The organism is Polynucleobacter sp. MWH-Braz-FAM2G (genome assembly GCF_018687635.1).
In the GTDB taxonomy this organism is placed as follows: Bacteria; Pseudomonadota; Gammaproteobacteria; order Burkholderiales; family Burkholderiaceae; genus Polynucleobacter.
The window spans coordinates 1,138,731-1,196,401 of record NZ_CP061300.1; the positions used below are offsets into that span (position 1 = coordinate 1,138,731).

The following is a 57,671-nucleotide window of genomic DNA, read 5'->3' on the forward strand; positions in this document are numbered from 1 at the left end:
GCGTGTCATTAGTGGCGAATACCCTGAAGGACGCCTTGGCAGTCCCCTCTCAAGCTGTCATCATCAACGCACGTGGCAAGATGGTGTACGTAATTGATAAAGACGGGAAAGCCGTTTCCAAGCCAATCAAGGTTGTCTACGAATACCAAGGATTAACAGTAATTACAGGTATTGAACCTGGCGATAGAGTTGTAGTTGAAGGCAAACAAAATCTTCGCCCTGGAAGCAAGGTGCGTGAAGCTAAATCGCCAACTCCTGCAAATACATCCGGTGCGCCTGCCCCAGCATCCTCAACGGCTACCGAGAAAAAATGACGCTTTCCGAGTTATGTATTCGACGCCCTGTAATGACGGTGTTGCTATCTATAGCTACCGTCATAGCAGGTACCGTTGCATATCTAAAGATTCCTGTAGCCGCTCTCCCAAGCTTTAATTCACCCGTTATTTCTGTAAGCGCTTCTTTGCCAGGCGCTTCACCAGAGAATATGGCCTCAGCAGTTGCGTTGCCACTTGAAAAAGAATTTTCTACTATCGACGGCATTAATGTTATTAGCTCAACTAATTCGCTTGGAAGCACGAGCATTACTCTAGAATTTAATAACGACAGAGATATCGATAAGGCGGCGGTAGATGTGCAGGCTGCCCTCTTGCGAGCACAAAAACGTCTTCCTATAGAGATGACTGTTCCACCGTCTTATCGCAAAATTAATCCATCCGATACACCGGTCTTAGTGGTGCGCATGAGCTCACCATCCATCAGCCTTTCAGATATTAACCAGTACGCAGAAAACCTTGTCTCTCCAAATCTCTCGACTATTAGTGGTGTTGCTCAGGTATTGGTATATGGCGCCAAACGATATGCCGTTCGTGTTCGCGTCCATCCAGACGCATTAGCAAATCGCAACCTGACTATCGATGATGTTGCCATTGCAGTGAATAAAGCAAACTCCAATAGTCCTGTTGGTGTTTTGGATGGGCCCCGGCAAGCTATCACTATTTATGCCAACCCTCAATTAGTAAGGCCTGAGGAATTTGCAAATTTAATTGTGAGCCAAAAAAATGGCTTGCCAATTTATTTAAAAGATGTGGCTGATGTTATAGAGAGCTATGAGGATGTCAAAACTCTGGCCAGCTCAAATGGAGAGCGTTCAATCGCAGTTGCTGTTTTAAGGCAACCTGGTGCTAATACTGTTGAGGTAGTGAATGCTGTTAAACAGCTACTTCCACAGCTACAAAAACAAATGCCTGAGTCGATTAGGCTGCAACTTTTAAACGATCGCTCTCTTTCTATTATTGAAGCAATACATGATGTCAATATCACTTTGGCTTTAACGGTGTTGCTGGTGATATTGGTTATCTTTTTATTCTTAAAGCATATTTCTGCGACTGTTATTCCATCAATAAGCCTGCCAATTTCTCTCATTGGCGCCTTTTTCTTGCTTTACTTTATGGGCTACAGTCTCGACAACATCTCTCTATTGGGTATTACGCTCGCTGTTGGCTTGGTTGTTGATGACGCTATTGTTGTACTCGAAAACATCATGCGTTATGTTGAGCAAGGAATGGATCCTCTAAAAGCCTCGCTTAAAGGAAGTAAGGAGGTCGGATTCACCATTATTTCAATCTCCATCTCTTTGGTGGCGGTTTTTATCCCACTCTTTTTTATGGCTGGCCCAATAGGCTTGCTCTTTAGAGAATTTGCAGTAGTGGTATCCCTATCTATCTTGGTTTCTGCTGTAGTTTCCTTAACGGTAGTGCCAATGCTCTGCAGCCGCTTTCTGCCAAAACCAGGTCAACACGCCAAAGAGTACGCAATCAATAAAAAATTCGATCGCATATTCGATTGGATGCTCAAGACATATGTTCATTATTTGGATCTTGCTCTAAAAAATCGCAGAATTGTTTTATGGGGTGCTTTATCGACCTTTGCCCTCACAGTAATACTATTTATCAATAGTCCAAAAGGTTTTTTTCCAGAGGAAGATATTGGCCAAATTCTTGCTACGACAGAAGCTTCGGAAGATATTTCTTTTAGAGCAATGTTGGCATTACAAGATCAAGCGGCTGAATTGGTAAATACCGACCCTAATGTAGCAAGTTCAATTTCAGTCATTGGCGGCGGCGCTAGCTCAGGTTACAACACAGGTCGAATATTTATTATTCTCAAACCAAAAAGCGATCGCGCCAAAATGGCTAAGATCATGGAAGGTTTACGCACCAAGTTCAAAGAGATACCTGGCTTACAAGTCTATATGCGCCCGGTGCAAAACTTACAACTTGGAGGCAAGAGTAGTAAGAGTCGCTATCAATTTACGCTCCAAAGTGTTGGCTTTGATGGCGTCAATGAATGGGCTGACAAGCTTATGCAAAAAATGCGGGCTGATCCTATGTTTAGAGACGTAACTAGCGACTCCCAAATGAAAGGTTTGAACGTCAAGATCAATATTGACCGTGAAAAAGCCGCAAGTGCGGGAGTAAGTATTGCTGACATTCGCACTGCACTCTATTCTGCCTATGGGGAGAAACAAGTCTCCACAATCTACACGCCTGTAAATACCTACTATGTAATCTTGGAGGCGGCTGTTGAAGATCGTCAGTACGAAACCGATCTCAATAAGATATTTGTTCGTGGTCGAGCAACTGATAAGCTAATTCCACTATCTAGCCTCGCTACGTTTACTCGTACGGTGGGCCCTACCGCCGTCAATCATCAAGGTCAAATCCCTGCGGTAACTCTGTCTTTTAATTTGGCGCCAGACGTTTTCTTGGGTGATGCCACAAAACAGATCGAGGCATTTACAAAGGCAATTGACCTACCCCCATCCATTATTACCAGTTATGGTGGTGATGCTGCGGTCTTTAAGAGCAATCAATCTGGTCAGCTGATATTGATCTTCTCTGCTTTGGGCGTGATCTACATATTGCTTGGGGTTTTATATGAGAGCTATATTCACCCATTAACTATTTTGGCGGGCTTACCCTCTGCGGCAATAGGTGCAATCTTGGCTTTACGTATATTTGGTTTTGAATTAACGATCATTGCTTCTATTGGCATCTTATTGCTAATTGGTATTGTGAAGAAGAATGCGATTCTGATGATTGACTTCGCATTAGAGGCTCAGCGCAACCAAGGAATGACTCCAGAAAAAGCTATTCGGGAGGCCTGCATCTTGCGCTTCCGCCCGATTATGATGACCACTTTTGCTGCATTAATGGGTGCACTTCCAATTGCATTTGGTTTGGGTGCTGGCGCAGAACTGCGCCAACCATTAGGTATTAGTGTTGCTGGTGGCCTTATCTTCTCCCAATTTGTTACGCTAATCATCACACCGGTGATTTATCTTTATCTTGATAAATTTGCTGGCAATGGACCGATGGATATTCCAGCCTCTGTGCTTGAGGGAACTTAATGCGTCAAGTTATTCTCGATACTGAAACAACAGGGCTAAACCCCGCAACTGGAGATCGAATTATTGAGATTGGTTGCGTGGAAATGGTGGGTCGTCGCTTAACCGATAGAACCTTTCATTACTACATCAATCCAGAACGCGATATTGATGCAGGCGCTTTTGCAGTTCATGGTCTTTCACGAGAATTTCTATCCGATAAACCCATTTTTGCGAATATTGTTGATCAATTAATAGAATTCGTGGATGGCGCTGAAGTCGTGATTCATAACGCAGCTTTCGACTTAGGCTTTTTGGATAATGAATTTGCTCTATTAAAACGCCCACCCTTCCGCAATCTCGCATCTAAGATAACCGATACGCTTTTAGATGCGCGTCAAATGTTTCCAGGAAAACGTAATTCCTTGGATGCTTTGTGTGAACGCTTTTCAATTAGCAATAAACACCGAACTTTGCACGGTGCATTATTAGATGCCCAGCTACTGGCTGAAGTCTATGTAGCAATGACAAGAGGTCAAGAGGACCTCTCAATTGATTTAATTGACTACACAGTAGGCACTGACTCAACTGGTCATAACAAGACTTTACCGAGCAACTTAAAAGTTCTAGCAGCTAGCGATACTGAAGTACAAAGTCATGAAAAAATTCTTGCTGAAATTGCAAAAGCAAGTAAAAAGGACCCCGTTTGGAGTCCTTCAAATACAGTGATCCAAAGTTAATTAAACTGCTGCCGCAATCGCTTTACCCAAATCATCTGTTTTTGCAGAGCCGCCCAAATCTGGTGTCAACGGTGCATTACCTGGTCCAGAAGCCAAAACACTCTCAATTGCATTAAATATGGCTTTTCCTGCCTCGGGGTAGCCAAGATGATCCAACATCATCGCCCCGCTCCAAATCTGACCAATCGGATTTGCGATCATCTTGCCAAAAATATCTGGCGCAGAACCATGGACTGGCTCAAATAAAGATGGGAATTTTCCTTCTGGATTAATGCTGCCAGATGGCGCAACCGCAATTGTGCCCGTGCAAGCGGGACCTAAATCCGATAGAATATCTCCAAACAAATTACTTGCAACCACTACATCGAAACGATCGGGATTCATTACAAAGTGGGCAGCCAATATATCAATGTGGTATTTGTCAGTCCTAACGTCACCGAATTTCTTTGACATGGCCTCAACACGTTCATCCCAATATGGCATGGTTATGGCGATACCGTTAGACTTTGTGGCTGAAGTGAGATGCTTTTTTGGACGGCTTTGAGCCAAATCAAAAGCGTATTGCAAAATTCGATCTACGCCCTGTCTGGTGAAAATAGATTCTTGAATAACAAATTCACGGTCAGTATCGGGGAACATTTTTCCGCCAACGCTGGAATACTCGCCTTCAGTATTTTCACGAACCACAAAGAAATCAATATCACCCGGTTTACGATTAGCCAATGGACATGGGACACCTGGTAGCAAGCGTACAGGTCGTAAATTTACGTACTGGTCAAACCCTCTACGAAATTGAATCAGGCTACCCCACAAAGAAACATGGTCTGGAAGAATGTCTGGCATGCCAACAGCACCAAAGAAAATTGCGTCGTACTTCATGAGCGTGTCAAACCAATCGTCTGGCATCATTTTGCCGTGCTTAAGGTAGTAGTCACAGCTTGCGAAATCAAAATGGTCGAACTGCATACCAATATTAAATTTTCGGTTAGCGGCTTCTAGTGCGCGCACGCCTTCTGGCATTACCTCTTTACCAATTCCATCACCAGGAATAACGGCAATTTTGGGATTCTTAAAAATCTTTTTGGAGTTCATGAATAACCTGTCTCGTTTTATTTTGAAATATTTAGAATTTTACAAATGTCTAGCTTATGGCGCGTCGAATGTCATCAGGAACTTTTTTGCCGCCCTTTTCCACTGATTCGCTATCGTAGTCAGATGTGGTTTCAATTGTCTCTGGCATAGCCTCAATCATGCGCACATTATCCTTGGGGCATATTGGAGCACCATAGCTAGCCCATTTTTTGAGGAGCGTGACCTCGTAGCCACATTGTCCACACTTTGCCTTGCTGCGACTTGCATTGCTGGGTCGTGGTGGCGGGAAAACAATCGCTTGATGCGGGTATGGGCCTAATTCTTGGCTAATCATCATTAGCTTTACAGTGAGCTCCTCGGTAGCATGTGCCATTCTGGCTGGACCCTCTAATCCAACCGTTTGAGCAATGCCTTTGAAATCCTCGCCATGACCGCTAAAACAATCATCTACCGCATGACAAAGCTCATGAACCAAGGTGTCTAAAAGCTGCACAGGCTCATCCAATTTTGGAGAGATAAAAATCTCATTGACACCCCCTCCCGAACGTTCACGTGGCCAGCATTGACCGAGCGTTGTTCTCGGGCTACTAGAGGCTGGAAATCCGCAAGAAACTCTAACTGGGGGTATCGCATATCCAGCCTTTGAAAATACTGGCTCTAAGTGCCGAACTGCGTCTTCTAGCCATGCTTCACGAACAGTATGTTGCTTCATCTTTTTACTTATCTTCAAACAAATTTCAAGAACATTAATCTTAAATTGCGATCATACGCCACCATAAGTAGAATAATGTAATGAAAGATCTCGAAAGCCTCAGCGCCACCCAAGCCATTAAAGCACTCGCCAAAAGAGAAATTAAGGCGACAAATCTATTGCTCTCCTGTTTAGACCGTATAGGTCAAAAAGAAAGCATTGTGAAAGCATGGGCTAGCCTAGGCAAAGAAAACGCCCTCTCAAGAGCTAGAGCGCTTGATAAGGGTGCTTTTCAGGGTTTATTGCATGGGCTTCCAATTGGAGTAAAGGATCTATATGACACCTACGATCTACCGACATCCTATGGATCCCCCATTTATGCAAACAATTACCCTAGCGCTGATGCCGTATCTGTAGCGCTGATGCGCCAAGCCGGTGGCATTATTCTTGGCAAAACCGTTACTACAGAGTTTGCTACTTTTAAGAGTGGCGTTACCACTAATCCGCATCATTCCAAGCACACACCAGGCGGATCCTCCAGCGGCTCTGCAGCCGCGGTTGCTGATTTTATGGTGCCACTTGCCACGGGCAGCCAAACGGCAGGCTCTATTATTCGTCCAGCATCCTTTTGCGGCATTGTTGGCTTTAAGCCAAGCTTTGGCAAAGTGAGTATTGCCGGCATCAAAAGTCTTTCCATTACGCTAGACACAATGGGATGCTTCGGAAGAACTATTGAAGATGTTGGTTTAGGCGTTGCCGCAATGAGCGGCGATCATCGCCTTGCAAAAATTGAAGCTTTGCACAATAAGCCACGTATTGCTATTTGCAAAACATCAAATTGGTCACTTGCAAATAAAGAGACAGCTACAGCGCTTGCTGTTGCTCGTCATGCGGCTGAAATTATCTCTAAAGGAGCTGTTGCAGATCAGAAATTACCGAAGACTTGTGACGGACTTGCCCAAGCTCAATCTCGAATCATGCTCTCTGAGATGTCTCGTAGCCTAGCGTTCGAGCATTTTCACTATCCCAAAAAATTAAGCGCGCAACTCAGCAAGCAATTAATTGAAGGTGCGCAAATTAGCTATGAGCAATACGCTAAAGATTTGCAGTTTGCCAATAGAGCCAGAGCATCAATGGCTGAGTTATTCAGCAATGAGATTGATATTTTGATTGCCCCAAGCGCCACCGGTGAGGCACCAAATATTAAGGATGGCACGGGAGATCCAATTTTTTGCAGAGGATGGACCCTACTGGGTTTACCATGCATCAACATTAATATGGGCAATGGTCCTAATGGTCTACCCGTTGGCATTCAGCTCATAGCAGGCCTAGGCAAAGACCATTTTTTACTCAGTGCCGCTAGGGCGTTTGCGCTAGCATTACCTGACCCCGTTTTGCGGGATCAGGCTTAAAACCTATTTAATCAAGCGTAATATTTGCAGCCTTAATAGCTTTACCCCAATAGGGAATTTCTTTCTTCAATAAAGCGTCAGTTTGCGCTGGATTAAGATAACGCAGTTCTACACCCGCAGCATCTGAACGCTCTTTAATTTCAGGCAACGCCAAACTTTGCTTCACTGAGTTAGTTAGTTTTGAAATAACTGGTGCAGGTGTGCCAGCAGGCGCATATAAAGCAACCCAGGATTCCAACTGAAATGACGGTAACCCCGCTTCAGCGGTAGTAGGCACGTTTGGCATTCCAGGGTGACGATTCTTACCTGTAACCGCTAGCCCCTTGAGTTTGCCACTTTGAACATGCTGCATTACGGATGGTGGCGTGCTAATGAATACTTGCACTTGACCAGCCAAAACATCCTGAATAGCAGGACCAGAGCCCTTATAGGGCACATGAACCATATCTACACCAGTAGTCTGCTTAAAAATCTCCGTGCCAATATGCGATACCGATCCATTACCTTGAGACGCGTAATTTAACTTACCGGGGTTAGCCTTTGCGTATGCAATGAACTCCTTGAGATTATTTACAGGGACCGAAGGATGAACCGCGATAACGTTTGTTGAAACTGTTAGCAAAGCTACAGGAGAAAAATCTTTAATGGGATCCCAGGGTAGTTTTTCAAACAAAGCAGGATTGCCAACGTGATAACCAGAATATGAAATCAGCAAGGTGTAGCCATCTGGTTTAGCTTTAGCAACATATTGATACGCAGTATTGCCGCTCGCACCGGGCTTGTTATCCACAATAACGGGCTGACCAATTACACGGGTTAAAGGCTCGCTCAATAAACGCGCTGAAGTATCCACAAGACCACCTGGAGGATTTGGCACAACCAATGTAATCGGGCGATCAGGGAAAGGTTGCGCTACAGCAAGACCTACAACAAAAAGCGTGGCAAAAAAAGTAAACCTACGAAAAATTGAAGGAAGATTCATTCGTTATCCAATCTCGATTTTCTAAATAATTAGCGTTGACCAATTTTTACATTACCAAACACTGACTGTGCATCACGTGGCAAGCAACGCCAATAACGCTCGTTAGCACTAACAATGCCATTTAATTCTGCAGCAGCCTCCCAGGCCCAGCGTGGCTTATACAAAAATGCTCTAGCTAGAGCAATCAGATCTGCATCACCCGCTTGCAAAATATCTTCAGCTTGTTGTGGCTCAGTAATGAGACCTACTGTCATGGTTGGTAGACCAGACTCATCCTTAACAATTCTTGCAAAAGGCACTTGATAATTTGGACCAATAGCAATCTTTTGCTTGGGAGAGATGCCTCCAGATGAAATATGGACAAAATTACAACCCAAGGGCTTGAGTCGCTTTGCAAAATCAGCAGTCTCTTGAGGTGTCCAGCCACCCTCAATCCAATCACTAGCAGAAATTCGAATGCCTAATACGCCCTGATAAGCCGCTCTTACTGCTGCAAACAACTCCAAAGGAAAGCGGATTCTATTTTCAAATGAGCCGCCGTATTCATCAGTGCGTTGATTAGCGATTGGAGATAAAAACTGATGCAATAGATAGCCATGAGCTCCATGCAGTTCAATACCGTCTATACCAATTCTTTCCGCACGTTGAGCAGAGCTAACAAAATCTTGGATCAGTTGCTTTAATTCATCCTTGCTTAATTCATGGGGCAAACGCTCACCTTCCAACTGAGGTATTGCCGATGGAGCAAGAGTTTCCCAACCACCATGATCTTTGTCTAGCAATTGACCGCCATCCCAGGGTGTTGCGCTAGATGCCTTGCGTCCAGCGTGCGCTAATTGGATGAAAACAGGGATAGATGGTGCTAAGGCTCGCGCACGACTCAACTTATCCTTAAGCGCCGCCTCCGTCCGGTCATCCCACAAACCAAGACAGGCGGGCGTAATTCTGGCCTCTGGATTAACCCCAGTAGCTTCAATAATGAAAAGAGCAGCCCCGCTGTTGAGTAAATTTCCCCAATGCATTAAGTGCCAGTCCGTGGCTTCGCCATTCTTTGCGGAGTATTGGCACATTGGAGCCACCACAATGCGATTCGCCAACTCTAACGGGCCGCGCGGAGAATTGAGGGTGTAATTTGAAAATAAAAGACTCATGGAATGCCTTAAAAAGCCGAAAAATAGGTCAAAAATACGAAAAAAGTCATAAAGCGATAGAATACTTAAAAAAGCAGAATAAACGAGACAGCGAAGTTATGCAGGCCATCAGGCCAAGTGACTTTTTTTACCAAAAACCTTAAATTACTCAATACAAGAGACTATGAACGCACCTCAAGCCTTTGAATCAAAAGAAGATATTGGCCATTATGTTGGCGGCAATGTGGTTAATCCAAAAGATGGTCGCTTTGCCGACGTTTTCAACCCTACTAAAGGCACTGTAGCTCGCCGCGTCGCGCTCGCAAGCCGCAAGGAAGTTGATAATGCAGTGGCAGTAGCCCAAAAAGCATTTGAATCTTGGAGCCAAACAAGCCCATTACGTCGTGCTCGTATTCTGTTTAAGTATCTTGAGTTGTTAAATGCCAACCGCGATGAGTTGGCTGCCATTATTACCGCTGAGCACGGCAAAGTATTTACCGATGCCCAAGGTGAAGTAACCCGCGGAATTGAGATTGTTGAATTTGCCACAGGCATACCTGAGCTCCTCAAGGGCGACTACACAGAGCAAGTTTCAACCGATATCGATAACTGGGTAATGCGCCAGCCTTTAGGGGTTGTCGCTGGTATTACCCCCTTTAACTTTCCAGTCATGGTGCCAATGTGGATGTTCCCAATGGCCATTGCTTGTGGTAACACCTTTGTATTAAAGCCAAGTCCAACTGATCCTTCAGCATCCTTGTATATGGCCAAACTCCTCAAGGAAGCCGGATTGCCTGATGGAGTATTCAACGTTGTTCAAGGTGACAAAGAAGCGGTTGATGCATTAATTGAGAACCCGGATGTTAAAGCGGTGAGCTTTGTTGGTTCTACACCTATCGCTAACTATATTTACGAACGTTGTGCACATTTTGGCAAACGCTCCCAAGCATTGGGTGGCGCAAAGAATCACATGGTCATCATGCCAGATGCTGATATTGATAAGGCAATTGATGCATTGGTTGGCGCGGCATATGGTTCTGCTGGTGAACGTTGTATGGCGATTTCTGTAGCAGTATTAGTGGGCGATGTAGCGGATAAGATCATTCCAAAATTAATTGAGCGGACCAAAACACTCAAAGTAAAAAATGGCATGGAACTGGATGCCGAAATGGGCCCTATCGTTACTAAAGCAGCTCTTGAGCGTATCACTAGTTATATTGATAGCGGCGTAGCATCTGGCGCAAAGTTACTGGTTGATGGTCGCGGCCTAAAAGTTCCTGGTTGTGAAAATGGCTTCTTTATTGGGGGCACCCTCTTTGATAATGTCACACCAGACATGAAGATTTATTTAGAAGAAATCTTTGGACCCGTTTTGTCTTGCTTACGTGTTGCAAACTTTACAGAGGCTTTAAACCTTGTAAATTCTTGCGAGTTTGGCAATGGTGTTGCATGCTTTACTAGCGATGGCAATATAGCCCGTGAATTTGCCCGTCGCGTACAAGTCGGCATGGTTGGTATCAATGTGCCTATTCCAGTACCAATGGCATGGCATGGCTTTGGCGGTTGGAAAAAATCCATCTTTGGCGATATGCACGCATACGGTAAGGAAGGTGTGCGTTTCTATACTAAACAAAAGAGTGTCATGCAACGTTGGCCTGAAAGCATTGCTAAGGGCGCAGAGTTTGTCATGCCTACCTCTAAGTAAGCCTTTCGATCATCTGCAATTGAATATAAAAAAAGCGATCTTCGGATCGCTTTTTTATTTGTTTAAATTGAAGCAACTGTTATTGCAAAGTATTTTTTAGAGCGGGAATCATTGGCATCGACAACACATCGATACCCTCTTCTCTTAGAGCCTCAGCTTCATCCAAGGTTGTCTGTCCTCGAATACTTCTTTCTGGAGATTCTTTGTAGTGGATTTTTCTGGCCTCATCAGCAAATGCATCTCCAACATCCTCTGATCGACCCATCAGTTCGCGCATTCCCTTTAAGAATGCTGCCTGAACTTGAGCCTCTAACTGAGAATGATCACTACCGGTAAGCGCAACAACACCTCCAGATAGGTTGTCAGATTCCGACTTTGGGGCAGTCAATTCAGTTGAGCCAGACTTAGCAATATGCGGTGCTGATGGCATACGAGTGATATCCGTACTGTCACAAACTGGACACGCAAGAATGCCCTTATCTTGCTGAGCAAGACAATCTTCCTCCGAGGCAAACCAACCTTCAAAGCGATGATCTAATGGGCAGGCTAAGTTATAAACTTTCATGAAAGGTATATAGGGGCAAAAATGATAAATTCAATACCATCATTTTAAACGGGTTTACATACACCCTATTCTATTGGGGTGGCTTTCACTAGCCCCCGACGATATCGATCAAGCCAATAGGCTGAAATTGTTGTCTTGACATCAGTAATCACGCCTTCTTCAACCCATGCAATTAACTGCTCTAAGGGTGCGGCGAACACATCTAAAAACTCTTCTTCATCAAGATGACTATTGCCTGGAACTAGATCTTCTGCCAAATAGATATCAATAAACTCTGTTGAGTACGAGATTACTGGATGAATGCGTCGAATAAAGCCCCATTTTTTTGCCGTATATCCCGTTTCTTCTTCCAACTCTCGTTTAGCGCAAATCAAATGCTCTTCATTGGGATCTAATTTTCCAGCCGGAATTTCTATACAAGTTTTAGCGATTGGATAACGATATTGGCGCTCTAAAATTACCCTGCCATCATTCAAGATGGCAAGGATAGCAACCGCGCCAGGATGCGTAAGATATTCACGTATCGCCTCTTGACCATCAGGCATAGCGACTTTATCTCGCTTCATGTTTAGAAAGATGCCGCCATAAATGTCTTCGCCTGAAACACGCCTCTCACGCAGATGATCATCACCGCTTGGTAAATCGTCAAATGATTTTTCAGTCATTAATCACGCTCAATAGTTTGGTAATTTTGAATAAATTAATCTTACAAAAAGAAGATGTCAGATTGGTTGCTTCTTAAACAATAAAGGCTCCTTTCGGAGCCTTTATAGCGGTATTTGGTATTTGTTATGAACCAAGCAAAGTACGACGCATTGCATCCAAACAAAGACTCATTAAACCTGCAGGAACAATGCCTATGGCTAGTACCAAAATGCTATTTAGACTAAGGATTCCCTTAGCAAAACCAGAGCCCGATACGGTTATCTCGTGTTCTGGCTCATCAAAATACATAACCTTAACAACTCTGAGATAGTAAAAAGCGCCGACCAATGAAGCCATTACAGCGATTACGGCAAGGAAAGTATGCTCAGAATCAACTAAGGCTTCTAAAACACCTAACTTAGCAGCAAATCCAACCGTTGGCGGGATACCAGCCAGTGAGAACATCATCACCAAACCAATAAATGCAAACCAAGGATGTTTCTTATTAAGTCCTTTAAGACCGTTTAAGGTCTCGCAGTCGTAACCTTTGCGCGATAAAACCATTAGCAATCCGAAAGTGCCTAATGTAGTCAGCACATAGGTAATTGCATAGAACATGGCAGCACTAAATGCATGATCGTCAAACACGGACAACATGCCCAAAAGCACAAAGCCCATTTGCGCAATCGCAGAATATGCAAGCATCCGCTTAACGTTAGTTTGGGCAATTGCCGTAACGTTTCCAACCACTAGCGATAACACCGCCAGCAAAACCAGCATGGGTTGCCAATCACCCAACAATGGCAATAAGGTGTTCACTAGTAAGCGGAACAATAAGGCAAAGGCAGCCAATTTAGGTGCTGCAGCAATCATCAAAGTAACCGCCGTTGGCGCACCCTGATACACATCTGGCACCCACATATGGAATGGCACCACCCCTAATTTAAATGCCAATCCAGCAACAATGAATACTAAACCAAAAGCCATTACCAAATGATTAATACGAGGATCGGCTACGGTTTTAAAGATCTCAATGAGGTCTAATGAACCAGTTACTCCATACAACATAGACATACCGTAGAGCAAAAAGCCAGAAGCCAAAGCACCTAAGATAAAGTATTTGATACCAGCCTCTACACTCTCTTCCCTATTGTGACGCATTGCAACCAAGGCATAGGTAGGCAAGGCCATTAATTCAAGGCCAAGGTATAGAGTTAAGAGATTAGCACCCGAAATCAAAACAAACTGACCCAGCAGGGCTAACAACGCCAAAACAATGAAATCCGGACGGAACAAAGCTCGATCCATCAAATATTGTTTGGAATAAATCAGGCTAATCAACACGGCTATGCATGAGCATGTTTTCAGCAGGTTTGAGAAAGGATCTGATTGGAATAATCCATTCATAGCCACTAAGGCAGGATCTCCCATGCGACCAACAAATGCAAAAATTAGATATACCAATAGAATGATCGAGAAGAAATAAACGAAACCAACTCCACGTGGAGTATGGAAAATATCTTGTTCCACACCTGGAGTTGATACAACTCTCTCACGAACATAAACACTTGCAACTAACAACAAGCAGGTTGCAATGAGTAAAACAAGTTCCGGCAGGATGGCGTATAGGTCGAATGCTTGCATTTGCGCTTACTCAGAGTTTGCTAACAGCAACATGCTGTAGTAGGTTAATCACAGCTGGATGAATGATGTCAGTGAACGGCTTTGGATAAACGCCCATGCCAATCACACAGATACTTAACACCACCATCATGAAATATTCACGTCCGTTGAGATCTTTTAGCTCCTCAACGTGTGCATTGTTGACTGCACCAAAAAATACTCGCTTTACCATCCATAAGGAATATGCCGCACCCAAGATTAGAGCAGTCGCGGCTAGGATGCCAATAACAAAGTCATAATCTACCGCCGCCAAAATCACCATAAACTCACCAACGAATCCTGATGTAGCAGGTAATCCACAGTTAGCCATTGCCATCAAGACTGCAAAGGCAGTAAACGCAGGCATACGATGCACTACACCACCGTAATCTGCGATTTGACGGGTATGCATACGGTCATAAAGCACCCCAATAGAGAGGAACATCGCGCCAGCAACAAAGCCATGCGAGATCATCTGCACAATGCCGCCTTCAATACCTAATGGACTAAAGAGGAAGAAGCCTAGAGTCACAAAACCCATGTGAGCCACAGATGAATAGGCGACCAGTTTTTTCATGTCCTTCTGGACCAAAGCAACAGCCCCGACATAAATCACTGCAACCAATGAGAGGAAGATAACAAATGGGCCTAAATATTGACTTGCATCAGGCGCAATTGGGAGCGAGAAACGCAAGAAACCATAAGCGCCTAGCTTCAACATAATGGCAGCCAACACCACAGAACCACCCGTTGGCGCTTCAACGTGAACATCTGGCAACCAAGTATGCAAAGGCCACATTGGCACTTTGACCGCAAATGCCATAAAGAATGCTGCAAACAATAAAATTTGTTCAACGATATCTAAGCGCGCATTTTGCCAGGCCAAGATATCAAAGGTATTAGTAACGTTGTATAGATACAGCATGGCTACCAAAGTTAACAAGGAGCCAAGCAAGGTATACAAGAAGAACTTGAATGCCGCATAAATTCGGTTGTGACCACCCCATACACCAATAATGATGTACATCGGAATAAGCGTTGCTTCGAAGAAAACGTAAAACAACAAAGCATCCAGAGCACTAAATACACCAATCATTAATCCAGAAAGGATCATGAATGAGGCCATGTATTGAGAGACTTTGGTATCAATCACTTCCCATGCAGCAATCACCACAATAATATTGATAAATGCCGTCAGTACGATGAACCATACAGAGATGCCATCAATCCCCAAATAATAGTTAATGTCATAACGCGGAATCCAGCTTAGTTTTTCTACAAATTGCATGCCTGGATTGGCAATATCAAATTGCAGAACCAAAGGTAGAGTGGCAATGAAGCCGAGGACAGCACCAAAAAGGGCTAACCAGCGAACTCCAGCAGTTGGCTTTTCAGACCCATAAAACAAAATGATGAGTCCAAAGACAATTGGGATCCAGATGGCGTAAGAAAGAATCATAGTGGCTACTTAAGTTACAAAGGCCTAACGAACAAAAGGCAGGTAAGCGTACAAAACCCAAGCTAATAACACCGCTAAGCCCGCAATCATTGCGAAGGCGTAGTGATACAGATAACCGGATTGCAAATGACGAATTACTCCGGCAAAGCGTCCAACTGTATAAGCGCTGCCGTTAACAAAGAAGCCATCGATAACCTTTTGGTCACCGCGATGCCATAAGATGCTGCCAATCCAGATAAGTCCTTTTGCAAAGACTGCTTGATTGATTTCATCGAGGTAGTATTTATTATCAAAGAGCTTTTTAATAGGAGCAAAGGTCTGCGCAACTTTTTCTGGCAACTTGGGTGCCCATAGATAACCGATCGCTGCAGTAAGTACCCCAAGGACCACTAAAAGCAATACAGGTGATGTGAATGCATGTATTGCCATGGCAACTGGTCCGTGGAACTCTTCAGCCAATTCCTTCATTACTGGATGACGCGCTAAATCAATAAATATTGAGTCGCCAAAGTAGGTGCCAAATAATAGCGGAGTGATTGTATAGAAGCCAATAATTACCGATGGAATCGCCAAGAGGATTAGTGGCAATGTCACCACCAAAGGAGACTCATGTGGCTTCTCACCGGGAGCTAATCCATGGTGCGCATGATCATCGCCCTGCTCGGCATGCTCGTGATGATCATGAGCATGTGCGTCAGCATGACCCCAGCGTGCTTTACCGTGGAATACATAGAAATACAAACGGAATGAATATAAGGCTGTCACAAATACGCTGGCCATTACAGCAAAGTAGGCAAAGCCAGAACCTGGAATATGACTAGCAGCAACCGCTTCAATAATGGAATCTTTTGAATAGAAACCAGAGAAGAACGGTGTTCCAATCAGCGCCAAGTTACCAAGCAACATCATTAAGCATGTAATTGGCATATATTTCCATAAGCCACCCATCTTGCGCATGTCCTGCTCATGATGCATCCCGAGGATGACGCTACCAGCAGCGAGGAACAACAAAGCTTTAAAGAATGCATGGGTCATTAGATGGAAGATCGCTACTGGGTATGCGGACACACCCAAAGCAACTGTCATATAACCAAGCTGGGATAAGGTGGAATAGGCAACAACGCGCTTGATATCGTTTTGCACAATACCAAGAAAGCCCATGAAAAGCGCTGTAATAGAACCAATGACCAAAATAAAGCTTAATGCAGTATCGGAAAGCTCAAACAGTGGTGACATGCGGGTCACCATGAAGATGCCAGCGGTAACCATCGTTGCCGCATGGATCAACGCAGAAATTGGCGTAGGTCCTTCCATGGAATCTGGCAACCATACATGCAATGGGAACTGAGCAGACTTACCCATGGCGCCAATAAATAGGCAAATGCAGGCAACAGTCATCAAATTCCAGTTTGTACCTGGAAGCATTTGAGCCGCTAAGGCAGAATTCTGAGAAAAAATGACGTCATATTGCATTGAGCCTGTACTAGCCAGCAAAATGCCGATACCAAGAATGAAGCCAAAGTCGCCAACACGATTGACCAAGAAAGCCTTCATATTTGCGAATACTGCAGATTGACGCTCAAAGTAAAAACCAATCAATAGGTATGAAACCACACCCACTGCTTCCCAACCAAAGAAGAGTTGCAACAAATTATTGCTCATGACCAACATCAGCATGGCAAAGGTAAACAAGGAAATATAGGAGAAGAAGCGGTTGTAACCTTCTTCACCTTGCATATAGCCGATTGTATAAATATGCACCATCAGCGACACAAAAGTCACTACGCACATCATCGTTGCCGTGAGTGGATCAATCAAGAAGCCAATATCTAAATTAAGCTCGCCTAACTGCATCCAACGATAAACGGTTCCGTTGAAATAGAAGCCATCCATGACCTGAGCCAATACATTGCATGACAACACAAATGCAATGGTTACACCCAATATGGTGACAAACTGACTTGCGCCATGACCAATACGATTTCCACCCAATTTGGTGCCAAAGAAACCAGCAATGATGGAGCCAACGAGTGGCGCCAAAGGTATTGCGCAGAGAACAGGAATGTTTAATGTCAATTGCATGACTAGCCCTTTAGGTGGTCAAGGTCTTCGGAATTAATGGTGTCTACCTTACGGAAGAGAACAACCAAAATTGCCAAACCAATGGCCGCTTCTGCGGCCGCCACAGTCAAAATAAAGAATACAAATACCTGACCCGCCATATCTCCCAAGTAGTGTGAGAAGGCTACAAAGTTCATGTTTACCGCAAGCAGCATTAATTCAATCGCCATCAGCAATACGATGACATTCTTACGATTTAGGAAAATGCCAACCACGCTGGTAGCAAACAAAATTGCTCCAAGCACTAAGTAATGAGCAAGAGTGATATTCATTTCTTTTCTCCCCTTGCATCTTGTTTTGCCGCCATATCTGCATCCATCTTCACAACACGCATACGATCTGAGGCAAGTACGTTAACCTGCTCGTGAATATTTTGTGATTTAGAGTCTTTACGATTACGTAATGTCAACGCAACTGCGGCAATGATGGCTACCAAGAGAATCACACCAGCAACTTCAAATGCGTAAACATAATCTACAAATATCAACATACCCAAAGCTTGAGTATTGTTTGCCATCATCTCTTCTGGCATAGGCTGCACAGGTGCATTTGTACCAATAAAGCTACGAATAATGACAATTGATAACTCTAGAACGACTACCGCACCCATCAAAAAGGCAACAGGCAGATACTTTTTAAAATCGCGACGTAAATGCTCTAAATCCAGATCTAGCATCATCACCACGAAAAGGAACAAGACCATCACCGCGCCAACATAAACCAGAATTAAAGCCAAGCTTAAGAATTCGGCCTTAAGTAACATCCAAAGTCCGGACGCACAGAAGAAAGACAACACCAAAAATAGTGCGGCATGAACGGGATTGCGAGCTGTAATCACACGCAATGCAGAAATGACAAGCAAGCCTGCAAAACCGTAAAAGAAGACGGCGAATAATGTAGATGGATCGAATGTCATATTAGTTAAGCTCGATTCGATTAACGGTAAGGTGCATCGATTGCACGACTAGCGGCAATATCTTTTTCATACTTATCACCAACAGCTAAAAGCATTTCCTTGGTGAAATACAAATCTCCACGCTTGTCGCCAAAGTATTCAAAAATATTGGTTTCAACAATGGCATCTACTGGACATGCTTCTTCGCAAAATCCACAGAAAATACACTTAGTTAAATCAATGTCGTAGCGGGTTGTGCGGCGAGTGCCATCATCACGCTCGGCAGTCTCAATGGTGATTGCATAAGCTGGGCACACTGCTTCACATAGCTTGCAACCAATGCAACGCTCTTCACCGCTTTCATAGCGACGTAATGCATGCAGACCGCGGAAACGATTCGACAATGGTGTCTTTTCGTCAGGGTATTGAACTGTGATTTTTGGTTTAAAGAGATAACGGCCGGTAATAGACATACCAGTTAGGATGTCTTTCAACATCAAGCTATCGAGGAATTGGGAAATTTTCTTAAACATGATTGATCAACTTATTTCCAAATATTCCATGGGGATACTACCCATGCGCCGATAACAACCACCCAGAACACCGAGATGGGAATAAAAATTTTCCAGCCTAGACGCATGATTTGGTCATAGCGATAACGCGGCAATGTTGCACGCAACCAAATTACACAAGATAGCAAGAAGAAAGTTTTACCAAATAGCCAGAAGAAACCTGGAATATCGCGCAAGATTGGCAAATCAACAATTGGCAGCCATCCGCCCAAGAACATAATTGAAGCTACTGCTGCGATCAAAATCATATTGGCATATTCAGCCAAGAAGAACATCGCGAATGACATACCTGAATACTCAACCATATGCCCCGCAACAATCTCAGACTCTCCTTCTACCACGTCAAATGGATGGCGATTGGTTTCAGCTACACCAGAAATGAAGTAGATCAAGAACATTGGCAACAATGGCAACCAATTCCAAGAAAGGAAATTTAAGCCCATGCTAGCAAAATAGCCCTGCTCTTGAGAGGCAACGATCGAGCTCAGATTCAAAGAACCAGAAGTCAGCAAAACAGTCACCAACGCAAAGCCCATGGCGATTTCATAAGAAATCATTTGAGCTGATGCGCGCATTGCGCCCAAGAACGGATATTTAGAGTTAGATGACCAACCAGCCAAAATCACACCGTATACACCAATCGATGAAATCGCCATGATGTAAAGAAGACCGGCATTGACGTCAGCAAGCACCATCTTTGCTTGAAAAGGAATAACAGCCCATGCTGCAAATGCAGGCATGATGACCATAATTGGCGCAATAAAGTAAAGCACCTTGCTTGCTTGCGCTGGAGAAATAATCTCCTTCATTAAGAGCTTTAAGGCGTCAGCTATAGGCTGCAGCAAACCAAGAGGGCCTACCCGATTTGGTCCAAGACGGATATGCATCCAGCCAATCAGCTTTCTTTCCCAAAGGGTTAAATAGGCTACGCAACCAAACATTGGCAATACGATAATTACTATGCGTACCAATGCCCAAACCAATGGCCACAAGGAGCCAAAAATGGCTTCGCCTTGAGTAGTAATGAGGTTCAAGAAATTATCCATCTCTTACCTTAAGCCTTGCTAACAGTTACTGGACCAAACATGGATCCTAATTTCGCACTAGCCATAGTGCCAGCAGAAATTCTGACGGCGCCTGGCGCTAAGTTCACTTCTAATGTTGCTGGCATTTCTACGGATTGAGATCCTTGAGTAACACGCACAGAATCACCCTCGCTTAAGCCCAACTCAGTAAACGTTTTTTGACTCAAGCCAACTTGATTGCCACGTTTTGCATCACGTGTAAGCTGAAGCGCCGAAGAACGACGAACAATCTGATCGCCAGCATAGATATTGACATCGGCCAAACGCTCGAGACCATCAAAGGGAGCCAAATTACCATTGGAGATGGTTGCGCTTGAAGCCTTGTTGTCTAAACGAGTGCAATAACCTTCATCCAAGGCCTCGTCCAATACTTCTTCAGGCATATTAAATAAGAAACCATCTATTCCTAAAAGACCGCCGAGTACGCGCAACACTTTCCATCCAGGGCGCGAATCTCCAAGAGGCTTAACTGCTGGTTGGACAGTTTGAACTCTACCCTCCAAGTTCACAAATGTTGATACTGTTTCTGTGAAAGGTGTGATTGGCAAAATAACATCTGCTACTTCCAATATGTCCGCAGACTTATAGGCGCTTAATGCAATAACAGTATTGGCATTAGCCAAGGCTGCCCTTGCTTGTTGTGGATTAGGTAAGTCAGAATCCGGCTCAATGTTCATCAAGATAACTGCGCGACGATCACCAGAGAGCACTGAATCAACACCAACACCGTTCGCTTTAACCAAAGAGGCGCCTACCGCATTACCACCAACGGGCAAAAAGCCTAAAGTAGCACCAGTTTGCTCCGCAATAAATTGAGCCATGATGTGCAAATCAGACGCATGATGATGTGCAATTGCAGCGGATCCAAGTAAAACAGCTGTAGTCTCACCAGAAAGCAAGCTATCTGCAATTTGTTGTGCTGCGGAAGTTACTGGTAAGTTAAAAGTTCCAACTGGAGCATTAACTGATTTTGCTTTGGCAATAGCAATCGCAACTTCACTTAATGCATTAAGCCATGCACTTGGTGCAGCAGAAATGCCCTTGCTAGGAATTAACCAATCGTCACCACCTGCATCAATTCGTAATACCTGCAAGCCACGTTTGCTAGCTGTACGGACACGAGCTGCTAAAACTGGCTGATCTTTACGCAAGAAGCTACCAATAAATAAAACACGATCTAACTCGCCTACTCTAGCAATTGGCATACCCAACCATGGAGCGCTAGCAGCAGCATTTACATCAGTTTGGCGCAAGCGAGTTTCTACTTGCTTGGAACCCAAACCGCGAATCATCTTTTGTAAGAGGTGCAATTCTTCTATGCTAGAAATTGGATGCGCTAGAGCGCCAATAGATTCTGATCCACTTTCTTGTGAAATTGTTTTTAATGAGTGAGCAACATAATCTAGTGCAGACTGCCAGTCAGTTTCCAACCATTGGCCGCCTTGCTTCACCATTGGTGTAGTTACGCGATCAGTACTATTTAAACCTTCATAGGAAAAGCGATCGCGATCACTAATCCAGCATTCGTTAATAGCTTCATTTTCAAGAGCAACCACGCGCATGACTTTGTTGGATTTAGTCTGAACGGTGGTATTTGAACCCAAACTATCATGTGGACTTACGGAACGCTTGCGACCCAATTCCCATGTTCGCGCTGCGTAGCGGAAAGGCTTGCTGGTCAATGCGCCAACTGGGCACAAGTCAATCATATTTCCAGATAACTCTGAATCTACAGTTTGACCAACAAAGGTAGTGATCTCTGAGTGCTCGCCACGATTGATCATGCCCAATTCCATGACACCAGCAACTTCTTGACCAAAACGGACGCAACGTGTGCAATGAATGCATCGCGTCATCTCCTGCATAGAGATCAACGGACCTACATTCTTATGAAATACAACACGTTTCTCTTCGTCGTAGCGTGAATTCGACTTACCGTAACCAACTGCTAAGTCTTGTAATTGGCACTCACCACCTTGATCGCAGATTGGGCAATCCAATGGATGGTTAATTAAGAGAAACTCCATTACGGAACGTTGCGCTTCTACTGCTTTAGCAGAATGTGTAAACACTTTCATGCCTTGAGTAACTGGTGTAGCGCAAGCAGGCAAAGGCTTTGGAGCCTTTTCAACCTCTACCAGACACATCCGGCAGTTGGCAGCGATAGATAGTTTCTTGTGATAGCAGAAGTGAGGAACATAGGTGCCGAGCTTATTCGCGGCATGCATCACCATCGAACCTTGCGGAACCTCTACTGCCTTACCATCTAATTCGATTTCTACCATGCTCACTTTTAGATATCCCGTGCTCTAAATCTTTATAAAGGTTTTGCAGAATCTAAGCAGCGCTTATGTTCTACGTGATACGCAAATTCATCCATGTAATGCTTCAACATACCGCGTACTGGCATTGCTGCTGCATCACCTAAGGCGCAAATCGTACGACCTTGAATATTGGCGGCTACATCATTTAGCAAATCCAAATCCTCCGGACGCCCTTCTCCATGCTCAATACGATGAACGATGCGCCACAACCAACCAGTACCTTCACGACATGGAGTGCATTGTCCGCATGACTCTTCGTGATAGAAGTAAGACAAACGCTCTAGCGCACGAACCATGCAGCGAGTTTCATTCATCACGATCACCGCGCCTGAGCCCAACATCGAGCCAGCTTTGGCGATGCTGTCGTAATCCATCGTAAGTTCCATCATTTGCGCACCAGGCACAACAGGGGAAGAAGATCCGCCTGGAATAACTGCTTTCAAGGCCTTGCCATCGCGCATACCGCCAGCAAGCTTTAGTAACTCAGCAAATGGGGTACCTAATGGAATCTCATAATTTCCTGGGTGAACTACGTCACCAGAAATGGAGAAAATCTTTGTACCGCCGTTATTAGGCTTACCAAGCTCTAAATAAGCCTGACCGCCAATAGCCAAAATAAATGGGACGGCTGCAAATGTTTCAGTGTTATTAATTGTTGTTGGCTTGCCATACAAACCAAAACTTGCAGGGAATGGAGGTTTAAAGCGAGGTTGACCCTTCTTTCCTTCTAAGGACTCAAGCAACGCAGTTTCTTCACCGCAAATATATGCACCCCAACCTGGAGCAGCATGCAACTGAAATGAGAAATCACTTCCCAAAATCTTGTCGCCCAAATAGCCAGCTGCGCGAGCTTCTTCTAAAGCTTCTTCAAAGCGTGAATACACTTCCCAGATTTCGCCATGAATATAGTTATATCCAGCGGAAATTCCCATGGTGTATGCACCAATGATCATCCCCTCAATTAGGGCATGTGGGTTGTAACGCATGATGTCGCGGTCTTTAAACGTACCTGGTTCACCTTCGTCACTATTACAAACTAAATATTTTTGCCCAGGGAATTGGCGTGGCATAAAACTCCACTTCAATCCTGTTGGGAAGCCCGCTCCACCACGACCGCGTAATGAGGATGCCTTTAATTCGGCAATAATGGAATCTGGTGCAACCTTATCGTTAATTAAGCGACGTAATTGCTGATAGCCACCACGGCTTTCATAATCTTTTAAACGCCAGTTTTCGCCATTTAACCCAGCAAGGATTAAAGGCTTGATGTGGCGATCGTGCAAGCTGGTCATGCTGCCTTCCCTTCTGCACGGAGTTCACTTAATAAAGCATCAATCTTTTCTTTACTCATAAAGCTACACATGCGTTTGTCATTCACAAGCATCACCGGTGAATCACCGCATGCCCCCATGCACTCGCCCTCTTTCAAAGTAAAAGTTCCGCATGGAGTAGTTTCGTTGTAGCCAATACCCAAAGTTTCTTTGAGGTAAGTTGCCGCTGTTTCACCATGGGTTAATTGGCATGGCAAATTAGTACAAATGACTAGCTTGTATTTACCAATCGGCTTGGTGTTGTACATGTTGTAGAAAGTTGCCACTTCTTCAACAGCGATGTTTGGCATTTCTAAAATCTGTGCAACTGTTTCAATCACTTCTGGTGATACCCAACCCACTTCGGTTTGGGCAGCAATCAAACATGCCATTACTGCTGATTGTTTTTGCTCTGGCGGGTACTTAGCGATATTTCTATGAATATCGGCTAATGTCTTATCGGATAGTTGAAGAGTTGTAGTCATTAAATAATCCTTGGCACGCTCAATTAGCGGTCAATCTCCCCGAACACAATATCTTGGGTACCGATAATGGTTACCGCATCGGCCAACATATGACCACGTGACATCTCATCCATGGCTGATAAATGCACAAATCCAGGCGCACGAATCTTCATGCGATAAGGCTTGTTAGCGCCATCAGAAATCAAGTAAATACCAAACTCACCTTTTGGATGCTCAACAGCAGAGTAAGCCTCACCATCAGGAACATGAATACCTTCGGTAAAGAGTTTGAAATGGTGAATTAATTCTTCCATATTAGTTTTCATATCCACGCGTTTTGGTGGAGAAACTTTATGGTTATCACTCATCACAGGACCAGGGTTAGCCTTCAACCATGCCACGCACTGTTTGATGATTCTATTGGATTGACGCATCTCTTCCATGCGGACTAAATAGCGATCATAAGAGTCACCATTCACGCCAACTGGAATATCAAATTCTAGGCGGTCATAAACTTCGTATGGCTGCTTCTTACGCAAATCCCACTCGATACCAGAGCCACGCAACATTGGTCCGGTAAAGCCAAGTTGCAATGCGCGCTCAGGTGAGACGATACCGATATTGACTAAGCGTTGTTTCCAGATGCGGTTATCTGTCAACAGATTGCAATATTCATCTACATTTGCATCAAAGCCATTAGTAAATTGTTCAATGAAATCTAACAAAGTACCGCTTCGGTTTTCATTTAAGCGTTTTACTGCGGATGCGCTACGAATCTTTGACTTATCGTATTGAGCCATTTGATTCGGCAAGTCACGATAAACACCACCTGGACGATAGTATGCAGCATGCATACGTGCACCAGACACCGCCTCATACATATCAAAGATATCTTCACGATCGCGGAAGGCGTACAAGAAGACCGCCATCGCACCCACGTCCAAGCCATGACAACCAATCCATAGCAAATGATTAAGCAAACGAGTTAGCTCGTCATACATTACACGTATGTATTGAGCGCGTAATGGCACATCTACTTGTAATAACTTTTCAATTGCCAAAACATACGCATGTTCGTTCGACATCATTGACACGTAATCCAAACGATCCATATAGGGAACGTTTTGAATCCAAGTACGTGTTTCAGCTAATTTTTCAGTCGCACGATGCAATAAACCAATGTGCGGATCAGCACGTTGAATCACTTCACCATCAAGTTCAAGCACTAAACGAAGTACGCCGTGTGCAGCAGGATGCTGAGGACCAAAATTGAGGGTGTAGTTCTTAATTTGTGCCATAGCTTAAACCGGTCCTCCATACTGCTCTTCACGAACAATGCGTGGAGTAATTTCTCGAGCCTCAATCGTGACTGGCTGGTAAACAACACGCTTCAACTCAGGGTCATAGCGCATCTCAACATTACCGCTAATCGGAAAATCTTTTCTAAATGGATGACCGATAAATCCATAGTCGGTCAAGATACGACGAAGATCATCATGACCTTCAAACAAGATGCCATACAAGTCAAATGCTTCCCGCTCAAACCAATTAGCACAATTCCATACTGGAGTGACTGAGGCAACCAAGGGATAGCTATCGTCGGGCGCAAATACACGCACACGCAAGCGCCAGTTGTGCTTTAAAGAAAGCAAATGGCTGACAACACCAAAGCGCTGTCCACCCCAAGATCCTTCACGGTAATCTTGATAGTCAACACCGCATAGATCAATCAATTGCTCAAAGGTAAGCGAAGGATCATCACGCAAAAGCATGGCAGACTCAAAATAGGTATCTGCATTCACAACCACAGTGACTTCGCCTAGCGCAACCTCAATCGATTGCGCGCGCTTACCTAAAACTTTTTCTAAATTAGCGGCCAACTGTATTAAGCGATCTGACATAACTTAAGCCTTCCTCGCAATAGTGCTAGTGCGGGCGATCTTAGATTGCAATTGAATAATTCCATAGATCAATGCTTCTGCGGTTGGAGGACAGCCAGGAACGTAAATATCCACTGGCACAATGCGGTCACAGCCACGTACTACTGAATAAGAGTTATGGTAATAACCGCCACCATTTGCACAAGAACCCATAGAGATAACCCAGCGTGGTTCAGGCATTTGGTCATAAACCTTACGTAAAGCAGGAGCCATTTTGTTGCATAGAGTACCGGCAACAATCATTAAATCGGATTGACGTGGGGATGGACGGAACACAACACCAAACCGGTCTAAGTCATAACGGGAAGCCCCAGCATGCATCATCTCTACCGCACAACAGGCTAGACCAAAAGTCATAGGCCATAAAGAACCATTACGTGTCCAGTTGATTAACTGGTCAGCAGTGGTGGTAACAAATCCTTCTTTGAGAACGCCTTCTAATGCCATATCTTTCACTCCCAGTCGAGAGCGCCCTTTTTCCAGATATATACAAATCCCACAATGAATTCCAACAAGAAAATCACCATAGAGGCGTAGCCAAGCCATCCAATATCACGTAGCGCAACACCCCATGGGAATAGGAATGCAGTTTCTAAGTCAAACAGGATGAAGAGAATGGCAATTAAGTAGTAACGCACGTCAAACTTCATACGCGCATCTTCGAAAGCTTCAAAACCGCACTCATAAGGAGAAAGTTTTTCAGCGTCAGGCTTCGAAGGAGCCAAAATTTTTCCGAGGAACATGGGGACTAAACCCACCCCAATACCTACGAGGATGAAAAGCAGAACAGGAAAGTAATTAGCGAGATTCAAAATAGCCCTGATTCGTTTATCTGGTAATTCCTAAAAGCAGCAAATTATTAATTATTCCACTACATACAGTATTGATTTAGAGCAAAAACCCTTAGCAATACTAATTTTTGGTGCCGACGGCGAGACTCGAACTCGCACAGCCTAAGCCACTACCCCCTCAAGATAGCGTGTCTACCAATTTCACCACGTCGGCATCTTGCAAAACTCATCAATTCTACTGCATTGCACAAGCGCACTACCCCAAAATCTGGGCTAGCAAATCTGTAAAAACCTACTTTTTTACTTAGGAACTGCTGGTTTAGTCGGGTCTTGTGCTGGCGCTACAGGCGCAGCAGGAGCCACAACAGGAGCAACCGTTCCAGAAAGAACACCAGGACTAACTTCTTTCTTATTTCCAACCCAAGTAATCCCAAGAGTGCTAATAAAGAAAACGGCAGCAAAAATAGCGGTTGTATGAGAGAGGAAATTAGCAGAACCGCTAGCACCAAAGAGACTACCAGAGGCTCCAGAACCGAAAGCAGCACCCATATCAGCGCCTTTACCTTGCTGCAATAACACCAAAAGAATCACAGCCAAGGCTGAAATTACCTGCAACACGATCAATAAAGTCTTAAACCATTCCACAGCTTCTCTCCAAATAAAAAATCTATGCCTTGCAAATAGCTAAAAAGTCTTGAGGATTCAGTGAAGCACCCCCAACCAATCCGCCGTCAATATCAGGCATAGCAAATAATTCAACGGCATTGTCAGGTTTGACGCTGCCGCCATACAAAATTCCCACATGAGAGGCAACATCCTCATCAAATTCAGCCAATTGCAGGCGAATAGCGCGATGCATATCTTGTGCCACTTGAGCGCTTGCAACCTTGCCAGTACCAATTGCCCATACTGGCTCATAGGCAATCAAACAGTCGGCAAGGCGATCCTGTAGCACGCTCACTTGCTTAGCAATCTGAGCACAAACAATTTCTTCCGCTCTGCCAGAGTTTCTTTCGTCAGCGGTTTCGCCAACGCAAATTACAGGCGTCATGCCGTTATCCAATACCTGTAGCGCTTTGGCGGCAACCGCTTCATCAACTTCTTGATGCATTTGACGACGCTCAGAATGCCCAACAATGACGTAAGTACACCCCACTTCTTTCAACATTGAAGCAGCAACTTCACCGGTGTAAGCGCCAGAGCTATGAGCAGATGCATCTTGCGCCCCTAGGCTTAAAAACGCCAAAGAATGCTCCGAAATCAAATGCGCGCATTGTTGCAAATAAGGAAACGGTGGACATACCGCGTATTTACGCCCCGAAGGCATTCCACTCTCCATGCCACGCGCAACAGACTTAATCCAGTCTTGATTACTTGCAAGACTGCCATTCATTTTCCAGTTGCCGATAACGATGAGTGGTCGCATAAGGGAGTTATGAAACTTCTATACAGTTAAAACAATTTTGCCCACATGCTCAGATGACTCCATTAACGCATGAGCATCTGCCGCCTGATCTAGCGTATATGTTTTATAGATTACTGGCTTGAGTTTGCCTGCATTAAGCAAAGGCCAAACATTATCAAAGAGCTGCTTGGTAATTTGCTTCTTAAAAGAGACTGGTCGTGGGCGAAGCGTTGAACCAGTAATAGTTAAACGACGACGCAAAATCTGATTTGTGCTTACCTCAGCCTTAGAGCCACCTTGGATAGCAATGATCACAATACGACCATCATCAGCCAGGCAATCAATTTCCTTTTGGACATAAGCGCCAGTGACCATATCCAGCACGACATTTACGCCTTTGCCGTCAGTGACCTTCTTAATTTCTTCAACAAAATCTTGTGTCTTGTAATTGATTGCAAGATCAGCGCCTAATGCAACGCAAGCGGCACACTTTTCATCAGTACCAGCAGTCACAAAAACTTTATGACCCAAGGCCTTAGCAATCAAAATTGCAGTAACACCAATTCCGCTAGAGCCGCCTTGTACCAACAAAGATTCACCTGCAGCCAATTCACCGCGCATGAAGACATTGCTCCATACGGTGTAGAAAGTCTCTGGTAATGCAGCCGCTTCTTGGTCGCTAAAACCTTTTGGATATGGCAAGCACTGAGCTATCGGCGCAGTACACAATTCTGCGTAACCACCACCTTGAACTAATGCGCATACTTTATCGCCAAGCTTCAAGCCAAAAAGATTATCTGCGGAAGCCAAATCACCACCAACAATTTCACCAGCTACTTCGAGGCCAGGAATATCTGATGCGCCCGCTGGAACTGGATAGTGGCCTTTACGTTGTAAAACATCCGGCCTATTAATTCCGGCAGCCAAAACCTTAATCAAAATCTCGCCAGATCCTACAGCAGGAGCTGCTGGATCAGGACGAGTGGTTGGCACCAGCATTTCTGGGGTGCCAAATTCTTTGATTTCAATTACGCGCATATCAATTCCCGCCAGTCAATTTGCTTAAGCTGACTCGCCAGAGGCTGGAGCAGCTTCAGCAACTCCCGCCAAAGGAGCAATAGTGCCTCCTTCATCAGCCATTGCTGCTTTGAGTGATAAACGCAAACGACCACGTTCATCAGCAGCTAATAACTTCACGCGAACCACTTGACCCTCTGCTAAATAATCTTTGACTTCTTTTACGCGCTCGTTAGAAATTTCAGATATGTGCAAGAGACCGTCTTTACCAGGCAGAATATTTACCAATGCTCCGAACTCGAGCAACTTAACAACTGGACCTTCATAGATCTTGCCCACTTCCGCTTCAGCAGTAATGCCTTCAATACGAGCTTTAGCTTCTGCCATACCTTCAGCAGATGTAGATGCAATTGTTACCGTACCGTCATCTTTGATGTCGATGCTGCAACCAGTTTCCTTAGTCAACGCTTGAATTGTCGCGCCACCCTTACCAATCACTTCGCGAATCTTGTCCGGATGAATCTTGAATGAAACCATGCGTGGAGCATGAGCTGACAATTCAGTGCGAACTGAACCCATCGCCTCTTGCATTTTGCTCAAAATGTGCAAACGACCTTCTTTAGCTTGTGCCAAGGCAACTTGCATAATTTCTTTAGTAATACCTTGAACTTTGATATCCATCTGGAGCGCAGTAATACCATTAGCAGTACCCGCAACTTTAAAGTCCATATCGCCCAAGTGATCCTCATCACCCAAGATATCAGTCAACACAGCAAAACGATTGCCATCAAGAATCAAGCCCATCGCTACGCCAGCAACGTGTGCCTTAACTGGAACACCAGCATCCATCATTGCCAAGCAGCCGCCGCAAACAGAAGCCATTGAAGATGAACCATTTGATTCAGTAATTTCAGAAACAACGCGGATGCTGTATGCAAAATCTTCTGGGCTAGGCAATACTGGAATCAATGCACGCTTAGCTAAACGACCATGACCAATTTCACGACGCTTTGGGCTACCTACACGACCAGTTTCACCAGTAGCAAATGGAGGCATGTTGTAGTGGAACATGAAACGATCGCGGTATTCACCTTCGAGCGCATCAATAATTTGCTCGTCACGGGCAGTACCTAAAGTCGCAACTACTAGAGCTTGTGTTTCACCACGAGTAAATAAGGCTGAACCATGCGTACGTGGCAATACGCCATTACGAATTTCGATTGGGCGGACAGTACGTGTGTCACGACCGTCGATGCGTGGCTCACCATTCAAAATCTGGCTACGCACAATCTTCGCCTCGATTTCAAACAAGATATTGCCGACTGCAACATCGTCCACTTCACCTTCTTCGGCCAATTTCGCCAATACTTCTTTAGTGATTGCCTTAAGTTTGTCAGAGCGCGCACCCTTTTGACGAATTTGATATGCCTCACGCAATGGGCCTTCAGCCAATGCGCTCACTTTAGCAATCAACGGCTCATCTTTAGGGGCTGCTTGCCAATCCCACTCTGGCTTACCTGCTTCGCGAACTAAGTCATTAATCGCATTGATAGCAGTTTGCATTTGCTCGTGGCCATATACAACCGCACCCAACATTACCTCTTCAGAAAGTTGGTTTGCTTCAGATTCCACCATCAATACGGCTGCTTGAGTTCCAGCCACAATTAAATCAAGCTCGCTAGTTGCTTGTTCCGAACGAGTTGGATTCAATAAATATTGACCGTTAGCATAACCAACGCGTGCAGCGCCCACTGGACCACTAAATGGAATGCCTGAGACAGCCAAAGCAGCAGACGCAGCAATCAATGCTGGGATATCTGAAGGAACATCCGGATTGATAGACAGCACATGTACAACAACCTGAACTTCGTTATAGAAGCCTTCTGGGAATAATGGGCGAATAGGACGGTCAATCAAGCGGGAGATTAAAGTCTCACCTTCTGATGGACGACCTTCACGACGGAAGAAACCACCAGGAATCTTGCCTGCTGCGTATGTCTTCTCTAAATAATCAACAGTTAATGGGAAAAAGTCTTGGCCTGGCTTTGCAGATTTAGACGCAACCACAGTGCCCATTACAACGGTGTCATCTACGTTAACAATTACAGCACCGCCTGCTTGGCGAGCGATCTCGCCTGTTTCCATGGTTACTTGATGGTTGCCCCATTGAAAACTTTTTACTGCCTTTTTAAACATAGTCATTCTGATCTTCTCCAAATTGTTCACACAAAGCTCACATGAGCATTGCGCTTGTCGTGGGATAAAACAGTGTCACGACAACACTGGAGCGATTTAGGATCACAAGGGATGCCATTCCAGGGAGACTCTGAAGTAAATTTCAGAAACTCATTGGAATGACACAATCCCCTACACAAATGATCTTGAAGCGCCCAAAAAACATGCCATCTGCTTAAGACTGAATCCGTTAAGAAACAACCCTAAGATAGATGGCATTGCATACCGATAAGAATTACTTACGGAGACCTAATTTCTCGATCAATGCGCGATAGCGGTCCAAATCTTTGCCTTTGAGGTAATCCAAAAGACGGCGGCGACGTGAAACCATCTTCAACAAGCCACGACGGCTGTGATGATCTTTAGCGTTAGCCTTGAAATGGGGGGTTAATTCATTGATACGTGCTGTGAGCAAAGAAACCTGAACTTCAGGGCTGCCCGTATCGTTTGCGCTGCGCGCGTTTTCTTTGACGATTTCCGCCGTTTTAATATCAGCAACTGCCATTTTTAATACTCCTAACTTGCGAACACCTGAGCTTTCACCCAATTTGTGTCGTGCGATTAACAAAAAAACAAAAAAGCTTTAAAAATCAAAGCCCCCGCATTGTAGCAGAGCCTGTAGGAATGCAGGGAAGATTCAGCATTGCTCGGCTATCCTGTATTATTCAAAAAGCACCAAATAACTGAAATATTTCCTTTAAAAACAATTATTTAGAAAAAATGACCCATTTTTATCGCTGCATCGCCGTCTTATTTGCCCTTGGCTCATGCCTGTTGCAACCAGCTCATGCTCAGTTTGACTCCCTTTTTGGGGGAAATAAAAGTGTGGCTGATCAACGTCAGGAAATCTTAAATAAGAATGAGTTAATTCTGATGCAACTTTACCAAGCGCAACCTAAAGCAAAAGAACTCATTGAGAAATCCGTAGGGTATGCAACCTTTAGCAACTTTGGCATGAAAATTTTGATTGCTGGGGGCGGTACTGGAAGTGGTGTAGTAATTGATAAAGCCAATAAGAAACCCATTTTTATGAATATGGCTGAAGTTCAAGCTGGACTTGGATTGGGCATCAAATCCTTTCAAAATATCTTCATCTTTGAAACCACAGCAGCCATGAACGACTTTATTAATTCAGGCTGGACTTTTGGTGGCCAGGTAACCGCAGCTGCAAAATATGAAAAAGATGGTGGCGCATATCAGGACGCTACAGTAGTAGCGCCAGGGGTGCTGATGTATCAACTCACCGACTCAGGCCTTGCCGCTGAAATCACCGGCAAAGGCACTAAGTACTACAAAAACACTGATTTAAATAAATAAAGTCTTCAGCCAAGACTCCCAGAATTAGGGAGTCATCTGAGCATTCAGCTTGACCTGACTAGGGTCATGCAATTTGTTTAATGCTGACAAATATGCCTTTGCAGATGCGGCAATAATGTCAGGATCGGTACCCACTCCATTCACAATTCGACCGCCTTTTGCCAAACGCACAGTGACCTCACCTTGAGATTGGGTGCCCGAGGTAATCGCATTGACGGAGTACAACAACTGCTCTGCCCCACTCTTCGCGATTTCTTCTATGGCATTCAAGCTTGCATCAACCGGACCATTGCCCTCAGCCTCTGAGCTAATCTCTTTATCACCCATTCGGAAAGTAATGCGGGATTTCGGGCGCTCTCCGGTTTCTGAATGTTGGCTTAATGAGATAAATTTATAGTGCTCACCATCCTCAGCAGCAGCAGAATCAGACATGATGGCAATAATATCTTCATCGAAAATCTCTGCTTTTTGATCAGCTAAAGCTTTAAAGCGCGCGAATGCTTCATTTAAATCAGCTTCCGCCTCTACGGTAATGCCCAATTCTTGCAAGCGCTGCTTGAAAGCATTGCGACCAGATAATTTACCCAATACGATTTTGTTTGCGGACCAACCAACATCTTCAGCTCGCATGATTTCGTAGGTGTCACGATTTTTTAAGATGCCATCCTGATGAATGCCTGATGTGTGCGCAAATGCATTAGCACCAACTACTGCCTTATTGGGTTGCACCACAAAACCTGTAATTTGCGATACCAATTTCGATGCTGGAACAATTTGGGTAGCATCAATACCGCACACCATATCAAAATAATCCTTGCGGGTACGCAAAGACATCACAATTTCTTCTAATGCAGTATTTCCTGCACGCTCACCCAAGCCATTGATCGTGCATTCAATTTGACGAGCACCACCAATTTTTACCCCCGCCAAAGAATTTGCAACTGCCATGCCGAGGTCATTGTGACAATGAACGGACCAAATAGCCTTGTCTGAATTAGGAACTCTGGTACGCAAAGTTTTAATGAACTCGCCATACAACTCTGGAGTCGCATAACCAACGGTGTCTGGAATATTAATAGTGGAGGCGCCTTCATTAATAACTGCTTCAACAACCCTGCACAAGAAATCCATTTCTGAGCGATAACCATCTTCCGCAGAAAACTCAATATCAGACGCTAAGTTGCGCGCAAAACGAATGGAACGTTTAGCCTGCTCCAATACTTCTTCAGGAGACATACGCAATTTCACTGCCATATGCAAAGGGCTCGTTGCCAAAAAAGCATGAATACGTTTTGCATTAGCTGCTTGCAATGCATCGGCAGCACGCGTGATGTCTTTATCATTTGCTCGAGCTAATGAGCAAACCGTTGAATCTTTAACGGCTGCAGCAACCGCTGAAATCGCCTGAAAATCTCCTTCAGAGCTAGCAGCAAAACCAGCCTCGATAACATCCACTTTGAGACGCTCCAGTTGACGAGCAATACGAACTTTTTCGTCCTTTGTCATCGATGCGCCAGGCGATTGTTCGCCATCACGTAAGGTGGTATCAAAAATGATTACTTTGTCACTCATTGCTACTCTCCGGTTTTAAATACTGCTGAACTTATATCTACAAAAATCTTATAAAACAAAAACCCCAGCTTAAAAGCTGGGGCTGGTATATGGTGGCTAATGAATTTTTATCTCATTAACTCAGGCCTTACCCGCCCCAAGCTTTAGGCTTAGTGCTAGCAGAAGAAGGCTAGTTAAAGAGACAAAATTGATCGACATGGATTAAATATACCCCAAAAATGGCAGATTAGCTAAATCGTTTGCCATTAAATTTTTCCCAAGCCCAAATTACGTAGCCGGAAATTGAATACACCACAAATACGCCGAATAGAGTTAAAGGCGGGTTCGAGGAGATCAAAACAAAAGTAAGGATCATCAAAACCATCACCCCAAATGGCACTCGATAACGCACATCCAAGGCTTTGCCACTATAAAAACGGGCATTAGACACCATTGTTAGGCCTGCATAAACCGCAATAAAAAAGGTGATCCAAGGAATAGCGGTATCACGAACAGGCAACTTATTGTCGTCTGCTAGCCATATAAAACCAGCCATTAAGGCTCCGGCAGCTGGACTAGGCAGACCCTGAAAAAACTTCTTATCAACTACGCCTGTGTTGACATTAAAACGCGCCAAACGAAGTGCAGCTCCAGCACAGTAGGTAAATGCAGCTAACCAACCCCACTTACCTAAATCTTTTAAGGCCCACTCGTAGGCTACAAGTGCAGGCGCAACTCCAAATGAGACCATGTCCGCTAGCGAATCATACTGCTCTCCAAATGCGCTCTGAGTGTTGGTCATACGCGCTACACGACCATCCATGCCATCGAGCACCATAGAAGCAAATATCGCAATAGCAGCCACTTCAAACTGATGGTTCATGGCATTCACAATCGCGTAGAAGCCACAAAACAATGCTGCAGTAGTAAATGCATTAGGCAGCAGATAGATGCCCTTGCTGCGTAAGCGAGGCTTTTGCGGATGCAACTCCTCTACTTCATAATCAACTCCATCACCCAGTTCTTCGACCCACTGAGCATCAGTTGTAGGCTTACGAATTTGCGCAAGTCGACTGCGATCAATGCGCCCACGACGACGAAATGTAGTCAAAGATTATTCCAATGAAAAATTGTTTGAATCAATCTAAACCTGGCAAACGTGCCAAGGCAGTATTTGTTGCAAATACTTTATCACCAACGCTCACCAAAGGCTCAGCAGTTAGTGGTAAATAAACATCGACTCTCGACCCAAAACGAATAAAGCCATATCTTTCGCCTGCCTTGAGGCGATCACCCACATGGATATAACAAAGGATACGACGCGCAATCAGGCCTGCAACTTGAACTAGGGTAACAAGTTGTCCATTAGCATCAATAACCACAGCATTACGCTCATTTTCTGTAGATGCCTTATCCAAATCTGCATTTACAAATTTACCAGGGAAGTACTGAATTTCCTTAACCAAGCCATTCACAGCACTACGGTTGGAATGAACATTAAATACGTTCATGAACACGCTAATTTTAAGTGCCTCACGACCCGCATATGGGTCGTTTGCTACCTCTACCACCACAATTCGACCATCGGCAGGAGATAAAACTAGATCGCGACCTAAAGCGGGAATACGCTGCGGGTCACGGAAAAACTGCATAACAAAAATAAAGACAATCCAAAGGGGCCAAGACCATGCAATGCCACCTAAATAGTGAACAAGCAGAGTCACCACCCCCACCAAAGCTAAATATGGCCAACCTTCTTTCGCAATAATGGGGTGTGGATACATCATCTTTGTTCTGAGCCTTTTATTGAACTTCTATGAAATTGATGCTTAGTTCTTAGTTTGATCAACTAATTTGTTCTTAGCAATCCAAGGCATCATGGCGCGCAACTTAGCACCAACTACTTCGATGTCATGTTCTGCATTCAAACGACGACGTGAGATCAATGTTGGAGCGCCTGCCTTGTTTTCAAGGATGAAGCTCTTTGCATACTCACCAGTCTGAATATCTTTCAAGCACTGACGCATTGCATTCTTGGTATCTTCTGTAACAACACGTGGGCCTGTTACATACTCACCATACTCAGCATTATTAGAGATTGAGTAGTTCATGTTTGCGATACCACCTTCATAGATCAAGTCAACAATCAACTTGAGCTCATGCAAGCACTCAAAATAAGCCATCTCAGGGGCATAACCAGCTTCAACCAAAGTCTCAAAACCAGCCTTAATTAATTCAACTGCGCCGCCACAAAGAACAGCCTGCTCACCGAATAAGTCAGTTTCTGTTTCTTCACGGAAGTTGGTTTCGATAATTCCGGCACGACCGCCACCATTTGCTGTTGCGTACGACAAAGCAACATCGCGCGCTGAACCAGATTTATCTTGGTAAACAGCGATCAAATGAGGAACACCGCCACCTTGAGCGTAAGTACCGCGTACTGTATGGCCAGGCGCCTTTGGAGCGATCATGATCACATCTAAGTCAGCGCGTGGTTGAACTTGACCATAGTGAACGTTAAAGCCGTGAGCAAATGCTAAAGCTGCACCCTGTTTGATATTGCCATGCACTTCTTTGTTGTAAACATCAGCGATTTGTTCATCAGGCAACAACATCATCACTACGTCGGCATCTTTAACAGCCTCGCCAACTTCTTTAACTGTCAAACCAGCATTTGCCGCTTTGTTCCAGGAAGCGCCGTCTTTACGCAAACCAACAGTAACGTTTACGCCAGAGTCTTTGAGATTCAATGCGTGTGCGTGACCTTGTGAACCATAACCAATAATGGTGACTTTCTTGCCCTTAATGAGGGACAAATCAGCGTCTTTATCGTAAAAAACTTTCATGCTCTTTCCTTGTATTGAAAATGTAAGTAATGCAGTAATTTGTTAAAAAAATATTAAACCTTGAGAATGCGTTCGCCCCGACCAATTCCAGAGCCACCCGAGCGGACGGTTTCTAAAATCGATGCACGATCAATCGATTCAATAAAGGCATCCAACTTGGCACCATCACCTGTTAACTCAATGGTGTAACTCTTATCAGTCACGTCGATAATGCGACCGCGAAAGATATCAGTTGTGCGCTTAAGCTCTTCACGCTCCTTGCCTACAGCACGAACCTTAATCATCATCAATTCACGTTCAATGTGAGGGCCTTCGCTCAAATCAAAGACCTTTACAACTTCAACCAAGCGGTTCAAGTGTTTTGTGATTTGCTCAATAACATCATCAGAACCAAAAGTGACGATTGTCATACGAGACAAGGAAGGATCTTCAGTAGGAGCAACGCTAAGGGTATCGATGTTGTAACCACGAGCTGAGAAAAGCCCAACAACACGAGACAATGCACCCGGCTCGTTCTCAATCAGTACAGAAATAATATGACGCATTAAAGATCCTCGCTACCCAAAAGCATTTCAGTAATACCCTTACCCGCTTGAACCATAGGCCAAACGTTTTCTTCTGGGTCGGTTTGGAAATCCATAAAGACTGTGCGATCTTTTAAGCGAATAGCTTCTTTAAGAGCGCCCTCAACATCGGATTTCTTTTCAATGCGCATACCAACATGGCCATAAGCTTCTGCCAACTTTACGAAGTCAGGCAAAGAATCCATATATGAGCTGGAATAGCGTTTGTTGTAGGTAAGTTCTTGCCATTGACGAACCATTCCCAAGTAACGATTATTCAATGACACAATCTTCACTGGGGTGTCGTACTGTTTGCAAGTAGAAAGCTCTTGAATGCACATCTGAATAGAGCCTTCACCTGTAATAGTGAAAACATCCTGCTCAGGAAATGCTTTCTTAATGCCCATGGCATACGGTAAACCTACACCCATTGTGCCAAGACCACCAGAGTTAATCCAACGACGTGGCTTATCAAACTTGTAGAACTGGGCGGCCCACATTTGATGCTGACCAACGTCAGAACAAATGAAAGCATCACCACCAGTTAGCTCCCACAGTTTTTGGACAACATATTGTGGCTTCACAATTTGTGAAGCTTCGTCATATTTCAAGCAATCTTTTTTGCGCCACTCGTTAATCTGATCCCACCATGCGGCAACTTTGTCACCATTCTTGCGTGGACCAGCCGCCTTGAGTTGAGCAGTCATCTCAACCAAAACTTCTTTAAGATTACCAACGATAGGAACATCCACTTTTACACGTTTAGAAATCACGGAAGGATCAATATCAATATGAATGATCTTGCGTGGGTGACTAGCAAAGTGAGATGTATTACCAATTACTCGGTCATCGAAACGTGCGCCAATAGCAATCAACACATCACTGTGTTGCATTGCCATATTGGCCTCATAAGTTCCGTGCATGCCAAGCATGCCTACAAACTGTGGACTTGTTCCTGGAAAACCACCCAAACCCATTAAGGTGTTTGTAACTGGGTAGCCAAGCAAGTCAGCAAACTCTTTTAATTCAGGAGCTGCATCAGCCAGAATAACGCCACCTCCTGTATAGATGTAGGGACGCTCTGCCTCTTGCAGCAAAGCAACTGCCTTACGAATCTGACCGCTATGCCCCTTTAATACAGGGTTGTATGAACGCATCTCCAGGCTCTCTGGATATACAAAAGGCCCTTTAGCTGCTGAAACGTCCTTCGGAATATCAATCAACACAGGTCCAGGACGACCAGTCTGAGCAATATGAAAAGCCTTTTTCAATACCAAAGGAAGATCTTTAACATCCTTCACGAGAAAGTTATGCTTTACAACTGGACGGGTAATGCCAACTGTGTCAGCCTCTTGGAATGCGTCCTCACCAATTGCGTGTGTAGGCACATTTCCACTGATGATGACCATTGGAATGGAATCGGTGTAGGCGGTAGCAATACCTGTAACGGCATTCGTTACGCCCGGGCCAGATGTCACTAACGCAACACCAACCTTTCCGGTTGCGCGCGCATAGCCATCAGCCGCGTGAACTGCTGCTTGTTCGTGACGAACCAAGATGTGCTCAAACTTGTCTTGCTTAAAAATTTCGTCATAGATAAAGAGGACAGATCCGCCTGGGTAACCCCAAACATATTCAACACCCTCTTTGTGCAAAGCATGCACGAGCATTTCTGCGCCAATCATTTCTGGGGGCGCAATTTCATTATTTGTATTTGCTGAGTCTTTAGTAGCTTTGGAAGCTAAAAATTCGGCGCTGCTTGTATTCATTTTCTTTCGTCCTTTGCAATTTTCGGCAAAAAATTGTTTGGTCTGCTCTATCTCCTGCTTTTGGCCTGAGTTCGAACGGCGCTGCTACCGGAAAAAACCACTTCTTGAATGAGATTCTAGGTAGTAAGCCCTATATTCTATAGCAATCCCCTAAAATGGCTCAATTCTTACCGATTCAGGTCTAATCCATTGCATGGCATCAGCCCAAGAACTATCTGACTTTCTGAGTAGCGTCGAGCAGCGTGCGTTTAAGCAGGCCGTATATGCCGTGCGTGACGATGATGCCGCATTGGATATTGTTCAAGATGCCATGATTAAATTGACCGAAAAATATGGCGATAGACCAGCTGCAGAGCTCCCCTTGGTATTCACACGGATTTTGCAAAATCGCATTCATGACTGGTTTAGAAGGCAAAAAGTTCGAAATACCTGGGTTACCTTGTTCTCAAGCATGGGCAAAAAGGGTGAAGAAGGCGATGATTTTGATCCTTTGGAGTCACTTTCAGCCCCAGAGGACAGCGAAGAACACCAAGATGGGGCTCAAAAACTTGAAAAAAGTCAGCTTTTACAGGCTTTGGAGTCAGAAATATCTAAATTACCTGTGCGTCAACGAGAAGCCTTCCTCATGCGTTATTGGGATGAGCTAAGTATTACTGAGACGGCCCAGGCGATGAGTTGTAGTGAAGGTAGCGTCAAAACCCATTGTTCTAGGGCCACCCAAACATTAGCTAAAGCATTGAAATTAAAAGGAATTACGCTGTGAAACACGTTAATGACCAATTTACCGAGACCCAAGTAGACCAATTTGGTCAGGCTAGTGCTGCCCTACTTCGTCAAAGTACCCAGCACATTCCTCAGCATATTAAAGATCGTCTTTATGCGGCACGCATGAAAGCAATTGCTGCAAGAAAGCCTGAAAAAGTACGTCTTCAGCAACAGGTATTTGCAGGTTCGGCTCGTAACTGGACTTCTGGTTCAAATGGAATATGGGATACCGTGGGCTGGATTGCCCCCCTCCTCGTCCTCATTTTTGGTCTTATTGGAATTGCTCAGTGGCAAGATAATTCAAGAATTAACGATATTGCAGAAGTGGATGCCGCATTGCTTTCTGATGATGTGCCTCCTGACGCCTATGCAGATAATGGATTTATGGCTTTTCTTAAAAACGGCCCTCTCTCCGAATCTGATAGCCCATCTGATCCCGTACAAAGCAACTAAACAAAGTTCGTTTGATGCCGCGAACATTTAGAACGCACATAGCTGTCAGCCTTACGCTGACAGCATCTTGCTTAGCATTTTATTTATCGCCCGCATTTTCCCAGTCGGCGCCCACCCCCGTTCACAGTAAATCCACAGCCATCCCCGAAAGAAAACCTGACGGCACATGGGAAAGTCTTAAGCCTGCACAACAAAAAATTCTGGCACCCCTTGAAAGTGACTGGGATTACATGCTGCCTGATAGTCGTAAAAAATGGATTCAAGTTGCCAATATCTACCCCAAGATGAGTGCGCAAGATCAAGAAAGATTGCAGTCTCGCATGACTAGCTGGTCTAATCTTTCGCAAAAAGATCGTCGCATTGCTCGAGAAAATTATCTAAGCAGTCTCAAGTTTCCTGCAGAGAAAAAAGTAGAAGCTTGGAGTGCCTATCAAAAGCTTAGCGATGAACAAAAGAAAAAATTAGCTGAGATGGAGCTTAAGAAAAAACCGAATGCGATTAACGCACCAACTCTTCAGCAACATACCATTAAACAAGAAACCACCCCTACACCACCGGCACCAAGACCCAGGGCTGTCCCCGCTGAAGTTACGCCACCCGCTTCAACAAGCACTGAAGCGCAATAAGTTTTTAGTTTATGACTCCTGCCGAGCTCAATGCATTACCTTCGCCTCAATTTTGGCGGCGAGTGTCATGCTGCCTATATGAACAGTTAGTTTTGCTAGGCGTTATTGCCTTAACTTTTTTGGTTCCCAACTTACTACTCGGTATCTTATTTGGTGTTGCCTTGCCTAGTTGGCTTACTTTTATTTATCTATATGCTGTATTAGGAATTTATTTTGTCTGGTACTGGACTAAGTCTGGTCAAACTCTCGCTATGCAAACATGGCGCGTGCGAATGATCGGCCGCAACGGGTATCAACCATCTAAAAGGCAAGCTTTTTGGCGTTATGTTTTTGGATCTCTCTGGCTTATTCCCTGCGTTTTTTTGCAATGGGCTTTTCATTTAGAGAAGTGGCAGATTATTGAAATGCTCTTTACAGTAGCGCTATTTATTTGGCCATTAAGTATTTATCTAGATCGTCAGAACAAGCTTCATCGCCAAAGCCTTCCTGATCGATTAGCAGGCACTCGTTTAGTTGAGTTACCAAAAAATCTAGTGACTCTTTCTTAAGCCCCTAAGCATCTCGCAAACATTCAATTGCAGTAGCATTTTGAATGCGTCTCTGAAAACGATAGCCAGATGCAAGGCAAGCAATAACCCCAAAAGAGATACCCATCATTACCGCCTCACTAAAGGCATTGAATTGAATTTCCATTACGTATCTACCCAGAGCCCAAGCTGCAAGACCAGACGCCAAACCAGCCAATAACCCTGTCATGGCACCAATCATAAATAACTCGAGATTAGCAATATTTGCTAGCGTCTGCTGTGAAGCCCCCAACGCTTTTAGCAGAGCGGCATTTCTTGTGCGCTCTTCCTGAGTGGCAGCTAGCGCTGACATCAAAACCAAAATTGCAGCGGCAATCGTAAACGCCAAAAGCAGTCCTAATGCTGATGAGAGTTTATTGAGAACACCCTGAACTTGTTGCAATGACGCTGAAACATCCACAATCGTAATATTAGGAAAGATTTGGTTTATTTGAAAATCCAATGCATCCTTAGTTGGTGGCTGAAAGTATGAAGTAATCCAAGACTGTGGCATTGAGCTTAATTGGGCAGGCGGCATGATCACGAAAAAGTTAACGCGCATAGAGCCCCAATCCAGCTTTCGTAACGAAGTGATAGGAGCTGTGATTCTTTCTCCAGCGACTTCAAACGTCAACTGATCACCCATCTTTAATTTTAGGGTTTTAGCTATTCCTGATTCCATTGAGATTTGGGGCGCATCACCCTGAATCCATTTGCCAGACAGAATTTGATTACCCTCAGGCAATTGATCTGTGTACGACAGGTTAAATTCTCGATCAACCAAGCGCCGCGCATTCTCTTCAGAATAATTATTAAGAGAAACTTCATTCCCATTGATTTCAATTAAACGTCCACGCACCATGGGAGAAAACTGTGGGGCTGATATGCCAGAGTTGATCAAGGTTTGAGTAAGACTCTGCTTTTGATCACCTTGAACATTAATCATGAAACGATTGGGTGCATCACTTGGTATATTGCCTTGCCAGGCGCTTAAGAAATCCGCACGTAATAAAAGAATCAAAAGCAACGACATTAAAGCAATACCAAGCGCAGTAATTTGAATAATGGCTAAGCCTACCCTTCTCCCCTGTGAAAGCAATACAAAACTGAGTGCAAATCTCTTAGTACGAATACCGCAGAGGATTTTTAACAGGGCCCACGATGCTGAAGCAAAAATAACTATCGCTCCAGTAAAACTGAGGCTAGTCCATAAAGCCAATTTCCAATCGCGTGCTGCGATCATGATCAATATGACTGCGGTAATCAGTCCACAGATGGCAGTCCAAACAGTAGAGACATTAATTCCATCGAATTCTTTTCTGATTAGCCGGACTGGAGAAACTTTGATTAATTTAAAAATAGTGGGTCCAGCAAACCCAAAGAGCAAGCACAAAGATACGAGCACACTCCATAGAACAGGCCAGAGAGAAACCTGCGGTAATTCCGACATCACTAGATTACCTAATAGAAGAGTCAAAATATGCTGCCCTAGGTAGCCCAATATGGCACCAAAAAGAGCCGCTATTAGCCCTAAAGCTAGAAGAACCCATCCCTCCCTTTTTAAGATGGTCGCCGAACTAGCACCCAAGCATTTAAGGACAGCGCAAGCATCTGCTTGCTTGCGGGTATAGCGGTGCGCTGATAATGCAATAGCGACTGCCGCTACCATCGCCGTTAATAATGCAATCAAGGAGAGAAATCGATCTGCTCGCTCCAATGTTTTGCGCATCATAGGTTGAGCATTCTCTAAGGTTTCAATGCGCACCCCCTTAAGCGACTCCACTTCAATAAATTGACTGGCCCACTTTTCATAAGACTGGATTTGCTCATCGGAACCTGATAAGAGCATTCGATAAGTCACCCTACTTCCTAGACCTATTAATCCAGTTGCCTCCAAATCAGACAGGGACATCATGACCCGCGGAGCAAAATTCATGAACCCCGCTCCACGATCAAGTTCTTGTTCCAGAACCCCACCAATTACCAATATTTTTTGGCCAAGCTTGATCTCATCGCCTTCTTTGGCATGCAGACTAGCCATCATGGCCGGATCAAGCCAAACTAAACCTGGCTGAGGACCAGAAGAAAAAGTTTTGCCCTGTAAATTTGACTTAACGCGCAATGCTCCACGCAAAGGATAATCAGCGCTCACCGCTTTGAGGGATGCTAATTTGCTTTGCGATCCAACGGTAGCCATACTTGGAAAAACTATTGTTTGGGCAATTTGCAAATGATTGCTTTTTGCCTCGTCTAAAAAGCGAGTTGGTAAAGGTTGATCTGAAACAATCAATAAATCAGATGCTAGAAGTTGACGAGCATCAAATGCAAAAGCCCGCTGCATTCGATCCGCTAAAAAACTGACGCTAGAAAGTGCTGCAATGGAGAGGGTTAGCGCAACAAATAGCCAAGCAAGCTCACTCGAGCGTAAATCTCGCCTAATAAATCCAAAGAAACGAAGGATGTTTTGAATCAAATTGCCTGAATTTGTCCGCCATCAACTCGGATGACCGAGCCGGTAATGAAAGAAGCATTTTGACTTGCTAAAAATGCAGCAGTGTCACCGTACTCCCGAGGATCGCCATAGCGACCCATCGGTATTTGCCTCAAACTTGCCTTTACAACATCTTCATAAGAACTGCCCTCACGTTTAGCTCGAGCTTCATCAAGCTGCCGTAGGCGATCAGTAGCGACTCTTCCGGGCATGATTACGTTGACAGTGATACCCTCTGCGGCCACTTCCGCAGCAAGTGTCTTTGACCACGCCAACAGTGCCGAACGTAAGGTATTAGAGATTGCTAAGTTTTTGATGGGGGCAATAGCGCCAGAGGTAGTGCTAGTAATGATGCGACCCCATTTTCGTTGCCGCATTCCTGGTAATACGCGATCAGTAATGGCGATCAATGAGAGCACCATGTCGTTAAAGCTCTTTTGCCAGAGAGATGGATCTTGACCAGCTGCAGGCGTAGGCGGTGGTCCGCCAGTATTGTTAATCAATATATCGATGGGTCCGAGCTCTTTTTCTACTTTGGTGACCAATGCATCAATCACACTAAGGTCAGACAAATCCCAATTAAGCGCTATTGCTTGACCACCAGCAGCCTCAATCAACTTGAGTGATTGCTGCAGACCTTCTTCATTGCGACCAGTTACGGCAACCTTGACACCTTCGCGCGCCAAAGAGACTGCCATTGCCTGCCCTAAACCCCGGCTGGAGGCTAAAACCAAGGCAACCTTTCCTTGCAATCCTAAATCCATGATATCTCCAACAACTTATTTTTTATTTTTAATCCAACTGCAATTTTTGTTTGGCAACCACTTCCTTATAAACGGTGTACTCAGCTTTGATTTCTTTAGCAAACGCTTCTGAACCATTCACATTAATGATTGAACCAGTATCCTCAATTCTTTTCTTAACAGCGGGATCAGTGACCACTTTTTGTAGCGCGACATTGTATTTTTCCACCACCTCTTTTGGCATACCTGCAGGTCCCAATAAGCCGTAATACGCCATACGATTTACTGGAGCAAGACCCACTTCAGCAAAGGTTGGGACATTGGGCAATTGAGCCAAACGCTTTGGCGCCGCCACAACTATCGGCACCAACTTGCCGTCCTTAATAAAAGGCAATGATGAAGGCAAATTATCAAAGATCATAGAAACTTGACCGCCGACAGTATCTGCCAAAGCGGGCCCTGCTCCACGATAGGGAATATGAACTATGAATACTCCAGTAAGACTCTTAAATAGCTCAGTTTGGAGATGACCAATGCCGCCAGTTCCCGAGCTTGAATAAGAATATTTACCTGGGTTTTCTTTCAAGACCTGCATAAAGGTTTTGAAGTCCTTAGCTGGAAAGGATGGATTTACAGCAATGATGTTGGGTGTGGCTGCAATATTACTAATCGGCGTGAAGTCAGTGACTGGGTCATATCCAATTTTTGGATTGATTGCCGGGTTGGCAGCTGTTGTAGATACAGTAGCCATGCCAATGGTATAACCATCCTTGGGTGCTCGCATAACCTCTAGAGCGCCTATAGAGCCACCGCCACCCGCTTTATTTTCAACAATTACGGGTTGGCCTAATTGACGTCCCAGCGCGTCCCCAACCGCCCGAGCAATGATATCTGTGCTGCCACCTGGCGCAAATGGCACGATCAAGCGAATAGGTTTTGCTGGAAAGCTTTGAGCGTGAGCATTTGCCGAACAAATGAGCCCTAACAATACAGAGGTGACCGCAATAGCAATCCTTTGTACGGCGCCTCGAAACAAAAACAATTTCATAGAGTTACTGCCCCAATGGTTTAGGTAATTTACCGGCGTATTGATAAAGTTGTGTTTCATATTCCTTAAAGATTTCAGTAAGCGCTTCTTGCTGACCCAATATCAGAGCCTCAGGAGTATTGTCTTTGAGGGGGATGCGCTTTGTGTAACGATTTGCACCAATCAAGGGATTGCCCTTCTTGCCCCCATACTCAACAGATAGGAAGAACTCCACACTCACAACCGCTTCCGGCCGAGTTCGATAGTCACCATAAAATTCGTTTACCGTTGCTTGCAGACTGTAATAAGAAAATAGCGTGTTGCTATCTCCAACTGCAGCAGCGAATATATTCGATTTATTTACCCATTGGCGTTCAGCATTTCCAATCATCTCTGAGGGAATGCTGGCATATACGTTATAAAAATCTTTTTCATATCGCGCATCACCCAATCGATAGACCAAAGATTTGGTATCAAATGGTGGCGCTACATTCACTGCGGCAACTTTTAGCCAAAAATCAGTTCGAGGTTTTAGAGGTGCACCTGTCCGCTCAGGCATTACGACCCAACTTGTAGGAGTAACAGGGGCGCGGGTTGGTAAAGAGCAAGCTGTCAACACCACAGCAGTAACGCATAAAAGTAAAAATTTAATCATTTATTTGCTCCTGACTGCACTTGGGTGCCATTCATCGGAAGAGTGATTTTCGCTGGTGGTTCACCCCAAATGAGGCTGGATGGTGACTGACTCGCAATACGACTTAGCTCATTGAGCTGTTCGCTAGTCTGTTTTAAGTTCTCAATGGTGTAGTGAGTATCACCTTGGATACTCGAAATAGTTTGACGCAGAGAAACGATAGTACCAACGAGCTCTCGCATTAAAACATTTAACTCATTTTGATCCGTAACTTTATTTATACGAGTCAGAATAATGTTTAACTGCTTCACTGAATCAACGAATCCCTCATTTCCTTTGCCATCCCCGGCCATGACGACATTCAAATTATTCAGCAAAGAATCTAACTTCTTCTGAGTGCCATCGATATTCATTTCATTGAGAGCACTGATGAGTTTTTGAATCCCAGAGATAATTTCATCAGCTTGATTGGGCATCGAAGGTATGACGGGGTAATCGGGCTTCCAGGAATAAGGCAGCACTTGTGTATCCGAAGTATTAGACACAAAATCAAATTCGATGTAATTGACACCCGTAATACCCATGGATTTCACGCGAGCGCGCAAGTGATTCTTTACAAATTCATCGATTTGGTCTGAAGTTACTTTCTCGCCAAAGATCTGCATTCTGACAACTACATATTGGCGCCGATCATGAAATGGTAAATCCTTTTCATATAGGTCTCCAGATAATCCAATGGAGCTTACTTGACCAATCTTTACCCCACGAAATCGTACGGCAGCACCCGTATCCAATCCAGTAACAGATTGCTTGATGTATGTTTCAACAGTGAAAGATTTTTGGAAAATTTTTCCACCGCCAAATATGAGAATCACAGCAATCAGCACACCAATTGCTGCAAGCACAAATACACCTAAGCGGAAATAATTGGGATTTGAGTTATTACTCATGCTGCGTCCTTGCTCATAATGCGATTAAAGAATTGATGAACCCTTGGATCTTTGCTGGTATCACGGAGAACTTTTGGGTCGCCCTCAGCGATGATGCCTTTAGCGCCCTTATCCAACATAATGACTTTGTCAGCGATAGCATAAATACTAGCCAGCTCATGCGAAACAATTACGAAGGTAATGCCTAAGTTCTTTGATAAATCCAAAATAGTGCTATCTAGGTCAGCAGACGTAATGGGATCCAAGCCCGCAGATGGCTCATCTAGAAATAGTATCTTTGGATCCAAAGCCATTGCTCTAGCAATCGCTGCCCGCTTTTGCATGCCACCACTAATCTCACTAGGCATGTAAGATTCATATGGCAGGAGTCCAACTAGGTCGAGCTTGCAACGCGCCAGCAAATCCATTTGGGGCTGAGTCAACTGCGTGTATTCCTGCATAAACAATGTCACGTTATCCAGCAAATTCATAGAGCCAAATAGAGCACCCTGCTGATACATTACTCCAAAGCTCGTCATGATTTTTTGACGCTCAGCACCAAGTGCAGTCGTGATGTTTTGCCCCTCAATCAACACATCGCCTGATAAGGGCTGATACAGGCCAAATAAATTTTTTAATAAGCTCGATTTACCACATCCTGATCCACCAAGGATCACAAAAATTTCACCATAATTTACAGTGAAATTCAGGTTCTGCATAAGAACATTCGATCCATAACCCACCGTGAGGTTTTGGACATCAATCGCGTATTCAGATTTTGCCGGGGTGTCCATCAGAAGCCTGTCTTATAGGAAATGAAGGCAAAAATGCCGTCTACCAAAACGATTAAAACAATACTACTGACAACTGCGCGTGTGGCTGAGATACCTACCGCTGCCGCTCCATTTCCTGTTTGCATACCACGCAAACACCCAACAGCAGAAACAACTACGCCAAAGAGTGTTGCTTTAATAAGCCCAGAACAAATATCTTCTATATCTACAGCAGACAGCATGCCATTGTAAAAATTCACAAAAGGAATGCCGTAGATCAACATCGTCAACATAGAAGAAAAAATACTCACGATATCTGCATACAAGGTCAAAATAGGTGCAACTAAAATACCCGCCAATACGCGTGGCACAACCAAAAATCGAATTGGGCTCAAGCCACCAGATACCAATGCATCAACCTCGCTATTAACGGTCATGGTTCCAATCTCAGCAGCAAAGGCAGCAGAGGAACGACCCGCCAACAAAATAGCAGTAATTAAAGGACCCATTTCTCGAACAATACCTAACGCCGCAAGAGGACCAACAAAGGAAACTGCGCCAAATTGCTCCATACCAATAGCAGCTTGGAAAGACAAAATAACGCCAATCAAAAAGGATACCAATCCAACAATAGGCAAGGCTGCAATACCAGCCTCTACTGCCGCATTAACAAAATCGCCCCAACGAACTTGTTTCGGATTGCGTAGTGAAAAAACCAAATCAGAGGCCAAATGCCCGGTAAAAGAAATTAATCCGACCGCATCATCAATGAGATTTTGAAAAGCCATTCCCGTACTAACAACAAAACTTCTTTTGGGCTTTTGTACCGGAACCGGAAATAAATTACTGATTGGATTAAATTCATTAAGCAATGGTTCATAGCGTGCATCAAGACCAACCAGCTCGAACTTGGCACCAGAGGCAATTTGCATTTCTTTCACGCCAATCAGGAACGCAATGCCCGCCCCATCCAAAAATGTCACCTTGCTAGCATCGAAAATCAGGGATTTACTTTTGCTATCTCCCTGCTTTAACCATTGATCCTGAGTGTGATAAATCTGAGTCCATACACCACCAAGAGAGTAGACATTGACATTACCATCGACCGTCACTTTGGCAGTATTGGCGTCGACCGAAGACCAAACTGCCACTGGGGCATCAGAAACGGTGGAAATAGCGTCAGAATTGCTCATAGGTGAACTATAAGGTATCTATATGAAAGATATATAAAACCTCAAAAAAAGAAAAGGGCCTAGTCTTTCAACTAGGCCCTCGTATCAGGTGGTGCGGCTGGCAGGAATTGAACCCACGACCCCTTGGTTCGTAGCCAAGTACTCTATCCAGCTGAGCTACAGCCGCAACAGCCATAATTATGCCATGGAAGAGAAGAACTACATCACACCCGCAGGTCATGAGCGTATTAAAGCGGAGCTCTTACAGCTCTTAAACCTTGATAGACCCGAGGTTGTCAAGGTTGTCCACTGGGCTGCGAGCAATGGAGATCGGTCTGAAAATGGGGACTATATCTACGGTAAAAAGCGCCTGCGGGAGATAGACAGACGGATTCGGTTTCTGAATAAACGCCTCGAATTTGCGGTAGTTGTAGATAATTCAGCCCGAAAATCGGGAGAAAATGACTCAGAGCAGGTGTTCTTTGGGGCGACTGTTACCTACTCCACCCTAGAAGGTCCAGAGGCCGGCAAAGAAACTGTAATTACCATTGTCGGAGTCGATGAGGTTGACTTAGAGAAAGGTCACGTCAGCTGGGTGTCACCCATTGCAAAAGCACTCATCAAATCTAGGATCGGTGACTGCGTCTTTATTCAAACACCCAGCGGCCCCGCTGAAATTGAAATTTTAAATGTGGAATACCTATAAAACTAAACGGCGAAATTAAACCGCGCGCGTGCGCGTCACTCGCATCACATCAGGATTGGCACGAAGACTGCGCATCACTTTGGAAAGATGCAGACGATCATAGACCTGGATCGTAAAACGAATGGTCACAGAATCTTCTTTGTAGCGATCTTCCATGGAAACATTCATGATGTTAGAGTCGGCGGCAGTGACACTGCTTGCCACTCGGGCCAGAACACCCTTCCCTTGACGAGTATCGATGGCCAAATCCAATTCAAACTCACGATTAAGCTCTTTACCCCACTCAACCTCGACCCATTTATCGCTATCTTTTGAAAGCATGCGTAAAGCAACTGGACAATCATTGGTATGTACTTGTAAGCCCTCACCTTTACCTAGGTAACCAATAATATTGTCGCCAGGAATAGGATGGCAACAAGTTTGAAAATGAATGGAGTTACCCTCGCGGCCATCAACCAAAATTGCTTGACGTTGATGGTGGTTAACTTCCTGGTGTGGTGCAACCCAATCAGCGGCACCGAGTCGCATCTGCTCAGAGCCTCCTTCATCATCAATCAAAATTTTGATGCGAATGGCTAATTCTTGAGGGGAGCGTCTGCCTAAAGCGATATTGACACAAGCCTCTTCACGGGTCTTATCACCCGTCCAATGCATCAATTTTTCCCATATTTCTGGACTGAGCAAAGCCGCATCAACCCCTTGTTGACGCAATGCATTGGCCAAAAGGCGTTCACCTAGCTGTAATGATTCGGAGTAATGCTTTGTTTTTAACGAATGACGAATGGAGGCACGTGCTTTACCAGTCCTCACAAATGCCAACCATCCCGGATTTGGCTGAGAGTTTGCAGAAGTAATTACTTCAACAATATCGCTATTTTTTAACTCACTTCGTAAAGGCAGTTGTAAACCATTGATCTTGACAGCGACACAGGTATTACCAAGGTCACTATGAATAGAGTAGGCAAAATCTAAAGCGGTTGCGCCTCTTGGCAAAGCTCTGATCTGCCCTGTCGGCGTGAAGACATACACAGCATCAGGAAACAGGTCAATTTTGACGTGCTCTAAAAACTCTTGTGAATCCCCGCTGCTATCTTGAATATCAATCAAAGACTGGAGCCATTGATGGGCTCGATTCTGAACCTCACTCATGTCAGGCGAACCATCTTTATATGCCCAGTGAGCGGCAACGCCTGCCTCTGCTACAGCATGCATATCTGCCGTACGAATCTGGAACTCTACAGGCACACCAGAAGGACCTAACAAAGTTGTGTGTAAAGATTGATAGCCATTTAATTTGGGGATAGCAATATAGTCCTTAAACTTACCGGGCATCGGCTTGTATAGAGAATGCAAAATACCAAGCGCTCGGTAGCATTCATCAATGGTATGTACCGTTACCCTGAAAGCATAAACATCTAATACTTGTGAAAAACTCAAATGCTTAGAGCGCATCTTGTTGTAAATACTAAAGAGCGTTTTTTCACGACCACGTAAGTCAACTTCTAAATTGGCCTTAGCAAAAGCCAAGCGTGAAGCTTGCAAAATCTTTTCAACCATTTCCTTGCGGTTGCCACGCGCACGCTTTACTGCGCCCTCAATCACCCGGAAACGCATGGGCATGGAATAGCGGAAGCTGAGATCTTGTAAGTCTCGGTAAATCACATTTAAACCAAGACGATGTGCAATAGGAGCGTAGATCTCTATCGTCTCGGCTGCAACGCGCCGACGCTTTTCCATGGGAACAGCATCAAGGGTACGCATGTTATGAGTGCGATCTGCCAGCTTTACTAAGATGACGCGCACATCACGCGCCATCGCCATAAACATCTTCCGAAAGCTTTCCGCCTGGGCTTCCGCATGACTTTGAAACTCTAACTTATCTAGTTTGGTAAGCCCCTCTACAAGCTCTGCCACTTTATTGCCAAACTTTTCTACCAGATCTGATTTTGTACAGCCAGTATCTTCAATCACGTCATGTAATAAGGCGGCCATGATTGATGGAGCATCTAAGCGCCAGGTAGCGCATAGCTCAGCAACAGCAACTGGATGCGTAATATAAGGTTCACCACTATGACGATATTGACCTAAGTGCGCCGCATCAGAAAACTGAAATGCTTTTTTAACTTGTGCGACTTCTTCGGGTTTTAGATACGAAAGCTTGGAAAGAAGCCCTTCAATCGAAACAACCTGATGCTTTAAAGGAAGATTGGGGGCTGAGGTCGGGCCAAATAAATGCCGACTAGATTGCGCCAAAAGACTCGCAATAATGGATTTTTTACCGCTTTGTGATTCTGTGGGTTTTTCGCCCAATAATTGCGCCTGATCTGAATCAAGCGAAGCATCTTTAGACGAGATGCTTCCTGCTTTACCCGATGTTTTGAAAGTTCCTAAAGGGAGCTCCACACCGGAACCCCTAAATTAGAGTGGTACTTTGGTCAGCATGTCACGGTCAGTTACGCCAGCAGCAACCTCACGCAATGCAACAACGGTAGCCTTATCTCTGGAATCAACACGTGGGGAGTGACCTTGAACCAGTTGACGCGCACGATACGTGGCAGCCAAAACCAATTCAAAACGATTTGGGATAGTTTTAAGACAATCTTCTACAGTAATACGGGCCATCCTGAACTCACTTAATTTAGCTTCAATACCTATAGGATAACTGATTAGACGCCGAGACGCTTCAAAAGCGCTGGGTTTCTGGCCATGCTGGGTCCAGAACGCAGTCGGCTGGAGGCCAAAATATGCTTCAAATCCAATAATGCTTGCTCAAAAGAATCATTCACAACAATGTAGTCAGCCTCATGAGCATGCAGTAACTCGAGGTGAGCGGCGGCTAAACGGCGCTGAATGGTGGCTTCATCATCTTGACCTCGCTTACGCAAGCGCTCCTCTAAAGCCTCGATAGATGGCGGAAAAATAAAAATCCATTGCGCTGAGGGTACTAATTTCCGAATCTGCTGAGCACCCTGCCAATCAATTTCTAGCATGACATCACTTCCTGCCTTCATCTGCGACTCAATCCAAGGTCTTGAGGTGCCGTAAAAATGACCATGTACTTCTGCCCACTCTAGGAAATGACCATCATCCCGTTCTTGCAAAAAATCTTCTTTGGTCAAAAAACGATAATCTTTGCCATCAACTTCACCAGGTCTTGGAGCACGAGTTGTTGTAGATAAAGACAGTTTTAATCCAGCATCATCTTTCAGCAAGGCGTTCACCAAGGAAGACTTGCCTGCACCAGAAGGCGCAACGATCATCAACATACTTCCTTGGTAGGATGGCATCAAATTAGCGTTAGTCATTATTAATCTGAATTATTCTAAATTTTGAACTTGCTCACGCATCTGTTCAATAAAAAGCTTTAACTCTAATGCAGCCTGCGTACATTCTTCTGATACAGACTTCGAACTTAGCGTATTTGCTTCACGGTTAAGTTCCTGCATTAAAAAGTCTAAACGCTTACCAACTGGGCCTTTACCTGCCAGCGCTGAGTCAACAGCTTGCAGATGGGTTTTTAGGCGCGCAAATTCTTCTGCAACATCAATTCGTACCGCATACAAAACTACCTCTTGCCGAATTCGCTCCATTAATTCAGTGCCAGCCTTTGTCTGCTCTTGAGCAGCTAGAGCCTCCGCTAAACGCTCAGTCAACTTTTCTTGATATTGAGCGACATATTCTGGGACCTTGGGTTCGATCAGGTCGACAACACCGCGCATTTTGCTAGTGATGTTTGTCAGAATACCCACCAAGGCTTTTCCCTCTGCATGACGACTTTCTATCAATGCCGATAAAGCGGCACGACCTGCCTCAACGGTAGCAGTGATCCAGCCATCCTCTTCACCGCGAGGCTCAGAAACCACACCTGGCCAACGTAGAACCTCGGCAATACTGAGCTCTTGCGCCTTAGGAAAAGCCTCTTGAGCTTTTTCTTGAAGGGTATATAACGCGTCAAGTCGATCTCGATTGATGGCACCTAATGCGTGAGAATTGCTTTTTGCGGCACCGGCAGCTGCGTTATTTACCCGCCAAGCAGCTCGAAACTCGACTTTTCCACGAGATAAGTTCTGGGAAGCCATTTCACGCAAGGCGGGCTCTGCTCCCCGACACTCATCTGGAAGACGAAAGCCCAAATCCAGAAAGCGGCTATTTACTGCCCGACATTCCACCTGCAGATCAGCCACTACGCCCGCCCCCAAAGGGACTTGGCGAGAAGCGCTGCCATAACCAGTCATGCTCGATATCATATGGACATTGTAGATTCTTTATTAACGCACTGACCAAATACAGCACAAAATCTGAGGACCCTCTTTATGAACGCCACCAACCCAAGCAAAATTAGCCGCCCGAGCGGTCGACAACCCCAAGATTTGCGCCCAGTGACAATTTCTCGAGCCTTTACCAAGCACGCTGAAGGATCGGTCCTGATTGCCTTTGGCGACACAAAAGTACTTTGCACAGCAAGTATTTTAGATAAAGTTCCTCCACACAAAAAAGGTTCTGGAGAAGGATGGGTTACTGCCGAATACGGTATGTTGCCCCGCTCTACACATACACGTAGCGATCGCGAAGCCGCTCGAGGAAAACAATCAGGACGCACCCAGGAAATTCAACGCCTCATTGGACGAGCTATGCGTAGCGTTTTTGATTTAAAAGTTCTTGGCGAACGAACAATTCATCTCGATTGCGATGTATTACAAGCAGATGGAGGAACACGCACCGCCTCCATCACAGGCGCATATGTTGCTGCAAGAGATGCAGTGAACCAACTGATGAAAAGTGGCGCCCTCTCTAAAGATCCAATCATTGATAGTGTTGCGGCAATTTCAGTTGGAATCTATCAAGGTACACCGGTTTTGGATTTGGACTATCCAGAAGATTCTTCATGCGATACAGACATGAATATTGTGATGACAGGCAAAGGCGGCATGATTGAAGTACAAGGCACTGCTGAAGGCGCTACTTTTTCCAGAGCTGAACTCAATGCGCTATTAGATCTAGCAGAGCAAGGTATTGAGGAGTTAACCCGTTTGCAATTAGATTCTTTGAAATAATTCATTAGGTCATGCAAAAACTAGTTCTCGCATCCAATAATGCCGGTAAGGTAAGAGAATTTCAGGCGCTCTTAGCCCCCCTTGATTTTCAGGTAATCCCGCAGGGTGAATTAGGCATCCCCTCCGCCGAAGAACCTCACTTCACTTTTATTGAGAATGCGCTAGCTAAGGCGCGTCATGCCAGTGCAGCGAGCGGTCTACCGGCACTAGCTGATGATTCGGGCATTTGTGCACATGCCTTAAATGGGCAACCAGGGGTTTTATCTGCTCGTTATGCAGGAGTGTCTAGTGATGACTCCGATAACAACCAAAAATTAATACAAGAGCTTAGAGACAAAACCGATCGTGGTGCGCATTACGTCTGCGCATTAGTATTTGTCGCTAACCAAAATGATCCCGAGCCCATTGTTGTTCAAACACAATGGTATGGCGAAATTATTGACCAAGCTCAGGGTGCGAATGGATTTGGCTATGATCCTCATTTCTTTTTGCCTGATCAAAAACTAACGGCAGCTCAATTAGACCCAGCAGTAAAAAATTTGATCAGCCATCGAGGCCAAGCATTACGCGAACTTATTAAGCAATTGCAAGCACGTGCTCAATTCCAGTCCCAATAAAATATCGTTGACTGCATTGCCTCCTCTGGCCCTGTATATTCATTTTCCATGGTGTGAAAAGAAATGCCCCTATTGCGATTTCAACTCCCACCAAATCAAAGATGGCATAGGTAAGTCTGGCTTTGATGAAGCGCGCTATATCAAGGTACTCATAGCCGATTTAGAAACAGAACTTCCACGCATTTGGGGTAGGCAGGTCCACAGCATCTTCATTGGTGGAGGAACGCCTAGCCTTCTTTCGCCTGCCGCCATGGACGAATTACTTTGTGCTATTCGAGCTCGACTCAATCTAGAACCGGATGCTGAAATCACGATGGAGGCCAACCCAGGTTCAGTAGAGACAGAGAAATTTTCCGCATTTGCAAAAGCAGGAATAAATCGTGTTTCCTTGGGCATTCAAAGCTTTCAGGACGATCAACTCAAGGCCTTAGGACGGATACATACCGGCGAGCAAGCGAAGCATGCGATTGATATTGCATTACAGCACTTCAAATCAGTAAATTTAGATCTCATGTATGGTTTACCCAATCAAACTCTAGAGATGGCAAAAGCCGATATAGAAACAGCCCTCTTATTCAATACCCCTCACCTATCTTTCTACAACCTCACCTTAGAGCCCAATACCTACTTTGCAAACTTTCCACCGCATTTACCCAGCGAAGATGAAGTCGATGCTATTTTTGAACAAAACTTAGCGCTATTAAGCAATGCTGGATATCAACGCTATGAGGTGTCTGCTTATGCAAAGAAAAATCAAGAATGCAAACACAATCTCAATTACTGGCGCTTTGGTGATTACATTGGTATCGGCGCAGGCGCTCACGGCAAGATTTCTTTTCCCGACAAAATTACTCGTCAAGTGAGAGAGCGACATCCCGAGACGTATATGCAAGCAATGGAATCTAAAGGTAATGCCTTGATTGAGGCGAAAGAAATTCCCGCCAAAGACCTTCCTTTCGAATTCATGCTCAATGCCCTTAGACTGACCAATGGCGTTGCGACAAATACATTCAGTGAGCGAACTGGATTACCTTTGAGCGTTATTAGCCATGGTTTATCAGAAGCTAGCAAAAAACGATTATTAGATGACAATCCCAGTCAATTAAAAGCTACCCCCTTAGGGCTGCGCTATCTAAACAATCTTCAAGAGATGTTTTTAGATTGAAGTCTTTCTAATTAATGACCAGTCCAGACGGGCGGCTCACCTCTCAAAAACGAAGCCACCCCATTTTTAAAATCTGCACTTGCATAAGTTTCACTAATTAAATCATCGCAAGACGGTAAATTATGTTTTATTAGTCTTGCTAGAACCTGCTTGCTTGATTTTTGAGTAATTGGCGCTAATTTAGAAAGCCTTTCAGCAAGCATCTGCGCCTCATGGTGCAATTGCTCTTGCTCATAAATGGCAAGGATATAGCCCTGCTGAACCAAATCTTCTGCAG

At 44.6% G+C, this 57,671-nt stretch carries 57 protein-coding genes and 2 tRNA genes (2 of these 59 cut by a window edge); 14 read left to right on the forward strand and 45 right to left on the reverse strand.

From position 1 onward, the window contains the following. The 3 genes in view from FD973_RS05975 to dnaQ are tightly spaced (each overlapping or abutting the next) and all read left to right on the forward strand, a layout consistent with a single transcriptional unit that may run on beyond the window. On the forward strand, window positions 1-314 hold the end of the coding sequence (locus FD973_RS05975; RefSeq protein ID WP_215322428.1) for an efflux RND transporter periplasmic adaptor subunit. 1,006 nt of this gene lie to the left of the window's left edge; the window shows 314 of its 1,320 coding nt (coding positions 1,007-1,320); its start codon lies off the left edge, out of view; the stop codon is at window positions 312-314. Then, window positions 311-3,409 carry an efflux RND transporter permease subunit gene (locus tag FD973_RS05980; protein WP_215322429.1) on the forward strand — a complete coding sequence of 1,033 codons (3,099 nt, stop codon included), beginning with the start codon at window positions 311-313 and terminating at the stop codon, window positions 3,407-3,409. Before FD973_RS05975 ends, FD973_RS05980 begins: the two co-directional genes overlap by 4 nt. Then, window positions 3,409-4,125, forward strand: a complete 717-nt coding sequence (gene dnaQ, locus FD973_RS05985) for a DNA polymerase III subunit epsilon (protein ID WP_215322430.1) — start codon at window positions 3,409-3,411, stop codon at window positions 4,123-4,125. Before FD973_RS05980 ends, dnaQ begins: the two co-directional genes overlap by 1 nt. On the opposite strand, the gene FD973_RS05990 is transcribed toward dnaQ, so the two are convergent. Both FD973_RS05990 and FD973_RS05995 read right to left on the reverse strand, forming a co-directional pair. Next, complete coding sequence (locus FD973_RS05990; protein ID WP_305798626.1) at window positions 4,126-5,217, reverse strand: tartrate dehydrogenase; 1,092 nt, start codon at window positions 5,215-5,217, stop codon at window positions 4,126-4,128. 49 nt (window positions 5,218-5,266) lie between these two features. Continuing rightward, a complete protein-coding gene (locus FD973_RS05995) occupies window positions 5,267-5,929 on the reverse strand; it encodes a SprT family zinc-dependent metalloprotease (RefSeq protein ID WP_215322431.1) in 663 nt (220 codons plus the stop codon). Between the two features lie 80 nt (window positions 5,930-6,009). Here FD973_RS05995 and FD973_RS06000 point away from each other — a divergent pair, with 80 nt between their 5' ends. Continuing rightward, complete coding sequence (locus FD973_RS06000; RefSeq protein ID WP_215322432.1) at window positions 6,010-7,320, forward strand: amidase; 1,311 nt, start codon at window positions 6,010-6,012, stop codon at window positions 7,318-7,320. A gap of 7 nt (window positions 7,321-7,327) precedes the next feature. On the opposite strand, the gene FD973_RS06005 is transcribed toward FD973_RS06000, so the two are convergent. After that, window positions 7,328-8,302, reverse strand: coding sequence for a tripartite tricarboxylate transporter substrate binding protein (locus FD973_RS06005; RefSeq protein ID WP_215322433.1), 975 nt, complete (start codon window positions 8,300-8,302; stop codon window positions 7,328-7,330). 29 nt (window positions 8,303-8,331) lie between these two features. After that, window positions 8,332-9,453, reverse strand: a complete 1,122-nt coding sequence (locus FD973_RS06010) for an NADH:flavin oxidoreductase/NADH oxidase (RefSeq protein ID WP_215322434.1) — start codon at window positions 9,451-9,453, stop codon at window positions 8,332-8,334. 163 nt (window positions 9,454-9,616) lie between these two features. Here FD973_RS06010 and FD973_RS06015 point away from each other — a divergent pair, with 163 nt between their 5' ends. Then, window positions 9,617-11,137 (forward strand): CoA-acylating methylmalonate-semialdehyde dehydrogenase, encoded by a 1,521-nt coding sequence (locus tag FD973_RS06015; protein WP_215322435.1) that lies wholly within the window; start codon window positions 9,617-9,619, stop codon window positions 11,135-11,137. Between the two features lie 79 nt (window positions 11,138-11,216). Here the strand turns inward: FD973_RS06015 and FD973_RS06020 are convergent, their stop codons facing one another. From FD973_RS06020 to rpsO, 22 genes are all read right to left on the reverse strand, one after another. Next, on the reverse strand, window positions 11,217-11,702 hold the full coding sequence (locus FD973_RS06020) for a DUF1178 family protein (RefSeq protein WP_215322436.1): 486 nt from the start codon (window positions 11,700-11,702) through the stop codon (window positions 11,217-11,219). A 65-nt stretch (window positions 11,703-11,767) separates the two neighbouring features. Continuing rightward, entirely contained in the window at window positions 11,768-12,367 is a 600-nt protein-coding gene (locus tag FD973_RS06025; protein ID WP_215322437.1) for an NUDIX domain-containing protein, read from the reverse strand. A 124-nt stretch (window positions 12,368-12,491) separates the two neighbouring features. Further along, window positions 12,492-13,991 (reverse strand): NADH-quinone oxidoreductase subunit NuoN, encoded by a 1,500-nt coding sequence (gene nuoN / locus FD973_RS06030; RefSeq protein ID WP_215322438.1) that lies wholly within the window; start codon window positions 13,989-13,991, stop codon window positions 12,492-12,494. Window positions 13,992-14,001: 10 nt separating this feature from the next. Then, on the reverse strand, window positions 14,002-15,468 hold the full coding sequence (locus FD973_RS06035; protein ID WP_215322439.1) for an NADH-quinone oxidoreductase subunit M: 1,467 nt from the start codon (window positions 15,466-15,468) through the stop codon (window positions 14,002-14,004). 24 nt (window positions 15,469-15,492) lie between these two features. Then, window positions 15,493-17,550, reverse strand: a complete 2,058-nt coding sequence (gene nuoL, locus FD973_RS06040; protein WP_215322440.1) for an NADH-quinone oxidoreductase subunit L — start codon at window positions 17,548-17,550, stop codon at window positions 15,493-15,495. Between the two features lie 2 nt (window positions 17,551-17,552). Beyond that, a complete protein-coding gene (gene nuoK / locus FD973_RS06045) occupies window positions 17,553-17,861 on the reverse strand; it encodes an NADH-quinone oxidoreductase subunit NuoK (RefSeq protein WP_215322441.1) in 309 nt (102 codons plus the stop codon). After that, complete coding sequence (locus tag FD973_RS06050; protein WP_215322442.1) at window positions 17,858-18,505, reverse strand: NADH-quinone oxidoreductase subunit J; 648 nt, start codon at window positions 18,503-18,505, stop codon at window positions 17,858-17,860. Before FD973_RS06050 ends, nuoK begins: the two co-directional genes overlap by 4 nt. Window positions 18,506-18,525: 20 nt before the next feature. After that, complete coding sequence (gene nuoI / locus FD973_RS06055) at window positions 18,526-19,017, reverse strand: NADH-quinone oxidoreductase subunit NuoI (protein ID WP_215322443.1); 492 nt, start codon at window positions 19,015-19,017, stop codon at window positions 18,526-18,528. An 11-nt stretch (window positions 19,018-19,028) separates the two neighbouring features. Continuing rightward, window positions 19,029-20,102, reverse strand: coding sequence for an NADH-quinone oxidoreductase subunit NuoH (gene nuoH / locus FD973_RS06060; RefSeq protein ID WP_215322444.1), 1,074 nt, complete (start codon window positions 20,100-20,102; stop codon window positions 19,029-19,031). 8 nt (window positions 20,103-20,110) lie between these two features. After that, complete coding sequence (nuoG, locus tag FD973_RS06065; protein ID WP_215322445.1) at window positions 20,111-22,426, reverse strand: NADH-quinone oxidoreductase subunit NuoG; 2,316 nt, start codon at window positions 22,424-22,426, stop codon at window positions 20,111-20,113. Between the two features lie 32 nt (window positions 22,427-22,458). After that, on the reverse strand, window positions 22,459-23,757 hold the full coding sequence (gene nuoF / locus FD973_RS06070; protein ID WP_215322446.1) for an NADH-quinone oxidoreductase subunit NuoF: 1,299 nt from the start codon (window positions 23,755-23,757) through the stop codon (window positions 22,459-22,461). Further along, on the reverse strand, window positions 23,754-24,260 hold the full coding sequence (nuoE, locus tag FD973_RS06075; RefSeq protein ID WP_215322447.1) for an NADH-quinone oxidoreductase subunit NuoE: 507 nt from the start codon (window positions 24,258-24,260) through the stop codon (window positions 23,754-23,756). The genes nuoF and nuoE overlap by 4 nt, the downstream gene beginning before the upstream one ends. Window positions 24,261-24,283: 23 nt before the next feature. Continuing rightward, entirely contained in the window at window positions 24,284-25,537 is a 1,254-nt protein-coding gene (locus FD973_RS06080; RefSeq protein WP_215322448.1) for an NADH-quinone oxidoreductase subunit D, read from the reverse strand. 3 nt (window positions 25,538-25,540) lie between these two features. Further along, window positions 25,541-26,140 (reverse strand): NADH-quinone oxidoreductase subunit C, encoded by a 600-nt coding sequence (locus tag FD973_RS06085; RefSeq protein ID WP_215322449.1) that lies wholly within the window; start codon window positions 26,138-26,140, stop codon window positions 25,541-25,543. 3 nt (window positions 26,141-26,143) lie between these two features. Then, entirely contained in the window at window positions 26,144-26,626 is a 483-nt protein-coding gene (locus tag FD973_RS06090) for an NADH-quinone oxidoreductase subunit B family protein (RefSeq protein WP_011902891.1), read from the reverse strand. A gap of 5 nt (window positions 26,627-26,631) precedes the next feature. Continuing rightward, the gene (locus tag FD973_RS06095) at window positions 26,632-26,991 is read right to left on the reverse strand and encodes an NADH-quinone oxidoreductase subunit A (protein ID WP_012357790.1); all 360 of its coding nucleotides are present in this window, start codon (window positions 26,989-26,991) and stop codon (window positions 26,632-26,634) included. A 108-nt stretch (window positions 26,992-27,099) separates the two neighbouring features. Further along, a tRNA-Leu gene (locus FD973_RS06100) sits at window positions 27,100-27,184 on the reverse strand. An 86-nt stretch (window positions 27,185-27,270) separates the two neighbouring features. Continuing rightward, window positions 27,271-27,615 carry a preprotein translocase subunit SecG gene (gene secG, locus FD973_RS06105; RefSeq protein ID WP_215322450.1) on the reverse strand — a complete coding sequence of 115 codons (345 nt, stop codon included), beginning with the start codon at window positions 27,613-27,615 and terminating at the stop codon, window positions 27,271-27,273. A 22-nt stretch (window positions 27,616-27,637) separates the two neighbouring features. Next, complete coding sequence (tpiA, locus tag FD973_RS06110) at window positions 27,638-28,396, reverse strand: triose-phosphate isomerase (protein WP_215322451.1); 759 nt, start codon at window positions 28,394-28,396, stop codon at window positions 27,638-27,640. Between the two features lie 18 nt (window positions 28,397-28,414). Then, a complete protein-coding gene (locus tag FD973_RS06115) occupies window positions 28,415-29,413 on the reverse strand; it encodes an NAD(P)H-quinone oxidoreductase (RefSeq protein WP_215322452.1) in 999 nt (332 codons plus the stop codon). A 24-nt stretch (window positions 29,414-29,437) separates the two neighbouring features. Next, a complete protein-coding gene (gene pnp, locus FD973_RS06120; RefSeq protein WP_215322453.1) occupies window positions 29,438-31,594 on the reverse strand; it encodes a polyribonucleotide nucleotidyltransferase in 2,157 nt (718 codons plus the stop codon). Between the two features lie 268 nt (window positions 31,595-31,862). Continuing rightward, entirely contained in the window at window positions 31,863-32,132 is a 270-nt protein-coding gene (gene rpsO / locus FD973_RS06125) for a 30S ribosomal protein S15 (protein WP_068323724.1), read from the reverse strand. Between the two features lie 215 nt (window positions 32,133-32,347). Between rpsO and FD973_RS06130 the strand changes: the two genes are divergently transcribed. Continuing rightward, a complete protein-coding gene (locus FD973_RS06130) occupies window positions 32,348-32,944 on the forward strand; it encodes a YSC84-related protein (RefSeq protein WP_215322454.1) in 597 nt (198 codons plus the stop codon). A 24-nt stretch (window positions 32,945-32,968) separates the two neighbouring features. On the opposite strand, the gene FD973_RS06135 is transcribed toward FD973_RS06130, so the two are convergent. The 6 genes from FD973_RS06135 to FD973_RS06160 all read right to left on the reverse strand — a co-directional run bounded on the left by FD973_RS06135 (window position 32,969) and on the right by FD973_RS06160 (window position 39,673). After that, window positions 32,969-34,516: a 2-isopropylmalate synthase gene (locus FD973_RS06135; protein WP_215322455.1), complete on the reverse strand. Its 1,548-nt coding sequence runs from the start codon at window positions 34,514-34,516 to the stop codon at window positions 32,969-32,971. Between the two features lie 226 nt (window positions 34,517-34,742). After that, window positions 34,743-35,606, reverse strand: a complete 864-nt coding sequence (gene pssA, locus FD973_RS06140; protein WP_215322456.1) for a CDP-diacylglycerol--serine O-phosphatidyltransferase — start codon at window positions 35,604-35,606, stop codon at window positions 34,743-34,745. A 28-nt stretch (window positions 35,607-35,634) separates the two neighbouring features. Continuing rightward, window positions 35,635-36,282 carry a phosphatidylserine decarboxylase gene (locus FD973_RS06145; protein WP_215322457.1) on the reverse strand — a complete coding sequence of 216 codons (648 nt, stop codon included), beginning with the start codon at window positions 36,280-36,282 and terminating at the stop codon, window positions 35,635-35,637. A 42-nt stretch (window positions 36,283-36,324) separates the two neighbouring features. Next, window positions 36,325-37,341, reverse strand: coding sequence for a ketol-acid reductoisomerase (gene ilvC, locus FD973_RS06150; protein ID WP_215322458.1), 1,017 nt, complete (start codon window positions 37,339-37,341; stop codon window positions 36,325-36,327). A gap of 53 nt (window positions 37,342-37,394) precedes the next feature. Next, complete coding sequence (gene ilvN / locus FD973_RS06155) at window positions 37,395-37,886, reverse strand: acetolactate synthase small subunit (protein WP_215322459.1); 492 nt, start codon at window positions 37,884-37,886, stop codon at window positions 37,395-37,397. Further along, window positions 37,886-39,673, reverse strand: coding sequence for an acetolactate synthase 3 catalytic subunit (locus FD973_RS06160; RefSeq protein WP_215322460.1), 1,788 nt, complete (start codon window positions 39,671-39,673; stop codon window positions 37,886-37,888). The genes ilvN and FD973_RS06160 overlap by 1 nt, the downstream gene beginning before the upstream one ends. Before the next feature lie 193 nt (window positions 39,674-39,866). On the opposite strand from FD973_RS06160, the gene FD973_RS06165 reads away from it, so the two are divergent. From FD973_RS06165 to FD973_RS06180, 4 genes are read left to right on the forward strand one after another with little or no spacing between them, the layout of a single operon-like run. Then, on the forward strand, window positions 39,867-40,436 hold the full coding sequence (locus tag FD973_RS06165) for an RNA polymerase sigma factor (protein WP_215322461.1): 570 nt from the start codon (window positions 39,867-39,869) through the stop codon (window positions 40,434-40,436). Continuing rightward, a complete protein-coding gene (locus FD973_RS06170; protein WP_215322462.1) occupies window positions 40,433-40,891 on the forward strand; it encodes a DUF3619 family protein in 459 nt (152 codons plus the stop codon). The genes FD973_RS06165 and FD973_RS06170 overlap by 4 nt, the downstream gene beginning before the upstream one ends. Window positions 40,892-40,905: 14 nt before the next feature. Continuing rightward, window positions 40,906-41,517, forward strand: coding sequence for a DUF3106 domain-containing protein (locus FD973_RS06175; RefSeq protein WP_215322463.1), 612 nt, complete (start codon window positions 40,906-40,908; stop codon window positions 41,515-41,517). 11 nt (window positions 41,518-41,528) lie between these two features. After that, on the forward strand, window positions 41,529-42,065 hold the full coding sequence (locus FD973_RS06180) for an RDD family protein (RefSeq protein WP_215322464.1): 537 nt from the start codon (window positions 41,529-41,531) through the stop codon (window positions 42,063-42,065). 4 nt (window positions 42,066-42,069) lie between these two features. Here the strand turns inward: FD973_RS06180 and FD973_RS06185 are convergent, their stop codons facing one another. The 8 genes from FD973_RS06185 to FD973_RS06220 all read right to left on the reverse strand — a co-directional run bounded on the left by FD973_RS06185 (window position 42,070) and on the right by FD973_RS06220 (window position 50,039). Then, complete coding sequence (locus FD973_RS06185; protein WP_215322465.1) at window positions 42,070-44,556, reverse strand: ABC transporter permease; 2,487 nt, start codon at window positions 44,554-44,556, stop codon at window positions 42,070-42,072. After that, entirely contained in the window at window positions 44,553-45,338 is a 786-nt protein-coding gene (locus FD973_RS06190) for an SDR family oxidoreductase (RefSeq protein ID WP_215322466.1), read from the reverse strand. Before FD973_RS06190 ends, FD973_RS06185 begins: the two co-directional genes overlap by 4 nt. Window positions 45,339-45,366: 28 nt before the next feature. Beyond that, window positions 45,367-46,365: a tripartite tricarboxylate transporter substrate binding protein BugE gene (locus tag FD973_RS06195; protein WP_215322467.1), complete on the reverse strand. Its 999-nt coding sequence runs from the start codon at window positions 46,363-46,365 to the stop codon at window positions 45,367-45,369. A 4-nt stretch (window positions 46,366-46,369) separates the two neighbouring features. After that, window positions 46,370-46,999, reverse strand: coding sequence for an ABC-type transport auxiliary lipoprotein family protein (locus tag FD973_RS06200; protein ID WP_215322468.1), 630 nt, complete (start codon window positions 46,997-46,999; stop codon window positions 46,370-46,372). After that, window positions 46,996-47,928, reverse strand: coding sequence for an MlaD family protein (locus FD973_RS06205; RefSeq protein WP_215322469.1), 933 nt, complete (start codon window positions 47,926-47,928; stop codon window positions 46,996-46,998). Before FD973_RS06205 ends, FD973_RS06200 begins: the two co-directional genes overlap by 4 nt. Then, window positions 47,925-48,701: an ABC transporter ATP-binding protein gene (locus FD973_RS06210; RefSeq protein WP_215322470.1), complete on the reverse strand. Its 777-nt coding sequence runs from the start codon at window positions 48,699-48,701 to the stop codon at window positions 47,925-47,927. Before FD973_RS06210 ends, FD973_RS06205 begins: the two co-directional genes overlap by 4 nt. Then, the gene (locus tag FD973_RS06215) at window positions 48,701-49,873 is read right to left on the reverse strand and encodes an ABC transporter permease (protein WP_215322471.1); all 1,173 of its coding nucleotides are present in this window, start codon (window positions 49,871-49,873) and stop codon (window positions 48,701-48,703) included. Before FD973_RS06215 ends, FD973_RS06210 begins: the two co-directional genes overlap by 1 nt. 89 nt (window positions 49,874-49,962) lie before the next feature. Continuing rightward, a tRNA-Arg gene (locus tag FD973_RS06220) sits at window positions 49,963-50,039 on the reverse strand. An 18-nt stretch (window positions 50,040-50,057) separates the two neighbouring features. Between FD973_RS06220 and greB the strand changes: the two genes are divergently transcribed. Further along, the gene (gene greB / locus FD973_RS06225) at window positions 50,058-50,558 is read left to right on the forward strand and encodes a transcription elongation factor GreB (RefSeq protein WP_215322472.1); all 501 of its coding nucleotides are present in this window, start codon (window positions 50,058-50,060) and stop codon (window positions 50,556-50,558) included. 15 nt (window positions 50,559-50,573) lie between these two features. On the opposite strand, the gene FD973_RS06230 is transcribed toward greB, so the two are convergent. The 4 genes from FD973_RS06230 to FD973_RS06245 are packed head-to-tail and all read right to left on the reverse strand — an operon-like array spanning window position 50,574 to window position 54,805. Further along, on the reverse strand, window positions 50,574-52,961 hold the full coding sequence (locus FD973_RS06230; protein WP_215322473.1) for a bifunctional (p)ppGpp synthetase/guanosine-3',5'-bis(diphosphate) 3'-pyrophosphohydrolase: 2,388 nt from the start codon (window positions 52,959-52,961) through the stop codon (window positions 50,574-50,576). Window positions 52,962-52,976: 15 nt separating this feature from the next. Beyond that, window positions 52,977-53,180 (reverse strand): DNA-directed RNA polymerase subunit omega, encoded by a 204-nt coding sequence (rpoZ, locus tag FD973_RS06235; RefSeq protein ID WP_215322474.1) that lies wholly within the window; start codon window positions 53,178-53,180, stop codon window positions 52,977-52,979. Window positions 53,181-53,224: 44 nt separating this feature from the next. Continuing rightward, window positions 53,225-53,863 (reverse strand): guanylate kinase, encoded by a 639-nt coding sequence (gene gmk / locus FD973_RS06240; RefSeq protein ID WP_215322475.1) that lies wholly within the window; start codon window positions 53,861-53,863, stop codon window positions 53,225-53,227. 12 nt (window positions 53,864-53,875) lie between these two features. Beyond that, window positions 53,876-54,805, reverse strand: coding sequence for a YicC/YloC family endoribonuclease (locus FD973_RS06245; RefSeq protein ID WP_215322476.1), 930 nt, complete (start codon window positions 54,803-54,805; stop codon window positions 53,876-53,878). Between the two features lie 66 nt (window positions 54,806-54,871). Between FD973_RS06245 and rph the strand changes: the two genes are divergently transcribed. Genes rph through hemW form a run of 3 tightly spaced genes read left to right on the forward strand, consistent with a single transcriptional unit; the run spans window position 54,872 to window position 57,394 of the window. Continuing rightward, entirely contained in the window at window positions 54,872-55,612 is a 741-nt protein-coding gene (gene rph, locus FD973_RS06250) for a ribonuclease PH (protein WP_215322477.1), read from the forward strand. An 11-nt stretch (window positions 55,613-55,623) separates the two neighbouring features. Continuing rightward, on the forward strand, window positions 55,624-56,229 hold the full coding sequence (gene rdgB / locus FD973_RS06255) for an RdgB/HAM1 family non-canonical purine NTP pyrophosphatase (protein ID WP_215322478.1): 606 nt from the start codon (window positions 55,624-55,626) through the stop codon (window positions 56,227-56,229). Next, window positions 56,207-57,394: a radical SAM family heme chaperone HemW gene (gene hemW / locus FD973_RS06260; RefSeq protein WP_215322479.1), complete on the forward strand. Its 1,188-nt coding sequence runs from the start codon at window positions 56,207-56,209 to the stop codon at window positions 57,392-57,394. Before rdgB ends, hemW begins: the two co-directional genes overlap by 23 nt. Window positions 57,395-57,405: 11 nt before the next feature. Here hemW and FD973_RS06265 read toward each other — a convergent pair whose 3' ends face one another. Next, a protein-coding gene (locus FD973_RS06265) for an enoyl-CoA hydratase/isomerase family protein (RefSeq protein WP_215322480.1) crosses the window boundary here: on the reverse strand, window positions 57,406-57,671 show its 3' end. The gene runs 532 nt beyond the window's last position; only the last 266 of its 798 coding nucleotides appear in the window; its start codon lies beyond the right edge, outside the window; its stop codon occupies window positions 57,406-57,408.

Excerpts from the sequence above, each read along its gene's own strand:
- FD973_RS05980 (WP_215322429.1), top strand. The coding sequence starts at position 311 with ATGACGCTTTCCGAGTTATGTATTCGACGCCCTGTAATGACGGTGTTG.
- dnaQ (WP_215322430.1), top strand. The coding sequence starts at position 3,409 with ATGCGTCAAGTTATTCTCGATACTGAAACAACAGGGCTAAACCCCGCA.
- FD973_RS05990 (WP_305798626.1), bottom strand. The coding sequence starts at position 5,217 with ATGAACTCCAAAAAGATTTTTAAGAATCCCAAAATTGCCGTTATTCCT.
- FD973_RS05995 (WP_215322431.1), bottom strand. The coding sequence starts at position 5,929 with ATGAAGCAACATACTGTTCGTGAAGCATGGCTAGAAGACGCAGTTCGG.
- FD973_RS06000 (WP_215322432.1), top strand. The coding sequence starts at position 6,010 with ATGAAAGATCTCGAAAGCCTCAGCGCCACCCAAGCCATTAAAGCACTC.
- FD973_RS06005 (WP_215322433.1), bottom strand. The coding sequence starts at position 8,302 with ATGAATCTTCCTTCAATTTTTCGTAGGTTTACTTTTTTTGCCACGCTT.
- FD973_RS06010 (WP_215322434.1), bottom strand. The coding sequence starts at position 9,453 with ATGAGTCTTTTATTTTCAAATTACACCCTCAATTCTCCGCGCGGCCCG.
- FD973_RS06015 (WP_215322435.1), top strand. The coding sequence starts at position 9,617 with ATGAACGCACCTCAAGCCTTTGAATCAAAAGAAGATATTGGCCATTAT.
- FD973_RS06020 (WP_215322436.1), bottom strand. The coding sequence starts at position 11,702 with ATGAAAGTTTATAACTTAGCCTGCCCATTAGATCATCGCTTTGAAGGT.
- FD973_RS06025 (WP_215322437.1), bottom strand. The coding sequence starts at position 12,367 with ATGACTGAAAAATCATTTGACGATTTACCAAGCGGTGATGATCATCTG.
- nuoN (WP_215322438.1), bottom strand. The coding sequence starts at position 13,991 with ATGCAAGCATTCGACCTATACGCCATCCTGCCGGAACTTGTTTTACTC.
- FD973_RS06035 (WP_215322439.1), bottom strand. The coding sequence starts at position 15,468 with ATGATTCTTTCTTACGCCATCTGGATCCCAATTGTCTTTGGACTCATC.
- nuoL (WP_215322440.1), bottom strand. The coding sequence starts at position 17,550 with ATGCAATTGACATTAAACATTCCTGTTCTCTGCGCAATACCTTTGGCG.
- nuoK (WP_215322441.1), bottom strand. The coding sequence starts at position 17,861 with ATGAATATCACTCTTGCTCATTACTTAGTGCTTGGAGCAATTTTGTTT.
- FD973_RS06050 (WP_215322442.1), bottom strand. The coding sequence starts at position 18,505 with ATGACATTCGATCCATCTACATTATTCGCCGTCTTCTTTTACGGTTTT.
- nuoI (WP_215322443.1), bottom strand. The coding sequence starts at position 19,017 with ATGTTTAAGAAAATTTCCCAATTCCTCGATAGCTTGATGTTGAAAGAC.
- nuoH (WP_215322444.1), bottom strand. The coding sequence starts at position 20,102 with ATGGATAATTTCTTGAACCTCATTACTACTCAAGGCGAAGCCATTTTT.
- nuoG (WP_215322445.1), bottom strand. The coding sequence starts at position 22,426 with ATGGTAGAAATCGAATTAGATGGTAAGGCAGTAGAGGTTCCGCAAGGT.
- nuoF (WP_215322446.1), bottom strand. The coding sequence starts at position 23,757 with ATGACCAGCTTGCACGATCGCCACATCAAGCCTTTAATCCTTGCTGGG.
- nuoE (WP_215322447.1), bottom strand. The coding sequence starts at position 24,260 with ATGACTACAACTCTTCAACTATCCGATAAGACATTAGCCGATATTCAT.
- FD973_RS06080 (WP_215322448.1), bottom strand. The coding sequence starts at position 25,537 with ATGGCACAAATTAAGAACTACACCCTCAATTTTGGTCCTCAGCATCCT.
- FD973_RS06085 (WP_215322449.1), bottom strand. The coding sequence starts at position 26,140 with ATGTCAGATCGCTTAATACAGTTGGCCGCTAATTTAGAAAAAGTTTTA.
- FD973_RS06090 (WP_011902891.1), bottom strand. The coding sequence starts at position 26,626 with ATGGCATTAGAAGGCGTTCTCAAAGAAGGATTTGTTACCACCACTGCT.
- tpiA (WP_215322451.1), bottom strand. The coding sequence starts at position 28,396 with ATGCGACCACTCATCGTTATCGGCAACTGGAAAATGAATGGCAGTCTT.
- FD973_RS06115 (WP_215322452.1), bottom strand. The coding sequence starts at position 29,413 with ATGCGCGTAATTGAAATCAAAGAATTTGGCACCCCAGAAATGCTGGTG.
- pnp (WP_215322453.1), bottom strand. The coding sequence starts at position 31,594 with ATGACTATGTTTAAAAAGGCAGTAAAAAGTTTTCAATGGGGCAACCAT.
- rpsO (WP_068323724.1), bottom strand. The coding sequence starts at position 32,132 with ATGGCAGTTGCTGATATTAAAACGGCGGAAATCGTCAAAGAAAACGCG.
- FD973_RS06130 (WP_215322454.1), top strand. The coding sequence starts at position 32,348 with ATGACCCATTTTTATCGCTGCATCGCCGTCTTATTTGCCCTTGGCTCA.
- FD973_RS06135 (WP_215322455.1), bottom strand. The coding sequence starts at position 34,516 with ATGAGTGACAAAGTAATCATTTTTGATACCACCTTACGTGATGGCGAA.
- FD973_RS06145 (WP_215322457.1), bottom strand. The coding sequence starts at position 36,282 with ATGATGTATCCACACCCCATTATTGCGAAAGAAGGTTGGCCATATTTA.
- ilvC (WP_215322458.1), bottom strand. The coding sequence starts at position 37,341 with ATGAAAGTTTTTTACGATAAAGACGCTGATTTGTCCCTCATTAAGGGC.
- ilvN (WP_215322459.1), bottom strand. The coding sequence starts at position 37,886 with ATGCGTCATATTATTTCTGTACTGATTGAGAACGAGCCGGGTGCATTG.
- FD973_RS06160 (WP_215322460.1), bottom strand. The coding sequence starts at position 39,673 with ATGAATACAAGCAGCGCCGAATTTTTAGCTTCCAAAGCTACTAAAGAC.
- FD973_RS06165 (WP_215322461.1), top strand. The coding sequence starts at position 39,867 with ATGGCATCAGCCCAAGAACTATCTGACTTTCTGAGTAGCGTCGAGCAG.
- FD973_RS06175 (WP_215322463.1), top strand. The coding sequence starts at position 40,906 with ATGCCGCGAACATTTAGAACGCACATAGCTGTCAGCCTTACGCTGACA.
- FD973_RS06180 (WP_215322464.1), top strand. The coding sequence starts at position 41,529 with ATGACTCCTGCCGAGCTCAATGCATTACCTTCGCCTCAATTTTGGCGG.
- FD973_RS06190 (WP_215322466.1), bottom strand. The coding sequence starts at position 45,338 with ATGGATTTAGGATTGCAAGGAAAGGTTGCCTTGGTTTTAGCCTCCAGC.
- FD973_RS06195 (WP_215322467.1), bottom strand. The coding sequence starts at position 46,365 with ATGAAATTGTTTTTGTTTCGAGGCGCCGTACAAAGGATTGCTATTGCG.
- FD973_RS06200 (WP_215322468.1), bottom strand. The coding sequence starts at position 46,999 with ATGATTAAATTTTTACTTTTATGCGTTACTGCTGTGGTGTTGACAGCT.
- FD973_RS06205 (WP_215322469.1), bottom strand. The coding sequence starts at position 47,928 with ATGAGTAATAACTCAAATCCCAATTATTTCCGCTTAGGTGTATTTGTG.
- FD973_RS06210 (WP_215322470.1), bottom strand. The coding sequence starts at position 48,701 with ATGGACACCCCGGCAAAATCTGAATACGCGATTGATGTCCAAAACCTC.
- FD973_RS06215 (WP_215322471.1), bottom strand. The coding sequence starts at position 49,873 with ATGAGCAATTCTGACGCTATTTCCACCGTTTCTGATGCCCCAGTGGCA.
- greB (WP_215322472.1), top strand. The coding sequence starts at position 50,058 with ATGGAAGAGAAGAACTACATCACACCCGCAGGTCATGAGCGTATTAAA.
- rpoZ (WP_215322474.1), bottom strand. The coding sequence starts at position 53,180 with ATGGCCCGTATTACTGTAGAAGATTGTCTTAAAACTATCCCAAATCGT.
- gmk (WP_215322475.1), bottom strand. The coding sequence starts at position 53,863 with ATGACTAACGCTAATTTGATGCCATCCTACCAAGGAAGTATGTTGATG.
- FD973_RS06245 (WP_215322476.1), bottom strand. The coding sequence starts at position 54,805 with ATGATATCGAGCATGACTGGTTATGGCAGCGCTTCTCGCCAAGTCCCT.
- rph (WP_215322477.1), top strand. The coding sequence starts at position 54,872 with ATGAACGCCACCAACCCAAGCAAAATTAGCCGCCCGAGCGGTCGACAA.
- rdgB (WP_215322478.1), top strand. The coding sequence starts at position 55,624 with ATGCAAAAACTAGTTCTCGCATCCAATAATGCCGGTAAGGTAAGAGAA.